General features: G+C 72.3%; 51 protein-coding genes (1 of these 51 cut by a window edge). 22 read left to right on the forward strand and 29 right to left on the reverse strand.

The features are described 5' to 3' along the window. Window positions 1–2,222: ATP-binding protein (locus tag ACH3VR_RS17585; protein WP_397557618.1), on the forward strand; the 2,222-nt coding region annotated here is incomplete at its 5' end. Window positions 2,223–2,520: 298 nt separating this feature from the next. Here the strand turns inward: ACH3VR_RS17585 and ACH3VR_RS17590 are convergent. After that, window positions 2,521–3,534, reverse strand: coding sequence for a GlxA family transcriptional regulator (locus tag ACH3VR_RS17590; RefSeq protein ID WP_397557619.1), 1,014 nt, complete (start codon window positions 3,532–3,534; stop codon window positions 2,521–2,523). Window positions 3,535–3,750: 216 nt separating this feature from the next. On the opposite strand from ACH3VR_RS17590, the gene ACH3VR_RS17595 reads away from it, so the two are divergent. Then, a complete protein-coding gene (locus tag ACH3VR_RS17595) occupies window positions 3,751–4,572 on the forward strand; it encodes an alpha/beta fold hydrolase (protein ID WP_397557620.1) in 822 nt (273 codons plus the stop codon). Between the two features lie 181 nt (window positions 4,573–4,753). Here ACH3VR_RS17595 and ACH3VR_RS17600 read toward each other — a convergent pair whose 3' ends face one another. Further along, window positions 4,754–6,391, reverse strand: coding sequence for a 5-oxoprolinase subunit B/C family protein (locus ACH3VR_RS17600; RefSeq protein WP_397557621.1), 1,638 nt, complete (start codon window positions 6,389–6,391; stop codon window positions 4,754–4,756). Then, complete coding sequence (locus tag ACH3VR_RS17605; RefSeq protein WP_397557622.1) at window positions 6,388–7,143, reverse strand: LamB/YcsF family protein; 756 nt, start codon at window positions 7,141–7,143, stop codon at window positions 6,388–6,390. Before ACH3VR_RS17605 ends, ACH3VR_RS17600 begins: the two co-directional genes overlap by 4 nt. Window positions 7,144–7,271: 128 nt before the next feature. Here ACH3VR_RS17605 and ACH3VR_RS17610 point away from each other — a divergent pair, with 128 nt between their 5' ends. The 3 genes from ACH3VR_RS17610 to ACH3VR_RS17620 all read left to right on the forward strand — a co-directional run bounded on the left by ACH3VR_RS17610 (window position 7,272) and on the right by ACH3VR_RS17620 (window position 9,286). Further along, the gene (locus ACH3VR_RS17610; protein ID WP_397557623.1) at window positions 7,272–8,138 is read left to right on the forward strand and encodes a spermidine synthase; all 867 of its coding nucleotides are present in this window, start codon (window positions 7,272–7,274) and stop codon (window positions 8,136–8,138) included. Between the two features lie 104 nt (window positions 8,139–8,242). Then, the gene (locus ACH3VR_RS17615) at window positions 8,243–8,767 is read left to right on the forward strand and encodes a hypothetical protein (RefSeq protein WP_397557624.1); all 525 of its coding nucleotides are present in this window, start codon (window positions 8,243–8,245) and stop codon (window positions 8,765–8,767) included. A 30-nt stretch (window positions 8,768–8,797) separates the two neighbouring features. After that, window positions 8,798–9,286 (forward strand): SprT-like domain-containing protein, encoded by a 489-nt coding sequence (locus tag ACH3VR_RS17620; RefSeq protein ID WP_397557625.1) that lies wholly within the window; start codon window positions 8,798–8,800, stop codon window positions 9,284–9,286. Between the two features lie 728 nt (window positions 9,287–10,014). Here ACH3VR_RS17620 and ACH3VR_RS17625 read toward each other — a convergent pair. Then, entirely contained in the window at window positions 10,015–10,587 is a 573-nt protein-coding gene (locus tag ACH3VR_RS17625) for a 2-phosphosulfolactate phosphatase (protein ID WP_397557626.1), read from the reverse strand. Between the two features lie 38 nt (window positions 10,588–10,625). On the opposite strand from ACH3VR_RS17625, the gene ACH3VR_RS17630 reads away from it, so the two are divergent. Then, window positions 10,626–11,135: a hypothetical protein gene (locus ACH3VR_RS17630; RefSeq protein WP_397557627.1), complete on the forward strand. Its 510-nt coding sequence runs from the start codon at window positions 10,626–10,628 to the stop codon at window positions 11,133–11,135. 259 nt (window positions 11,136–11,394) lie between these two features. On the opposite strand, the gene ACH3VR_RS17635 is transcribed toward ACH3VR_RS17630, so the two are convergent. Together ACH3VR_RS17635 and ACH3VR_RS17640 are read right to left on the reverse strand one after the other, a co-directional pair. Next, entirely contained in the window at window positions 11,395–12,831 is a 1,437-nt protein-coding gene (locus tag ACH3VR_RS17635) for an ABC transporter permease (RefSeq protein ID WP_397557752.1), read from the reverse strand. A gap of 23 nt (window positions 12,832–12,854) precedes the next feature. Further along, on the reverse strand, window positions 12,855–13,667 hold the full coding sequence (locus ACH3VR_RS17640; RefSeq protein ID WP_397557628.1) for an ABC transporter ATP-binding protein: 813 nt from the start codon (window positions 13,665–13,667) through the stop codon (window positions 12,855–12,857). Window positions 13,668–13,815: 148 nt separating this feature from the next. Here ACH3VR_RS17640 and ACH3VR_RS17645 point away from each other — a divergent pair, with 148 nt between their 5' ends. Then, the gene (locus ACH3VR_RS17645; RefSeq protein ID WP_397557629.1) at window positions 13,816–14,502 is read left to right on the forward strand and encodes a hemerythrin domain-containing protein; all 687 of its coding nucleotides are present in this window, start codon (window positions 13,816–13,818) and stop codon (window positions 14,500–14,502) included. A 41-nt stretch (window positions 14,503–14,543) separates the two neighbouring features. Here ACH3VR_RS17645 and ACH3VR_RS17650 read toward each other — a convergent pair whose 3' ends face one another. From ACH3VR_RS17650 to ACH3VR_RS17675, 6 genes are all read right to left on the reverse strand, one after another. Further along, window positions 14,544–15,182 (reverse strand): response regulator, encoded by a 639-nt coding sequence (locus ACH3VR_RS17650; protein WP_397557630.1) that lies wholly within the window; start codon window positions 15,180–15,182, stop codon window positions 14,544–14,546. Beyond that, window positions 15,179–16,354 carry a histidine kinase gene (locus ACH3VR_RS17655; RefSeq protein ID WP_397557631.1) on the reverse strand — a complete coding sequence of 392 codons (1,176 nt, stop codon included), beginning with the start codon at window positions 16,352–16,354 and terminating at the stop codon, window positions 15,179–15,181. The genes ACH3VR_RS17650 and ACH3VR_RS17655 overlap by 4 nt, the downstream gene beginning before the upstream one ends. 349 nt (window positions 16,355–16,703) lie before the next feature. After that, complete coding sequence (locus ACH3VR_RS17660; RefSeq protein WP_397557632.1) at window positions 16,704–17,534, reverse strand: hypothetical protein; 831 nt, start codon at window positions 17,532–17,534, stop codon at window positions 16,704–16,706. Next, on the reverse strand, window positions 17,531–17,884 hold the full coding sequence (locus ACH3VR_RS17665) for a PadR family transcriptional regulator (protein WP_397557633.1): 354 nt from the start codon (window positions 17,882–17,884) through the stop codon (window positions 17,531–17,533). The genes ACH3VR_RS17660 and ACH3VR_RS17665 overlap by 4 nt, the downstream gene beginning before the upstream one ends. A gap of 64 nt (window positions 17,885–17,948) precedes the next feature. After that, complete coding sequence (locus ACH3VR_RS17670; protein WP_397557634.1) at window positions 17,949–18,926, reverse strand: diacylglycerol/lipid kinase family protein; 978 nt, start codon at window positions 18,924–18,926, stop codon at window positions 17,949–17,951. Between the two features lie 27 nt (window positions 18,927–18,953). Continuing rightward, window positions 18,954–19,412, reverse strand: a complete 459-nt coding sequence (locus tag ACH3VR_RS17675; RefSeq protein ID WP_397557753.1) for an Lrp/AsnC family transcriptional regulator — start codon at window positions 19,410–19,412, stop codon at window positions 18,954–18,956. Between the two features lie 169 nt (window positions 19,413–19,581). On the opposite strand from ACH3VR_RS17675, the gene ACH3VR_RS17680 reads away from it, so the two are divergent. Further along, complete coding sequence (locus ACH3VR_RS17680) at window positions 19,582–21,009, forward strand: DUF6421 family protein (RefSeq protein ID WP_397557635.1); 1,428 nt, start codon at window positions 19,582–19,584, stop codon at window positions 21,007–21,009. A 64-nt stretch (window positions 21,010–21,073) separates the two neighbouring features. Here the strand turns inward: ACH3VR_RS17680 and ACH3VR_RS17685 are convergent, their stop codons facing one another. Beyond that, window positions 21,074–22,381, reverse strand: a complete 1,308-nt coding sequence (locus ACH3VR_RS17685) for an MFS transporter (protein ID WP_397557754.1) — start codon at window positions 22,379–22,381, stop codon at window positions 21,074–21,076. 158 nt (window positions 22,382–22,539) lie between these two features. Between ACH3VR_RS17685 and ACH3VR_RS17690 the strand changes: the two genes are divergently transcribed. After that, a complete protein-coding gene (locus ACH3VR_RS17690) occupies window positions 22,540–23,214 on the forward strand; it encodes an SDR family NAD(P)-dependent oxidoreductase (protein WP_397557636.1) in 675 nt (224 codons plus the stop codon). An 11-nt stretch (window positions 23,215–23,225) separates the two neighbouring features. Beyond that, the gene (locus ACH3VR_RS17695) at window positions 23,226–24,293 is read left to right on the forward strand and encodes a threonine aldolase family protein (protein WP_397557637.1); all 1,068 of its coding nucleotides are present in this window, start codon (window positions 23,226–23,228) and stop codon (window positions 24,291–24,293) included. A 68-nt stretch (window positions 24,294–24,361) separates the two neighbouring features. Here the strand turns inward: ACH3VR_RS17695 and ACH3VR_RS17700 are convergent, their stop codons facing one another. The 7 genes from ACH3VR_RS17700 to ACH3VR_RS17730 form a co-directional block, all read right to left on the reverse strand. Next, window positions 24,362–25,927: a DivIVA domain-containing protein gene (locus tag ACH3VR_RS17700; RefSeq protein WP_397557638.1), complete on the reverse strand. Its 1,566-nt coding sequence runs from the start codon at window positions 25,925–25,927 to the stop codon at window positions 24,362–24,364. A gap of 213 nt (window positions 25,928–26,140) precedes the next feature. Further along, a complete protein-coding gene (locus ACH3VR_RS17705; RefSeq protein ID WP_397557639.1) occupies window positions 26,141–26,809 on the reverse strand; it encodes a DUF4916 domain-containing protein in 669 nt (222 codons plus the stop codon). 53 nt (window positions 26,810–26,862) lie between these two features. Next, window positions 26,863–28,452, reverse strand: coding sequence for a dipeptide ABC transporter ATP-binding protein (locus tag ACH3VR_RS17710; RefSeq protein ID WP_397557640.1), 1,590 nt, complete (start codon window positions 28,450–28,452; stop codon window positions 26,863–26,865). Then, on the reverse strand, window positions 28,449–29,306 hold the full coding sequence (locus tag ACH3VR_RS17715) for an ABC transporter permease (protein WP_397557641.1): 858 nt from the start codon (window positions 29,304–29,306) through the stop codon (window positions 28,449–28,451). Before ACH3VR_RS17715 ends, ACH3VR_RS17710 begins: the two co-directional genes overlap by 4 nt. Then, window positions 29,303–30,259: an ABC transporter permease gene (locus ACH3VR_RS17720; RefSeq protein ID WP_397557642.1), complete on the reverse strand. Its 957-nt coding sequence runs from the start codon at window positions 30,257–30,259 to the stop codon at window positions 29,303–29,305. Before ACH3VR_RS17720 ends, ACH3VR_RS17715 begins: the two co-directional genes overlap by 4 nt. Before the next feature lie 32 nt (window positions 30,260–30,291). Beyond that, on the reverse strand, window positions 30,292–31,929 hold the full coding sequence (locus ACH3VR_RS17725; protein WP_397557643.1) for an ABC transporter substrate-binding protein: 1,638 nt from the start codon (window positions 31,927–31,929) through the stop codon (window positions 30,292–30,294). After that, the gene (locus ACH3VR_RS17730; protein WP_397557644.1) at window positions 31,926–33,596 is read right to left on the reverse strand and encodes an amidohydrolase; all 1,671 of its coding nucleotides are present in this window, start codon (window positions 33,594–33,596) and stop codon (window positions 31,926–31,928) included. The genes ACH3VR_RS17725 and ACH3VR_RS17730 overlap by 4 nt, the downstream gene beginning before the upstream one ends. Before the next feature lie 146 nt (window positions 33,597–33,742). Between ACH3VR_RS17730 and ACH3VR_RS17735 the strand changes: the two genes are divergently transcribed. The 4 genes from ACH3VR_RS17735 (at window position 33,743) to ACH3VR_RS17750 (ending at window position 37,383) form a co-directional block, all read left to right on the forward strand. Beyond that, the gene (locus tag ACH3VR_RS17735) at window positions 33,743–34,420 is read left to right on the forward strand and encodes a TetR/AcrR family transcriptional regulator (protein WP_397557645.1); all 678 of its coding nucleotides are present in this window, start codon (window positions 33,743–33,745) and stop codon (window positions 34,418–34,420) included. Window positions 34,421–34,440: 20 nt separating this feature from the next. Continuing rightward, a complete protein-coding gene (locus ACH3VR_RS17740; protein WP_397557646.1) occupies window positions 34,441–35,103 on the forward strand; it encodes an alpha/beta hydrolase in 663 nt (220 codons plus the stop codon). Between the two features lie 350 nt (window positions 35,104–35,453). After that, window positions 35,454–37,160 carry an ABC-F family ATP-binding cassette domain-containing protein gene (locus ACH3VR_RS17745; protein ID WP_397557647.1) on the forward strand — a complete coding sequence of 569 codons (1,707 nt, stop codon included), beginning with the start codon at window positions 35,454–35,456 and terminating at the stop codon, window positions 37,158–37,160. A gap of 37 nt (window positions 37,161–37,197) precedes the next feature. Continuing rightward, on the forward strand, window positions 37,198–37,383 hold the full coding sequence (locus ACH3VR_RS17750; RefSeq protein ID WP_397557648.1) for a PspC domain-containing protein: 186 nt from the start codon (window positions 37,198–37,200) through the stop codon (window positions 37,381–37,383). 28 nt (window positions 37,384–37,411) lie between these two features. Here ACH3VR_RS17750 and ACH3VR_RS17755 read toward each other — a convergent pair whose 3' ends face one another. Both ACH3VR_RS17755 and ACH3VR_RS17760 read right to left on the reverse strand, forming a co-directional pair. Further along, window positions 37,412–39,550 carry a bifunctional polysaccharide deacetylase/glycosyltransferase family 2 protein gene (locus tag ACH3VR_RS17755; RefSeq protein ID WP_397557649.1) on the reverse strand — a complete coding sequence of 713 codons (2,139 nt, stop codon included), beginning with the start codon at window positions 39,548–39,550 and terminating at the stop codon, window positions 37,412–37,414. Next, window positions 39,547–40,008, reverse strand: a complete 462-nt coding sequence (locus ACH3VR_RS17760; protein WP_397557650.1) for a hypothetical protein — start codon at window positions 40,006–40,008, stop codon at window positions 39,547–39,549. Before ACH3VR_RS17760 ends, ACH3VR_RS17755 begins: the two co-directional genes overlap by 4 nt. Window positions 40,009–40,164: 156 nt before the next feature. On the opposite strand from ACH3VR_RS17760, the gene ACH3VR_RS17765 reads away from it, so the two are divergent. From ACH3VR_RS17765 to ACH3VR_RS17785, 5 genes are all read left to right on the forward strand, one after another. Next, a complete protein-coding gene (locus ACH3VR_RS17765; RefSeq protein WP_397557651.1) occupies window positions 40,165–44,907 on the forward strand; it encodes an ATP-dependent helicase in 4,743 nt (1,580 codons plus the stop codon). A gap of 12 nt (window positions 44,908–44,919) precedes the next feature. Next, entirely contained in the window at window positions 44,920–45,693 is a 774-nt protein-coding gene (locus tag ACH3VR_RS17770) for a DNA-formamidopyrimidine glycosylase family protein (RefSeq protein WP_397557652.1), read from the forward strand. 94 nt (window positions 45,694–45,787) lie between these two features. Then, a complete protein-coding gene (locus tag ACH3VR_RS17775; RefSeq protein WP_397557653.1) occupies window positions 45,788–46,393 on the forward strand; it encodes a hypothetical protein in 606 nt (201 codons plus the stop codon). A 156-nt stretch (window positions 46,394–46,549) separates the two neighbouring features. Further along, window positions 46,550–46,957: a transferase gene (locus ACH3VR_RS17780; RefSeq protein ID WP_397557654.1), complete on the forward strand. Its 408-nt coding sequence runs from the start codon at window positions 46,550–46,552 to the stop codon at window positions 46,955–46,957. A gap of 603 nt (window positions 46,958–47,560) precedes the next feature. Then, complete coding sequence (locus tag ACH3VR_RS17785) at window positions 47,561–48,112, forward strand: thermonuclease family protein (protein ID WP_397557655.1); 552 nt, start codon at window positions 47,561–47,563, stop codon at window positions 48,110–48,112. Window positions 48,113–48,121: 9 nt separating this feature from the next. Here the strand turns inward: ACH3VR_RS17785 and ACH3VR_RS17790 are convergent, their stop codons facing one another. Next, on the reverse strand, window positions 48,122–48,517 hold the full coding sequence (locus ACH3VR_RS17790; protein ID WP_397557755.1) for a DUF1304 domain-containing protein: 396 nt from the start codon (window positions 48,515–48,517) through the stop codon (window positions 48,122–48,124). 36 nt (window positions 48,518–48,553) lie between these two features. On the opposite strand from ACH3VR_RS17790, the gene ACH3VR_RS17795 reads away from it, so the two are divergent. Next, complete coding sequence (locus tag ACH3VR_RS17795) at window positions 48,554–49,636, forward strand: LysR substrate-binding domain-containing protein (RefSeq protein WP_397557656.1); 1,083 nt, start codon at window positions 48,554–48,556, stop codon at window positions 49,634–49,636. 188 nt (window positions 49,637–49,824) lie between these two features. Next, a complete protein-coding gene (locus ACH3VR_RS17800; RefSeq protein WP_397557657.1) occupies window positions 49,825–50,568 on the forward strand; it encodes a glutamine amidotransferase-related protein in 744 nt (247 codons plus the stop codon). Between the two features lie 164 nt (window positions 50,569–50,732). Here the strand turns inward: ACH3VR_RS17800 and ACH3VR_RS17805 are convergent, their stop codons facing one another. The 6 genes from ACH3VR_RS17805 to ACH3VR_RS17830 form a co-directional block, all read right to left on the reverse strand. Beyond that, a complete protein-coding gene (locus tag ACH3VR_RS17805; RefSeq protein ID WP_397557658.1) occupies window positions 50,733–51,551 on the reverse strand; it encodes a tryptophan-rich sensory protein in 819 nt (272 codons plus the stop codon). A 51-nt stretch (window positions 51,552–51,602) separates the two neighbouring features. Then, a complete protein-coding gene (locus tag ACH3VR_RS17810) occupies window positions 51,603–52,091 on the reverse strand; it encodes a glutaminase (RefSeq protein WP_397557659.1) in 489 nt (162 codons plus the stop codon). Beyond that, window positions 52,088–53,287, reverse strand: a complete 1,200-nt coding sequence (locus tag ACH3VR_RS17815) for a cation:proton antiporter (protein ID WP_397557660.1) — start codon at window positions 53,285–53,287, stop codon at window positions 52,088–52,090. The genes ACH3VR_RS17810 and ACH3VR_RS17815 overlap by 4 nt, the downstream gene beginning before the upstream one ends. Window positions 53,288–53,321: 34 nt before the next feature. After that, window positions 53,322–54,476, reverse strand: coding sequence for an alpha/beta fold hydrolase (locus ACH3VR_RS17820; RefSeq protein WP_397557661.1), 1,155 nt, complete (start codon window positions 54,474–54,476; stop codon window positions 53,322–53,324). A gap of 72 nt (window positions 54,477–54,548) precedes the next feature. Beyond that, window positions 54,549–55,421, reverse strand: a complete 873-nt coding sequence (locus ACH3VR_RS17825; RefSeq protein ID WP_397557662.1) for a transposase — start codon at window positions 55,419–55,421, stop codon at window positions 54,549–54,551. Between the two features lie 79 nt (window positions 55,422–55,500). Further along, window positions 55,501–56,637, reverse strand: coding sequence for a hypothetical protein (locus ACH3VR_RS17830; RefSeq protein ID WP_397557663.1), 1,137 nt, complete (start codon window positions 56,635–56,637; stop codon window positions 55,501–55,503). Between the two features lie 67 nt (window positions 56,638–56,704). On the opposite strand from ACH3VR_RS17830, the gene ACH3VR_RS17835 reads away from it, so the two are divergent. Further along, a protein-coding gene (locus ACH3VR_RS17835) for a TetR/AcrR family transcriptional regulator (protein WP_397557664.1) crosses the window boundary here: on the forward strand, window positions 56,705–56,710 show its 5' end (the start). It continues 585 nt past the right edge of the window; only the first 6 of its 591 coding nucleotides appear in the window; its start codon is at window positions 56,705–56,707; the stop codon falls past the right edge of the window.

The raw sequence follows: 56,710 nt of genomic DNA on the forward strand, positions 1-56,710 counted from the left end.
CCACCGCCGAAGAACTCCAAGACCGCATCGCCGACGACCTCGCCACCCTCCTCGCCGAACGCTTCGACGAATCGCGGGACGAGGCATCCCCCGTTCCCAGATCCGGCGATTCCGTCGAACCGATGGCGGGCAGGGTGCCGGTGCCGTACACGACGACGATCGGTCGCGAGCACGATCTCGAGGCGGTCCGGGCGCTCCTGGCCGCGGACCACCGCGTCGTGAGCCTCATCGGGCCCGGCGGGATCGGCAAGAGCCGGCTCGCGATCGAGACGGCGCTCGGAAGCGCCGACATCTTCCCCGACGGCGTCTACTTCGTGCCGTTGGAGGGCGTGCTCGAGGCGGGCCTGCTGCTGCCGACCATCGCGTACTTCCTCAACATCCGCGACAACGGCGAGGCCGCCCTCGAAGAGCGCATCGCGCACGCCCTCGCGCAGCGCCGGGTGCTGGTGGTGCTCGACAACTTCGAGCAGATCGTGGATGCCGCGCCCCTGCTCGTGCGGCTCTACGATCTCGCGCCGCTCGCGACCTTCCTCGTGACGAGCCGCATCGTGCTGCGCATCCGCGGCGAACGGGTCTACGACGTCGGCGCGCTCGCCACGCCCGACGACACGGTGCCGACGTCGCTCGAGCGCGCCCGGCGGTCGACGGCCTGCAGCCTCTTCGTCGACCGCGCGGAGGCGGCGAAGCCGGGGTTCGAGCTGACCGAGGACAACGCGCGCGCCGTCGCCGACATCTGCCGCCGCCTCGAGGGGCTGCCTCTCGCGATCGAGCTCGCCGCAGCCAAGGTGAGGCTGCTGACGCCGCAGGCGATCGCGGAGCGGCTGGAGCAGAGCCTGCCGCTGCTCACGGCGGCCGTCCGCGACCTCCCCGAGCGCCACCGCACGATGCGCGCGACGATCGACTGGAGCGTGAGCCTGCTCCCCGAGGAGCAGCGCGACCTCATGGAGGACCTCGGCGTCTTCGCCCGGAGGTTCACCCTCGAGGCCGTGGAAGCCCTCGGCGCCGGACGCTCGTGGGACGGCCAGGGCATCGACGGCATCACGGCCCTCGTCGACGGCTCGCTCGTCAAGGCGACGGAGGTCGACGGGCGCACCGTGTACGCGCTGCTCGTGGTCGTGCGGGAGTACTCGCTCGGCCGCCTCAAGGAGCGCGGCGAGGCCGACCGCATGCGCGCCGCGCACGCCGACTACTACGGGTCGCTCGTGGAGCGCGTCGCCCCCGACCTCGGCGGCAGGCGACAGGCGGGCGCCGTCGCGGAGCTCGCCCTCGAGCTGCCCAATCTGCGCGCGGCCGAGCGCCACCTCATCTACACCGACCGCCTCGACGACGCGGGCCACTTCGCGTGGCGGCTGCTCATCTACTGGTGGATCGCCGGGTTCTTCGGCGAAGTGCGCGTGTGGATGCTCGAGCTCCTCGAGAAGGAGGCCCCGATCTCGCAGCACACGCGCGCCGTCGCGTGGTTCTTCGCGCTGTGGGGCGAGATGTGGCAGCGCCCCAGCGAACAGGTCGTCGCAGGACTCGGCGAGTGCGTGCGCCTGTTCGCCGAGAGCGGGGACGCCGATGCCTCGGCAATGGCGCTCGCCGCCCGCGCGACGGCGCGCGTGCAGTACTCCGACCTCGACGGGGAGAAGGCCGAAGCCGAGCTCACCGAGGCCGTCGCGCGCCTGCACGAGCACGGCAACAACTGGGCGGAGGCGATCACGCGCGTCTCGCTCGGGCGCCTCGCGTGGGTGCGCGGAGACACGGATGCCGCGCTCGAGCGCTTCGGCGAGGCGCTGGCCGTCTCGCGCGCGAGCGGCGACCTGTTCACGACGTCGGTGGGCGGCAACCTGCGCGCGCGGCTCAACTTCCTGCGCGGCGACGTCGAGGCGGCCGAGGCCGAGTTCATCGAGACGCTGCACCTGTCGATCCGGCTGCACTACGACGAGGGCGTCGCGTACGGCCTCGAGGGCGTGTGCGCCGTGGCCGCCGTCCGCGGCGACGCCTGGCGCGCCGGCGCCCTCGCGAAGGCGGCCGAGACGATCCGGCACCGCATCGGCGTGTTCGATGTCGAAGCGTTCACGGTGCACACGCCGCACCTCGCGGCGCTGCGCGAATCCGACCCCGACGGCGTCGCCGCAGGCGAGCTCGCGGGCGCCGATCTGACCGCCGCCGAGGCGATCGCCCTCGCCCTCCCCGAGTCCGAGCTCCGCCCCCTCGAGGGAGCCCTGCGGCACTGGTGACCCGCGCCGCGGCGCATCATCCCGTCCTCTCTCTCTTCCCTGTCCATAGCCCGTGCTCTCGCCGAAAGCCCACGCTCCGCACCGTGCACGACGTGGGCGCTCGGTGACAGCACGGGCTCTGGACGAGCGGCGCCGGGAGACGGTATCCACCCGGCGACTTCGTACGCACTCGCCGAGGCCACACGTCGTCGACGCGAACGACGTGTGTGCTGGGCGAGATCGTACGTAGTTGACGGAGGCCGGATCAGCGCGGAAGGGCGGACGACACGAGCTCGCCCGGCGGTAGCGCGACCGGGCGTCAGGACGCGAGATCGAGCAGGCGCGGGGTGCGCCCGTCCGGCGCAGCGGGGATCGCGGATCGGAACGCCCGCTGGTACTGCGACGGCGAGATCCCGAGGCGGGCGATGAACGCGCGGCGCATCCCCTCCGCGCTGCCGTAGCCCGCCTGCGCGGCGGTCGCCGTCACGCTCGCACCACCCTCGAGGTGTACCCGGGCGAGGTCGAAGCGCACGGCGTTGACGTACTCGGACGGCGACTGCCCGAGCTCTTCCCGGAAGCGGCGTGTCAGGTGGCGCGGGCTCACCGCGACCAGTCCGGCGAGGTCCGGTACGCTCCAGGTGCGCGCGGGATCCGCGTCGACGAGGTCGGTCGCCCGACGCACGATCGACGCCGGTTGGGCACGGGCGCGCAGCGGCACCGAATACTGCGACTGGCCGCCGGAGCGCTGCAGGTAGACGAGGAGCAGCTGGGCGACGTGCCGTGCCACGTCGGCGCCGTGATCGTCCTCGACCAGCGCGAGCGCGAGGTCGATGCCCGCCGCGACGCCGGCGGACGTCGAGACGTCGCCGTCTCGGACGAAGATCGCGTCCGGCTCGACGTGCACGCGCGGGTAGCGGCTCTGCAGCTCCGACGCGAACTTCCAGTGCGTCGTGGCGCGCTTGCCGTCGAGCGCACCGATCTCGGCGAGGACGAAGGCGCCGCTGCAGATGGAGACGACACGGCGTGCGCGCGATGCGAGGGCGGCTGTCGCATCCGTCAACGGCGCTCGGGCGAATTCGCGAGGCGGCAACTCGCTGCCCGGCACGATCACGGTGTCGAAGTCTCCGGCGTCGCCGGCCGATCCGTGCACCGAGACCGTGCTGCCGAGCGATGTCATCACCTCTCGCCCGTCGGGTGAGAGCAGCACGACCTCATAGCCCTGCACCGCCTGGTTGGCTTCGACGAACACCTCGGCCGGGCCCACGTAGTCGAGGCTCTTCACACCGTCGAAGAGCAGGAACGCGATTCTCCGGCGGGCGGGGGTCGAGCGCATACCGACATCCTTCTGGATGCCTCGTGCGCGTCCAATTCGGCCGTTCGATGACTGTCCATCCCGGTGTCCGCGAAGTGGTCCCGATTCGTGGGATGCGCGGCCGTTCTCGCGGGGCGCGGAGGCCGTGGTTCGGCGAGGCTCGAGGTGGCGCCGTCGCCCGTGACGGCTCCGGCGAGTGGGGCGACGGGTCGGCCCAGTGATCGCAAGGAGTCCCCCATGCCGACGTTCACCACCTCCGACGGCACCGAGATCCATTACACCGACTGGGGCACCGGGAAGCCGGTCGTGCTGAGCCACGGCTGGCCCCTGAGCTCAGACGCGTGGGCCGTCGAGTCCAAGCTGCTCGCCGACGCCGGATACCGCGCCATCGCCCACGATCGTCGCGGTCACGGCCGCTCGACCAACACCGACCGCGGGCACGACATGGACACCTACGCCCGGGACCTGGCCGAGCTCATCGAGCACCTCGACCTCACCGACCTCGTCGTGATCGGTCACTCGACGGGCGGCGGCGAGGTCGTCCGCTACGCCGCGCAGCACGGGAAGGGCCGCGTCCGGAAGGTCGTCACCGCCGGTGCCGTGCCGCCGATCATGGTCCAGTCCGAGACGAACCCCGAGGGCACGCCGATCGAAGCCTTCGACGGCATCCGCGCCGGTGTGCTCGCCGACCGCTCGCAGTTCTACAAGGACCTCGCGGTGCCGTTCTACGGCTTCAACCGCGAGGGTGCGGCGGTCTCGCAGGGTCTCATCGACGACTTCCAGCGCCAGGGGATGCTCGCCGGTCTCGCGGCCGCCTACGAGTGCGTCAAGGTGTTCTCCGAGACCGACTTCACCGACGACCTCGAAGCGCTGGAGGTGCCGATCCTGCTCGCGCACGGCTCGGACGACCAGATCGTGCCGATCGCGGCGGCCGCCGAGAAGTCGATCGCCCTCGTCTCGGAGGGCACGCTCAAGGTCTACGAGGGCGCCCCGCACGGCATCGCCGGCGAGTACCAGAAGGCGCTGATCGCGGACATCCTCGCGTTCATCGAGGACTGAACTCGCGGCGGGACCCGGGAGTCCGTCGAGGACTCCCGGGTCCCACGCGGCAGCATCCGTCGTCTCACTCGGTCCATAGCCCGTGCTCTCGGCGAGAGCCCACGCTGTGGACGTGGCACGACGTGGGCGTTCGGTGCCAGCACGGGCTTTGGAAGAGGAACGACGAGCTGGAAGTCGTCGCTCACGTCGCGCGGGCATGACGGAACCGGATGCGGCTGCCCGGCCGCGCCTGCGCGATCGCGTCGAGCGAGGCATCCGTCGCGACCGCGATCACGGGGTACCCGCCGGTCACGGGGCCGTCGGCGAGGAGGATGGTGGGCCGGCCCGTCGGCGGCACCTGGAGGGCGCCCGGCACCATGCCCTCGCTCGGCAGCTCACCCTCCCGCGCCCGGTCGAGCACGGGACCGTCGAGACGTACGCCGACGCGGTCCGCGTCGTTCGTGACGGTCCAGACGGCCTCGAACAGGTCGCGGAGAGCGGATGCCGCGAACCAGTCCGCCCGCGCTCCGGGGGCCAGCTCCACCTCGAGCCCGTCGTCGTGCGGCACGCCCCAGGGTGCGATCGCGGCAGGCGGGATGGGGAGGGATGCCTCGCCCGCGAGCGCGATCGCGGTGCCGGCATGGAGCGGCTCGGGGCCGAGCCCCGCGAGCAGGTCGGTCGCGCGGGAGCCGAGGACCGTGCGGGCGTCAAGCCCTCCGCGGACCGCGAGGTAGGCCCGGGCGCCGTGCGCGAACCAATCGAGGTGCAGCTCGGCGCCGGCGGCCCAGGCGTGCGCCTCGTACGGGTCGACCTCACGGCCGTCGAGCCGGACCGCCCCCCACGCACCCGCGACCGCGAACCAGAGGTCGGCCTCGGCGACGGCACGGAACCCGCCCATCGTGACCTCCACGCCCGCCGCGCCCTCGCGGTTGCCGACGAGGCGGTTCGCCGTGCGAAGTGCGCCGCGGTCGAGCGCACCCGAAGGCGCGACGCCGAGCGACGCGGCGCCGGGACGGCCGAGGTCCTGGATCGTCGCGAGCAGGCCCGGCTCGACGATCCGCAGGGCGGGGACGCGTGACGACGCGGCGGACCGGGTCTTCCCGGTCCCTGAGCTCAGGGCCCCCTGCTCCTCGGCGGCTCGGGCCCGACCCCTCGACAAGCTCGGGGACCGGGGGGAGGTCGAGGCCGCGCCAGTCGCCGAGCTCGGGGACCGGGGTGAGGTGGGGCGGAAGCGCACCTCCGTGCCCGGGGCGAGGAGAGCGGGGGACGCGGCATCCGGATCGAACAGCACGGTCCGGGTCGTCGCGATGAGCCGCCAACCGCCCGGCGTCTCGCGGGGATAGGCACCCGTGAAGCCGGCGGCGAGGCCGATCGCGCCGGCGGGCACGCGCGTACGGGGGCTCGCGAGGCGCGGCACGTCGAACCGCCAATCGTCGCTCACGAGATACCCGAATCCCGGTGCGAAGCCCGTGAACGCGACGGTCCACGCTGCCGCCGAGTGCCGGGCCACCAGCTCGTCGACGCCGAGCCCGAGCAGCGCGGCAGTCTCGGCGAGGTCGGGGCCGTCGTACACGGCGTCCAACTCGACGTGCGTCTGCGAGCCGGGGCGGGCCGCGGCATCCACTCCCCTCGCGGTCCGTTCGATCCACGCCCGCGCGGCCGCGAGCGCCGTCTGTCGCGGGTCGACGTGCACGAGCAGCGTACGGGCCGCCGGCACGAGGTCCACGACACCGGTGGGGCGCGACGCCGTGAGTGCGGCGTGCAGCGCGAGCACCTCGTCGAGCGACACGACCTCGGCGACGACCGCGCGCTCGCCCATCGGCAGGAGCCGCACCCTCACCACGGCGCGCGCACCTCGATGTTCTCGGCGTCGAGCGCGGACCGCACGGCGCGCGCCATGCTGACCGCCGCGGGCGAGTCGCCGTGCAGGCACAGGGATGCCGCGTCCGCCGCGATCTCGGAACCGTCGACCGCGACGACCACGCCGTCGCGCGCCAGCCGGACCGCGCGGGCCGCGACGAGCAGCGGATCGTCGAGGAGGGCGCCGGGCTCGCCGCGCGGCACGAGCGACCCATCGGGCCGGTAGCCGCGGTCGAGGAACGCCTCGCGCACGAACGGGAGGCCCGCCTCGGTCGCGGCGATGGTGACGGCGCCGTCGAGCCCGAGGATCGGGAGCGCGCGACCGAGCCGGGCCGACACGTCGGCGATCGCGGCGACGACGGCTGCGGCCTCACGCCGGCCCGTCGTGACCGAGTGGTACAGGGCGCCGTGCGGCTTGACGTAGCGCAGGTTCGCGCCGGCGTCGATCAGCTCCGCGAGCTGCGCCTCGACGCTCGCGCGCAGCGCGGCGGGCTCGATCTCGATTCGCGCCCGCCCGAAGCCCGCCTTGTCGGGGTACGAGGGGTGGCCGCCGACGGCCACGCCGAACCGGCCGGCGCGCTCGACGGCCTCGCGCATGGAGGCGGCATCCCCCGCGTGCCCGCCGCATGCGACGTTCGCACTGGAGATGACGGCGAACATCGCCTCGTCGTCGGCCGTCGGCACTCCGTCGACGGTCTCGCCGAGGTCGGCGTTGAGGTCGATGGCGCTCATGAATCCACGCTAGTCCGGCCCCTCGGCCCGCAAACCCGCACTCCGTGCTCGACACCACAGTCGATGGTCGGGAATCGGGTGTGGGCTGGGCGCGGGAGTGTGGTTCGGCACGGGATACCGTGGGAACCATGGCCAGGGCGCGACGGGAACCGACCGACGAACCGCAGACCCGGCTCTCCGACGGCACCCTCGCGCGCATCCTCCCGTCGGGATTCACGAGCGGCCACGAGCTCATCGTCGACGGCACGCCGCAGTCGCACGTCGACCTCGACGATCCGACGCACCTGCACTTCGAATACGTCGCACGGATGGGCGCGGTGATCGACAGGCTCAGGATGCCGGGACAGCCGCTCACGGCCGTGCATCTGGGCGCCGGCGCCCTGACGATCCCGCGCTACGTCGAGGCGACCAGGCCTGGCTCTCGTCAGCAGGTCATCGAGCTGGAGCCCGCGCTCGTCGATCTCGTGCGGGAGAACCTGCCGCTCCCGCGCGGCGCAGCGATCCGCGTGCGCATCGGCGACGCCCGCGACGGGCTCGGACGCCTCCCGGCCGCGCTCGTCGGCGCCGTCGATCTGCTCGTCTCCGACGTCTACTCGGGCGCCCAGACGCCGGCCCACCTCACGACCATCGAGTTCTACACGGCGGCGGCGCGACTCCTCGCGCCCGACGGGGTGCTGCTCGTCAACGTCGCCGACGGCGCGGGGCTGAGCTTCGCGCGGCGGCAGGTCGCGACCGTCCGGGCCGTGCTCGCCCACGTCGTCGTGCTCGCCGAGGTGCAGACGCTCAAGGGTCGCCGGTTCGGCAACCTCGTGATCGCGGCATCCCCCGCTCCACTGCCGACCGAGTGGCTGCCGCGCCTCATGGCCGCGGGACCCCATCCCGCGAAGGTCGCCCAGGGCACCGAGCTCGACGAGTTCGTGCGCGGAGCGCGGCCGGCGACCGACGTCGATGCGACGCCGTCGCCGAAGCCGTCGGCATCCGTCTTCGACCGCTGAACTTTCGATGAGGGATGCCGCGACCCGGCGTGCCGGGGCAGCACTGCCGAGGGGTGCGGGGCAGACTGGGACGGCGAACCGGTGAGAGCGGAAGGGAGTCGACGGTGAGCTATATCCACGGATACGACCCCGATACGCTTCGCGAACGGATCGACCCCCGCCAGTGCAAGGAGCGGCTCGACGAGATCGGCGAGCAGCGCTCTCTGGCGGCCCTCCTCGAGCGCGTCTGGCTGCTCAAGGTGCTCGACCGGCTCGACGACTCGCTCGTGCTGTCCGAGCAGTCGGTGCGGCTCGCGCGCATGGCGGGCACGCGCAAGGATCTGCTGCGGGCGCGCATCCTGCATGCGTCGGTCATGCAGCAGCGCGGCGCTTACGCCGCGGCCGAGCAGGAGCTCAACATGTGCGCGGAGGAGGCCGAGGGGCAGGGCTGGAGCGCCATCGCGGCGTTCGCCTACCAGCACCGCGGCAAGGTGCACTACGACGCGGAGGACTACGAGGCCTCGCGCGAAGACTTCAAGCGCGCGCTCTTCCTGCGGCAGGAGTCGGGTGCGACCGACGTCCAGCTCGAGTCGACGCTGCTGGCGATCGACGCCGCGGATCGACGACGCGCACGGGCCGTCGCCAGCTGAGTGTCGTAGGTCTGTTCTAGTCTCTCCGGCATGTCGGAATTGCATCGCGTCCGCCGATGGGCGGAGGCCCTCATCGCGGCCCACCTCGACGACTCCTGGTCGTTCGCATTCGACAACGCCAAGCGCCGCGCGGGGCAGTGCGACTACACGCGCAAGCGCATCACGGTCTCGCGGTACCTCGCGGCGCGCTACGACGACGACGACAACCATCAGACGCTCCTCCACGAGGTCGCCCACGCGATGGCCGGGCCGGATGCCGCGCACGGCGCGCGCTGGAAGGCCGTCGCCCGCGACCTCGGCTACACGGGCGGAGTGACGCATCACGGCGAGACGGCGACCGAGCTCGCCCCGTGGGTCGGAGTGTGCCCGTCGGGCCACACCGCGTACCGGCATCGGCGGCCGTCGCGCGCGACCTCATGCGTGAAGTGCGCGCCGCATTTCGACCAGCGGTTCCTGTTCACCTGGACCCGCCGCGAGATCAGCCCCGCGACGCGGCTCGCCGCGATGACCCCGCGCTGACCCCGGTCGCGCCGCGCCTTCGGTGGGCGCAGTCCGTCGCGTCGGCCGCCGGCACCGACGATACGCGCCCACCCAACGCGGGCCGTCCGGCGCAGCCGCGGCCTCAGCGGGCGCAGTCCGTCGCGTCACCCGCCGGCAACGACGATACGCGCCCACCCACCGGGCCGGTCCGGCGCAGCCGCGGCCTCAGTGGGCGCAGTCCGTCGCGTCACCCACCGGCAGCGCGATACGCGCCCACCCAACCGGGCCGGTCCGGCGCAGCCGCGGCCTCAGTGGGCGCAGTCCGTCGCGTCACCCACCGGCAGCGCGATACGCGCCCACCCAACCGGGCCGGTCCGGCGCAGCCGCGGCCTCAGTGGGCGCAGTCCGTCGCGTCACCCACCGGCAGCGCGATACGCGCCCACCCAACCGGGCCGGTCCGGCGCAGCCGCGGCCTCAGTGGGCGCAGTCCGTCGCGTCACCCACCGGCAGCGACGATACGCGCCCACCCAACCGGCCGGTCCGGCGCAGCCGCGGCCTCAGCGGGCGCAGTCGGTCGCGTCACCCGCCGGCACCGACGATACGCGCCCACCCAACCGGGCCGTCCGGCGCAGCCGCGGCCTCAGCGGGCGCAGTCCGTCGCGTCACCCGCCGGCACCGACGATACGCGCCCACCCAACGCGGCCGGCCCGACGCAGCCGCGCCTCCAGCGGGCGCAGTCGGTCGCGTCGGCCGACGAGCAGGGGAGGTCAGAGTGCGACGAAGGCGCCGTCGCGCAGCACGGGCACGGCCGATGACGCGTCGAGGGCCGCGGCGGCGCGCACCCCGTCGGCGCGCTCGGCGAGTGCGCGACCCGATCCGCTCGCCGTCAGCAGGTGCCGGGTCGCGCCGCGCAGCGCGCGGAAGGCCTCGCACGCGACCGCCGCCTCGGGTGAGGAGTGGTCGATCCCGCGGTCGGCGAGCGCCGCGATGATCGCCCCGGCTCCGAGGAGGTCTTCCACGGCGAACCGCGGCCCGTCGCCGCCGGCGATCACGGCGACGCTCGTGCGGGCACTGCGCCGCTTCTGCTCCGCGAGCACGGCGCCGGCGACCGCGGACGCGTTCGTCAGAGCGCCGACGAGCGTGAGCGCCGAGCCTCCCGCGAGCTCGCCGAACGGGGCGACGCCGGTGGAGGCATCCCGATCCAATGCCTCGATGACGTTCGTCGAGGCCTCGAGCACGTCCACGAGCACCACGACGTCGGCAGGAGCCAGACGGGCGAGCCCGTCCGCGCCCCATTCGAAGCGCACCTGGTACGTGGACTGGTCGAAAGGCGAAGACACCCCGACAGCCTAGGCGGGGTCGAGTGCGAGACTGGAGCATGCGCGTTCTGCTCAAGCTCGTGATCGACTGCGATGCGGATGCCGCGTGGCGGGCCGTCCACTCGCCCCGTGCGGTCGCCGAACTGTACGGTCCTCTGCTCGACCTCGATCCGCTCGTGCCGCACGGGCTGCCGACCTCATGGTCGCCCGGAGACGACGTGCCCGTGCAGCTCAGCGCCCTCGGCGTCGTGCCGATGGGGCGCCAGCTCATCCACATGAGCGAGCGCTTCGCCGACGGCCCGAGCGGCCCGGTCCGGATCTTCCGCGACAGCGGCATCCCGCTGACCGGTCCGCTGTCGAGCCTCGACGTGTGGGACCACCAGATGGCGGTCTCGCCCGCCCCCGGCGACCCGTCGCGCACGCTCTGGCGTGACCGGCTCGTCATCGGCGGGCCGACGGCGCCCGCGCTCTGGCCCGTGCTGTGGGGCGTGTGGCAGTGGCGCGCCGCGCGCATCCGCGCCCTCGCGCCGACATGGGCGCACGACCCGGAGCCGGCACCCACCGCCTGACCCGCGACCCGATCGCGGCCGGTACCCGGGACTCGATCGCGGCCGGTACCCGGGACCCGATCGCGGCCGGTACCCGGGACTCGATCGCGGCCGGTACCCGGGACCCGATCGCGGCCGGTCTCCGCGCCGATCGCGGCCGGTCGCCGCGCCGATCGCGGCCGGTCGCGCGCCGATCGCGGCATGACCGCGAAGCGGGATGCCGCGGCCGAAGCCGGGCCGCGGCATCCCGAACCGTCGCCGCCCCGAACGGCGACGGAACCTACTCCGCCAGCGCCTCGACGGGCGCGACGCGCGTGGCGAGCCGCGTCGGCACGACCGTCGCGACGAGGGTGAGCAGCGCCGTCGCGCCGACGACGATGACGACGGGCCAGATCGGCACGGCCGGCGCGACGAAGTTCATGACGCTCGGCGCCTCGGGGTCGATCGGCACCGAGCCGAGGAGCGACTGCGCGCCCGCCCATCCGTAGGCGACGCCGAGCACGAGGCCGGTCACGAGGGCGGCGATCGTGATGTGCGCGGCCTCGAGCAGCACGACGCGCCGCACCTGGCGGTTCGACAGCCCGAGCGCGCGGAGCAGCCCCAGCTCACGGCGGCGCTGCACGACCCCGAGCGTCAGGAGGTTGACGAGGCCGACGGCCGCGATGACCGCCGACACGGCGACGAGGCCCATCATGATGGCGGCGAACGAGTCGATGACCGTCGACATCTCGCTCGGCAGTTCCCCGCCCGCCGACACCGTGAGCACGGCCTTCACCGTCTCGAGGGCGACCGCGAACATCGTGACAAGGGTGACGCCCATGACGACGCCGATCGCCATGCGGCTCGAGCGCTCGGGATAGCGCAGCGCGTTCTCGGCCGCGAGCCGCGCGGTCGCCGACGACCCGAAGCAGCGGCCGACCAGGCGCAGGACGGGCGGCATGACGAGCGTCGCACCGAGCGCGAGTCCCGTGAACGACAGGATGCCGCCGATGAACGCGACCAAGACCCCGAGCGGCGTGTAAAGGCCCGCAAGGATGCCGAGGGCGAGCAGCGCTCCGCCCGCGACGAACAGCGCGAGGGCCGCGACGTGGCGTCCGCTGCGGCGGGCGATCGTCTCGCGGGATGCCTCGACCGAGCCGCCGAGCGCCTGCAGCGGCGTGACGGTGAGCACGCGGCGCGACCCCGCCCACGCGGCGGTCCACGTGGTGAGCGCGACGATCGCCGCGGGCAGGAGGAGCGCGCCCTGCACGACGGGATAAGAGACGCCGTCGAGCCCCAGGACGGCGGTCAGCACGGCGACGCCTGCGGCCGAGAGAAGGGTGCCGGCGACGAGTCCGACCAGTGCGCCTATGATCCCGACGACCAGGCCCTGCCGGGCGACCTCGCGACGCTGCGACCGCGCGGAGGCTCCGATGAGGCGCAGAAGTGCGATGCTCCGCGTGCGTCCGGCGACAACGGTCGAGAACGTGTTGGCGGTCACGATCGCCGCGACGTACACGGCGACGCCGACGAGCAGCGTCGTCATGAAGCTCAGCACGAACGCGAGCGTGCCACTGTCGCCGATGTACGGATCGGCGCGGAGCATCGCGCCGATGAACCCGGTCGCCGAGATCAGCACGACGCCGAAGGCGCTCGACAGCGCCGCGACGAGGATGCTCGCCCCCATGCCCCGTTCCCGAAGCCAGGCGAGGGAGCCGGATGACGCGACGCGCGGCATCCGCGTGTCCACAGCCGCGGCGGTCACGCCGGCACCTCGGCAGACCTGACGACGGGAATCGCGGACGTCGCGGGCGCAGTGCCGAGCTCGGCGGCGAGCATGTAGGCCGAGATCTCCTCGGCGCTCTGCCGCGGCTTGTCGGCCGTGATGCGACCGTCGCCGAGGAAGAGCACGCGGTCGGCATGGCTCGCGGCGACGGGGTCATGCGTGACCATCGCGATCGACTGGCCATGCTCACGAGTCGCCGTCTGCAGCAGCGCGAGCACCTCGCGTCCCGTGCGGGAGTCGAGGTTGCCGGTCGGCTCGTCGGCGAAGACGAGGTCGGGCGAGGTCGCGAGAGCGCGGGCGATCGCGACGCGCTGCTGCTGTCCGCCGGACAGCTCGTGAGGCCGGTGCCTCAGGCGGGAGGCCAGGCCGAGCGACTGGACGAGTCCGTCGATGCGAGCCCGCTCGAGAGCGCTCGGGCGGCGGCCGTCGAGGTCGAACGGCAGGAGGATGTTGGCCATCGCGTCCAGCGTCGGCACGAGGTTGAAGGCCTGGAACACGAACCCGACCCGCCGTCGGCGCAGGATCGTCAGCTCGAGGTCGCTGAGGCCCGTGATCTCGGTGTCGCCGATCCACGCGCGGCCGCCGGTGGGGGCATCCAGTCCGGCCATGATGTGCATGAGCGTGGACTTGCCCGAGCCGGACGGACCCATGATCGCGGTGAACTCCCCGCGGCGGATGCCGACGCTGACGCCGTCGAGGGCGGTCACCGCGCCCTCGCCCGAGCCGTATGTCTTGGTCAGCTGCTGCACCCGGGCCGCGAGGCCGAGGTCGGTCGATGAGATGTGCATGCTTCGACGCTAGGAATCGCGCCCGCGTGCGCGCGTCGGCCGCGAGAGGCATCCGCGTACATCTCGAGGATGATCCCGGGCGACGCCCCCTTCCCGCCGTCGGCGGCGGCCGCTAGCGTCGAGCCGAGTCCGCGGAAGGAGCCCGACGATGCCCGCAACTTCCCTGCCGCCGAGCGGCGACGTCCCGAAGGCCAAAACCTGCGATGCGAGCGGGATGGCCGAGATCCACCGCATGTACAAGGTGGGGTTCGGCGAGGCCCCCGACCTCGTGGGGCGCGTCGCGGACGGCGACCTCGCGCACGCCGGCGGCGTGGCCGACCAGCTGAACCTGCTCTCGGTCGCCCTGCACGCCCACCACGAGGGCGAGGATCAGCGGCTCTGGGCTCCTCTCGAAGAGCGCGCGCCGGCGTGCATCGTGCACGTCGAGCGAATGAAGCAGCACCACGCCGAGCTGCTCGTGCACCTCGACGAGCTCGACGCGGCGCTTCCTGCCTGGCGCCGCACGGCGAAGAAAGGGGATGCCGCGCCCGTCCTGGCAGCGATCGGCGGGATCAACCACGCCCTCGACGTGCACCTCCCCGACGAGGAGGCGAACATCGTCCCCGTCATGGAGACCGTCATCACGCAGAAGGAGGTCGACTGGTTCGGCGAGCACGGGAGAAAGGCGACGCCGAAGGGCCAGGCGTGGAACTCGCTCGGCCTCATCCTCGCGTCGCAGCCCGACGGCGGCGACGAGTGGATGCACAAGAGCCTTCCCGGCCCCGTGCGGCTGCTGTGGCGATGGGTCGGCAAGCCTCGCTACGAGAGACACCGCGCCGCCCTCGAGGGCCGCTGACCGTCAGGCGAGGCCGACCCGGGAGACGGGACTCGAAGCCGTCAGGCGAGGCCGTGCTCGAACGCGAACACGACGAGCTGCACGCGGTCGCGCAGGCTGAGCTTCGTGAGGATGCGGCTGATGTGCGTCTTGACCGTCGCCTCCGAAAGGAACTCGCGCGCGGCGATCTCGGCGTTCGACAGGCCGCGCGCGGCGAGCGCGAAGATCTCGCGCTCACGCTCGGTGAGCTCGCGGTAGGCGGGCGGCACCTGCCGGGGCGCAGCCTCGGTGAACCTCGCGAACAGGTCGCGCGTGGCGGATGCCGCGATGACGGCCGAACCCGAATGCACCGTGCGGATCGCGGCGAGGAGGAACTCGGGGTCGGCGGCCTTGAGGAGGAATCCGCTCGCTCCCTGCCGGATCGCACGAGCGGCGGCCTCGTCGAGGTCGAAGGTCGTGAGCATGACGATGCGCGGCGGATCGGCGTCGTGCAGGAGTTCGCCGGTCGCTGCCAGGCCGTCGAGCACGGGCATCCGGATGTCCATGAGCACGACGTCCGGCGTGGTCGCCCGCACGACGGCGATGGCCTCCTGCCCGTCGGCGGCCTCGCCGACGACCTCGAGGTCGGGCTGCGAATCGACGAGCATGCGGATGCCGGCGCGGAACAGCGCCTGGTCATCGACCAGCACGACGCGGATCACGCGGCGACTCCGATCGGCAGTCGCGCCGTCACGACGAACTCCCCGTCGGCCGGTGCGGCATTCAGCATCCCGCCGACGAGACTCGCCCGCTCGCCCATCCCGATGAGGCCGTGCCCCGTGCTCTTCGGATCGTCGCCGCCACGAAGGCCGTTGCGCACCTCGAGCAGCACTTCGGATCGGGCGCGCGCCGCGTCGGGGCCGAGCCACGCGATCCGCACCGCCACCGGGCCCCCGTCGCCGTGCCGCAGCGCGTTGGTGAGTGCCTCCTGAAGGATGCGGTACACGGCGAGCTGCACGACTGCGGGCGGATCGCCGACGGGAGCGGGATCGACGTCGACGCGCAGCGGAACCCCCGCGGCACGCACCTGCCCGTACAGCTCCTCGAGGTCGGCGAGGGTCGGCTGCGGGCCGTCGGACTGACTGTGGCGCAGCTGCGTCAGCAGGAGCCGCACGTCGGCGAGGGCCGAGCGCGCGGTGGTGGATATCGTCTCGAGCGCCGCGGGCGCGGCGGACGGATCGGATGCCGCGGCATAGCGCGCGCCGTCCGCCTGCGCGATCACGACCGCGAGCGAATGCGCCACCACGTCGTGCACGTCGCGGGCGATGCGCACGCGCTCCTGCTCGGCGGCCGTCTCGCCCTCGGCGCGCTGCTGGGCCTCGCGGTTCTCCCGCGCGCGGACGGCCGTGCGCACGAGCGCTCCGACGGTCCAGGCGAGCAGGAGTGCGAAGGTACCCGCGATGAGCACTGCGGCGGCGGTCGTGATCGTGGACCAGTCGAGGCCCGACACGACGACGGGCCCCGCGAACAGGTACAGCGTGATGACGCCCGCCCCCACGATCGCGGACGAGAATCCGAGCCAGAACACGAGGCGCGAGCCATACGCCGCCGTCACGTAGAGCACGGCGAAGATCGCGAAGTCGACGGGTCCCGGGTTGCGCCCGAACCCCATCTGCACGATCGCCCCGAGCCACGCGAGACTCAGCGAGAACCCCGGCGACAGCCGGCGGACTGCGAGCGCGCCTGCGAAGATCACCGTGATGAGGGCCGTGCCGAGCGCATTGGTGTCGGCGGTCACCGCGAGCCGCAGCTCGACGGGAGCCATGATCGCGGCGAACAGCCCCGCCAGCACGACGTCGACGACGATCTGGTACGGCTTGAGCGGGCGGAACATCGCCTTCACGCTACGGGAGAGCGGATGCCGCGGCATCCGCCGTGCGATGTATCCGCGTCATCCTGCACGACGATGCCCGGTCCGGTCCAGGAACGCAGCATCCCGGCATCCCGAACCTGCCGAACCCGGACCTCACCCGCGAGGCCGAGCCCGCGCGCGAATGCGGAAACCCCGCGCGGTCCAGGAAACGCAGCTTCCCGGCATCCCGAACCTGCGAAGCCCGGACGCGACTCCCGAAGGCCCAGGCAAGATACGGGTCCGGGATGCCGTGCCGAGCGGCATCCCGGACCGCGGCCGGCACGCACGGGGTCGCGGCGGAGCCGCGGACGTGCCGGGTTCTGGGGAGGGGTCAGGCGGTCGCGACGGGCGCCTGTGGCACGTGCGCGTCACGCGCACGCGTCGCGACGACCAGGCCGATGCCGACCGCGGCGACCACCGCGGCGATCCCGAACGCGAGGAGGAGCGGGAGGCCGATCCCGGGAAGAGCGCAGGCGACGCCGAGCAGGAACGCACCGAGGGCCCCGCCGAGCCGCGGGGCGACGCCGGGCGCGCTCGTGCGCACGACCTCGATGAGCGCGCCGACCACGATGACCGCGGCGAGCACGGGGAGGATCGGCGCCCACCACAGGCCGAGCGACGGCGCGACTCCGGCCGTGATGAGCACGGCCGAGGTGCGCGGAGCCTTGACCCGCAGAGCGATCCCGACGACGAGCAGCGTCGCGTAGACGACGCACTGGATGGCGCCTTCGATGAGCGGAGCGTACGCGCCCACGAGGTTGTCGATGCCGAAGTAGAGATAGATCGCGGCGAACATCGCTGCGCCGGCCACCCACCACCAGCGTGCGAGGGTGTGTCCGAGAGTGTTCATGGCGGATGCCTTTCGGTCGGCCCGCTGACCCCGCATCGCCAGGCGTTGTGTTCGTACCCACAGCAGGTCGTCGGGCATTCCGCCCACGACCCGCCACGCGATCGAGCCCGCGACGATCGGCGATCGCCGTCCGCTCCCCCGCGCGTCGGCGCGCTGCTCCCACAGATCGGACTCGATCTCTGCACGGCGACGCTCGGCCGCCTCCGTGCCCACGAGTCCGCAGTACCAGCGCACCCAGCCCCGCGCGATCGCCGCGGCGGCCTCCGCCGCGCGATCGTCTCGGACTGTCGGGTTCGGGACCATGGCGCTCACAGCGCCTCCCACGCGGCGCGCCCGACGGGAGCGCTGCGTGCGGTCTCGGCCCGATGCGCGGCGAGGGCGAGCTGACCCGCACCCGTCACGCTGTACAGACGCCGACGCGGACGCCCCTCGTCGCCGGCGGCCTCGGCATCCTCCCACTCGCTCTCGAGCAGACCCGCTTTCTCGAGCCTGCCGAGCGCCTTGTAGAGGGTGCCGTGCGCCGTGAGGGTCGACCCGTCACCGGCGAGCACCTTCGCGAGCGCGAACCCGTGGAACTGCTCATCGCCGGCGCGTCGCAGGCGCAGCCCCGCATCGAGGATCTCGGCCTCGAGCGGCACCAGGGTTCCCGCGCGTCGCCTCATACCCGAAGTATGGGCAGATATCTTCCTATTGTCAATAGGAAGATATGGATGCCGCCCCCGCCGCTCATTCGCTCGCTCCGCGCGGCGCGTAGACGCGCACGGCATCGGGCACGATCCGGCAGTGCAACTCGTACTGGCGAGGCATCCCGTCTTCGAGCTCGCCGTCGTGGACGTACACGGAGGGCGCGCCCGGCGCGGTCCGCACGGACAGCGTCAACTCCGGTGCGACAAGACGCTGCACGTCGGAGTCGGGAGGCATCAGTCCGATGGCGCGCAGGATCGCCGTCGTCCTCCGGCCGAAGGCGAGGGATGCGACAGCGCGCAGCCGCGAGCCGCGCGCGTGGTGGATACGGACGTCGAGCAGGTCGTCGTGGATCGTCTGACGCTGCATCAGCGCGACCCGGTCGGGATCGTTCTCGCCGACGCTCACGAACACGGACCACACCTTCGCGCGACGCCCCTCGCGGGCGATCGTGACGGGCGAGGCCTCCCGCAAGGCATGCCACGTCGCCGCGACGCCTCCGAGCCACTTGCCCATGTCATCCATGCGGTCCTCGCGCTCGGCGATGACGTGCGGATACGTGCCGATCGAGACGGCATTGAGCACCGTGATCGGCTCAGCGCCATCGGTCGAGACCTCGGCGGCGGTCACCGGCGTCCCCTCGCCCGCCACGAGCGCCTCGATCGCCGCATCGGGATCATCGATGCCGACCGCCCGTGCGAAATGGTTGAACGTGCCGCCCGGGAGCACCAGGAGCGGCAGATCGCGACACCTCGCGAGGTGCGCCATGCGGGCCACCGACCCGTCGCCGCCGAGCACGCCGAGGACCTCGGGCGGATCATCGCCGCCGAGTGCACGCATGACGACATCGCTCAGCAGCTCTCCGTCGGCGAGCTCGTGCACGCGGGCGTCGGGAAGCCGCCGGGCGATGATCTCGGACGGGTCGGCGCGGACCACGGCGCGACCGGACTGCCGATTGCGCACGATCAGCACACCCGCGCCCGTCGGGCGCGGCTCCAGGACCGCCTCGGGCTTCGTCATCCCGGGAGACTACCGATCCCGTGCGGGTCAGTCGCCCCCTTGCGCGGGCGCGGTCGGGCGGTTCTCGTAGAAGGTCTGCAGCACGACGGTCGTGCGCGTGCTGACGGATGCCGCGAGCCGGATGTCGCGGATGAGCGACTCGAGGGCGCGGGGCGAGGCGACGCGCACGAAGAGCATGTAGCTGGCCGCACCCGCGATCGAATGGCACGCCTCGATCGCCGTCAGGTGCTCGAGCAGTTCTGGCGCATTGTCGGGCTGCGCGGGATCGAGCGGCGTGATCTCGATGAAGGCGGAGAGCGGCCGGCCGACCGCCTCAGGGTCGAGCACGGCGCGGTAGCCGACGATCACCCCGCGCGCCTCGAGCCGGCGCAGGCGCGCCTGCACGGCCGACACCGAGAGGCCCACCGCCTTCGAGATGTCGGCGAGCGTCGCTCGCGCGTCGCGCGACACCTCGCGCACGATGCCGAAGTCGACCGGGTCGTCCAGGCGGGGTCCGCCGAGTTCGTCGGTGGTCGGGTCGGAGGCGGTCATGCTCCGGAGGGTACCAGCGCCTCGGTTCAGAACAGGAAACTTTCCTGTGCTCATTCGGAAGCGACGTAACCCTTCCCGTAGAATCGGCGTACCGCAATCCAGGATCAGTCGATCGGAGGTTCCCATGCCCATCAGCCACGCCCCCACCGGTGCGATCCAGGCCGTCGTCGGCGAGCCCGAGGTCGTGGAGGACGCCCGCGTCGTCGAGCACTCCGCCGCCTGGCTCTCGCTCAAGGAGGCCGCGACCGCGCTCCAGAGCCTGCAGGCCCAGGACGGGTCGATCCCGGATGCCGCGATCCACCCCGGCGCGCGCGAGCATGTCGCGACGATCACGACCGCGATCGAGGCGCTGCGCCCTCGCTTCCCGCACGACGACGAGTACCTCCTCGCCGCGGTGCGCGACTTCCAGCGGTGGGTAGACGGAGGCTTCGGCGTGCCCGACTTCTTCGAGTCGCTCGTGGCCTTCCAGCCGCAGCGGCACCGCGTCGACGGCATCCGTCACCTGGTCGTCTTCCCCATGTACACGCAGAACGGCTCGCGGAACCGCTTCGTCGAGGCCCTCCTGGTCGAGGTGATCTGGCCCGAGTTCATCGCGCAGCTCGAAGCGGGCGACTACGGCAACAAGCTCTTCGTGTCGCTGCGGCTCGTCGACTTCACGCCCGGCTACGACACGAACTCGGCCGTGCTGTTCCCCGAGACCGTCGCGATGCGCGAGATCCCGACCTTCACGTGGGGCGCGATCTTCCAGGACCGGGAAGCTGCACGCTACCGACGCGTCGTGCGCGCCGCCGCCGAGATCACGAAGCTCGATCTGCCCGACGACGCCGCGCGAATGCTCGACGACCAGGCGCTGACCGAGCAGACGTTCGTGATGTGGGACATCATCCACGACCGCACGCACATGCGCGGCGACCTGCCGTTCGACCCGTTCATGATCAAGCAGCGGATGCCGTACTTCCTGTACTCGCTGGAGGAGCTGCGCTGCGACCTCACGGCGTTCCGCGAGTGCGTCGCGATCGAACGGCGTCTGGCGGCGCGCACCGACGACCTCGACGACGCAGAGCGCGAGATGCTCCAGCACGCCAAGCTCGTGCAGTACGCGGTGATCTTCGACCGCATCTTCCGCTTCGCCATCACCGGATCGCGCGTGCGCAACTACGACGGGCTCGGCGGTCAGCTGCTGTTCGCGTGGCTGCACCAGCGCAACGTGCTGCACTGGACCGACACGTCGCTCGCGTTCGACTGGGACGACGTCCCCGCAGCGGTCGTCGCGCTCGGCGACGCGATCGACGACCTGTATTGGCGTTCGATCGACCGGCCGAAGTCGGCGCACTGGCTCGCGGCGTACGACCTCGTGCGCGGGGCCCTGACGCCTCACCCCGCCTCGGCGTGGGCCCGTGGCCTGTCCGACGAGGTGCTCGCGGGGCCGATGAAGGGCTACACCGACGCCGTGCTTGACGACGAGTTCCCGCTGTCGATGTTCTACGAGGCGCTCGACAAGAAGATGCGCCCCGTGATCGAGTCGACCGAGGGGATCCGCGGCACGGACTAGGCCCGCGCGGGCACAGCCCGGCGCCGGTCCCCGACCCCTCGACAGGCTCGGGGACCGAAGGCCGTCAGGGCGCGGGGACCGGCTCTCCGGTCTCGTACTCGGCCGACAGCGTGCGGTAGGCCTTCGTCGTGAAGGCGAGCAGCGCCAGCACGACCATGATCAGGCCCGAGATGAGGAAGATGAGCGCGATGCCCCGCGCGTCGCCCTCGCCGAGGAGCCAGCCCCAGGTCTGCTGCCCTTCGTCGGAGTTCATGTACGGGATGACCCAGAACTGCGCGAGGGGCGCGATGAGAAAGGCCGTGATCGGCGCCGCGGCGGCCTCGAAGGCCTGCGCGAAGCCGAACACGCGCCCCTGCGTGCGGTACGGGACGACCTTCTGGATGACGGTCTGCTCCGACGCCTCGACGACCGGGATGATGCACATGTACAGCCAGATGCCCGCGGCGTACAGCCACCACCACTCGCGGATCGTGAAGAGGCTGCCGAGCACGCCCATCAGGATCACGAACAGGAGCATCGTGCGGATCGGGTTGCGGCCCAGCCCGAACTTCGCGATGAGCGCGCCGCCGATGATGAAGCCCGTCGCCGTGATGCCGAGCACGACGCCCCACCACTCGACGGGGAAGAGGGTCAGGCCGTACGGGTCCATGAGGGCCATGTACACGCCGCCGATGAGGTTGTTGAGCGTCGAGAAGATGATGAGGGCGAACAGTCCCGAGACCGCCGCGACGGCTCGGACGCTGCCTCGCAGGTCGATGAGAGGCATCTTCTCGGTCGTCGCCGGCGCCGCCTCGGGGATGCGGAGGAAGAGCAGATGCACGAGGGCCGCAGCCGTCAGGACGAGCGCGATGACAAGCGTCCACCCCATGCCCAGCAGGCCGATCGCGAGCCCGCTGAAGATGCTCGTGACCATGAAGGCCATGCCCTGCACCGTGCCGACGAGACCGTTGGCGTTGGCGTGCCGCTCGACGGGCACGAGGAGCGTCACCGTCGTGGACAGGGCGATGTTCCGCAGGTTCTCGACGACGGCTCCGGCGAGGATGATCCCGGAGAAGACCCAGAACCACGGCTGGCCCAGGTCGATGAGCGTCTGCTCGCCGAGCGCCGCCCACAGGGCGCCGGCGACGAGGAAGGCCGCGAGGGTCACGAAGCCCGACAGCACCATGACCCGGTGCTTGCGGTGACGGTCGACGAGGGTGCCGAACAGCATCCCGAACAGCGCGATCAGGAGCATGTAGACGCCGCCGATGACACCGGTCGCGAGCACGGACTTCGTCTCGAGGTAGGCCCAGAAGGTGAGGGCGAACCAGAGGAAGCTCGTGGTGATGTTGGCGACCGCCGTGTTGACGAGCACCTGCACGAACACGCGCATGCCGCCTGGCGGGGCCAGCACCGCGTCGGTCGTGGGATGGTCGGAGGCTTCGGTCTCGTCGGCCATGGTGGCAGGCTAGCCCGCCCCTCCGACACGCGGAACCCACGGAGCCCGCGGAGCCCGGAGCCCCGCGGAAACCCCGATGGAAGGATGAACCCATGACCACAGCCCTGCACGGCCGCCTCGTGCTGCTCTCCGGCGGGACGAGCGCCGTCGGCGCCGTCGCCGCCCGCACCCTCCTCGATCGCGGCGCCCGAGTCATTGTGGCGGGCCGCGACCCCGACAAGATCGCGGAACTCGCGGAAGCGCTGCCCCGTCTCATGACCCAGACCTGCGACCTCACCGATGAGACCTCCGTGCGCGGGCTCGCAGAGCGCACGCACAGCATGGTCGGCCGGCTCGACGGCGTCCTGCATCTCGTCGGCGGCTGGCGCGGCGGCGGCGGCCTCGCAGGTCAGAGCGACGACGATTACCGCTTCCTCGAGCGCTCGCTCACGTCCCTGCGCCACGTCACGCGAACCTTCGACGACGACCTGCGCGCGTCGGCAGCGGGGCGCTTCGCGATGGTCTCGTCGACCGCCGTCGCGCGGCCGCTCGCGAGCGGGGCGAACTACGCGGCGATCAAAGCGGCGAGCGAAGCCTGGACGAGGGCCGTCGCGCAGGGCCTCGCCAAGGCGGCCCGGGATGCCCAGAAGCCGCTGGCCGCGGCATCCGTCGTGTTCCGCGTCAAAGCCCTCGACGGCCTCGAGCAGACCGTCGCCGACGCGTTCTGCGACCTGTGGGACGCCGACGCCGCCTCCGTCAACGACACCATCGTCACCCTCGAAAACTAGGCTGGAGACCCGTGACCACCATCCACGACCCGAACGTGCGCGGCTTCGCGTCGGACAACTATTCCGGCATCCACCCCGAGATCCTCGCGGCCATCGCGGCCGCCAACGAAGGCCACCAGATCGCCTACGGCGAGGATGCCTACACCGAGCGCCTGCAGGAGGTCATGCACCGCCACTTCGGCGACGACACCGAGGCCTTCCCCGTCTTCAACGGCACGGGGGCCAACGTCGTCGGCCTCCAGTCGATGCTGCCGCGGTGGGGCGCCGTCGTGTCGGCTTCGACGGCGCACATCAACGTCGACGAAGGCGGCGCACCGGAGCGCGTCGCGGGCATCAAGATCCTGGGCGTCCCCACCGACGACGGCAAGCTCACCCCCGAGCTCATCGACCGCGAGGCATGGGGCTGGGGCGACGAGCACCGCGCGCAGCCGCTCGTCGTCTCGATCACGCAGTCGACCGAGCTCGGCACGCTCTACACGCCCGACGAGATCCGTGCGATCGCCGACCACGTGCATCCCCTCGGCATGCGCCTGCATGTGGACGGCTCGCGCATCTCCAACGCCGCGGCATCCCTCGACCTGCCCCTGCGCGCCTTCACGCGCGACGCGGGCGTCGACGTGCTGAGCTTCGGCGGCACGAAGAACGGGGCGATGGTCGGCGAGGCCGTCGTCGTGCTCGACCCCGAGGCGTCGTCGGGCCTGAAATTCCTGCGCAAGCTCAACATGCAGCTCGCGTCGAAGATGCGGTTCGTGTCGGCGCAGCTCGTCGCGCTGCTGGAGGACGACCTCTGGCTGCGCAACGCGCGCCACTCCAACGCGATGGCGCAGCGCCTGCGCACGGGCGTCGAGGCGGGCCTCGCGGACGGCTCGATCCGCGGCGTCGCCTTCACGCAGCCGACACAGGCGAACGGCGTCTTCGCGACGCTGCCCGACGGCGTCGCCGAGCGCCTCCGCGAGTCGTTCCGGTTCTACGACTGGGATGCCGCACGCAACGAGGTGCGCTGGATGTGCTCGTTCGACACGAGCGAGAACGACATCGACGCGTTCATCGCCGCGATCGCCCGCGAGACGTCGCGCTGATCCCGGCCTGAAACGCGAACGGGGGGCCGACTGCCTGATGGCACCGGCCCCGCCTTCGCGTGCGGGGGTCAGTTCTCGGCGTGCGAGAGCTCCTCGGTCTGGCCGTCGCCCTCGTGCGAGCCGCCGTCGTGGTGCTCGTCGTCGTGCGACTCCTCGGCGGGCTCGTCGTGGCCGGTCGCCTCGTCGTCGGCACCCTGCTCGACGAGCTCGGCGAGCTCGGCGTCGACGTCGGCTGTGAGCGTCTCGTCCAGGTCGGAGTCGGCCACCGGGAGCTGCGCGCCGATCGCGGCGGCGGCGAGGTCGAGCGGCGTCTCGGGGCGGATGAGCTCCTTGACCTCGGCCATGAAGCTCACGAGCTGGTGCTGCTGCCAGCGCAGCTGGCGCGTGCGGTCCTCGGCGTCGCGCAGCACCGACTGCGAGTGGTTGGAGACGAGCTCGAGGATGCGCTGCGCCTTGTCGCGCGACTTCTCGAGGGTCTCGCGGGCGCGGATGTTGGCGTCGGCCTCGATCTGCTGCGCCTGCGCGCGCATGAGGCGCTCGAAGTCCTCCGCCTTCGACGCGACGCGCTGCGCGTGCTCGAGCGACGCGGCGACCTGCTCGTTGGCGTCGAGCGTGATGCGCTCGGCGTGCGCGACGGCCTGGTTGTGCAGCATGAGGAACTCCTGCTGCGCATCGTCCTGACGGCGGGTCAGGGATGCCTCGAACTCGAGCGCGCGCATGCGCTGCTCGCGCACGGCCTCGTCGGCCTCCGCACGGGCGAGGTCGGTCTCGCGGGCGACCATCGAGCGCAGCGCCGCGGCACCCTTCTCGGCCTCGGCGCGGATGGCGGCGGCCTCGCGCTCGGCCTGCGAGATCTTCTCGGTGGCGTGCGCGGCCTCGCGCTCGAGGCGCGCCTCGTGCGCCGTCAGCTCGGTGTCGATGCGCAGCCGCGCCTGCTGGGCGTCGTGCTGCGCCTGGCCGATGATCGCCTCGGCCTCGGCGCGGGCATCCTTGTGGCGCTTGTCGATCTCCTCGCGGGCGACCTCCAGCAGACGCTCGCCCTGCACCGTCGCGTTGCGCAGGAGCACGCCGGCCTGCTCCTCGGCGACGCGGAGCACCTCTTCGAACTGCGGACGGTTCGGGGTGTCGGCCGTCGCGCCGACGAGCTCGTCGCTGAGCGTCTGCACGCGCTTCTCGGCGTCGGCGGCGCGCGCCTCGGCAGCAGTGAGGTCGGCCTGCAGTCGGTCGACCTCGTCACGACCCTGCGCCGACGCGGCCTGCGCGCGCTCGATCGCGTCGCGGCCCTGCGCCTTGGCGGCCTTGACCTCGGCGTCGACCCGGTCGAGGGCGTCGCGGCGCTCGGCGTCGGCGGTCGCGAGCTCGGTCTCGAGCAGCTCGGCCTTCTCGCGGCTCTGGGCGAGCGCCGACGCGGCGCGACGCTGGTGCTGCTTGAGCACCGAGATCTGCTCCGTCGCGGTGCGGACACGGGCGTTGAGGGTGGCGAGGGCGGCGTCGACCTCGTCCTTGTCGTAGCCGCGGAAAGCCGTCGTGAAGCCCGAGGCCTCGGGCACGAGACCGCCCGCGTCGAGGAGCTCCTGGAAGGGGGAGGCGCCGTCCGAATTGGCCGGGCGAGCGGGAGGGTGCTGGTCGGACATCGATGTCTCCGTTCGGGAGGGGATCGTGGCGCGCGCGGGCGAGACGACGTCTTCCGGCGGGAGCGCGAAGGGCGAGGCTGGCGTCGCAGATGCGTCGACAAAATGGGGGGAATTCGGCGCCGGTGAAGGCGCCTCGGGTGTGAGAACTCTACCTCCCGCACCTGGGAGTTCCGCACCCCGGTTCCGGCACCCGGGAAAGCCGCCCCGCGGGGGTCAGCGCAGGGCACCGACGCTCGCGAGCGCGAGGCGGACGAGCGTGCCGCGGCCGCCCTCCATCTCGGCGGCGAGGGAATCGGATGCCGCCTCCTCGGGCGACAGCCACGTGACCTCGAGGGCGTCCTGGCGCGGCTCGCATGTGCCGGTCACCGGCACGACGAAGGCGAGCGAGACGGCGTGCTGACGGTCGTCGTGGAAGGCGCTGACGCCCGGGATCGGGAAGTACTCCGCGACCGTGAACGGCAGCGGCTGCGGCGGCAGAAGCGGGAAGGCCATCGGACCGAGGTCGTTCTCGAGGTGGCGGAACAGGGCGTCGCGCACCGTCTCGCCGTAGCGGATGCGGCCCGACACGATCGAGCGCGTGATCTCGCCGAGGGGCGTCGCGCGCAGGAGGATGCCGACCTGAGTGACGGCGCCGACACCGTCGGTGCGCACCGGGATCGCCTCGACGTACAGCATCGGCAGCCGACGGCGCGCTTCGGCGAGCTCGATGTCGGTGAGCCAGCCCGGGTTCGTGGCGTTCCCGGGAGCGGGCGAGCCGAACGTCCCGTCGCCGAGCGGGCGGCCGGGCACCCCGAAGGACGCGCCGATCCCCTCGAGCGGATCGCGGGGCGTGCCCGAGTCGTCGCTCTCGTTGGGATCGGGGTCTGGCGTGCGGACCGGCATGCCTCCTGTATACAGCACGGCCCCCGCACGGCGAGGTGCGGGAGCCGTGCGTCTCAGCGGCTGAGCGGCTCGGGCACCGACGCGAGCAGCCGACGGGTATAGGGATGCCGCGGCTCGGCGAGGAGCTCCGCCGTGGGGCCCTGCTCGACGATCTCTCCCCGGCTCATGACGAGCGTCTGCTCGCACACCCGCCGCACGACCGCGAGGTCGTGGCTGATGAACAGGAGGGTGAGGCCGCGCTCGGCGCGGATGCGCGCGACGAGGTCGAGCACCTGCGCCTGCACCGAGACGTCGAGGGCGCTCGTCGCCTCGTCCATGACGAGCACGTCGGGCTCGACAGCGAGCGCCCGCGCGATCGCGACGCGCTGGCGCTGGCCGCCGGACAGCGTGCGTGGGCGAGCTGCGGCGTGCTTCTCCTCGAGCCCCACCGAGGTGAGCAGCTCGACGACGCGCTGCCTCGCCGCATCCCGCGACCTCGCCCGGCCGTGGAGGCGCAGCGCGTCTTCGATCGCGCGCCCGGCCGTGATCCGAGGGTCGAGAGACAGATACGGGTCCTGGAACACCATCTGGACGCTCTGTGCGTGGGCGCGGCGCTCGTCGCGCGTGCGCGGTACGATCGTGCGCTCCCTGCCTGCGACGCGGATGTCGCCGGTGTCGGCCTGCTCGAGCCCCACGATCATGCGCGCGAGCGTCGACTTTCCCGAGCCGGACTCCCCCACGATCGCGAGCGCGCCGCCGGCAGGCACCTCGAGGGAGGCATCCTTCACCGCCACGACCGGCGGCTTGCGGCGGGGCGTGTAGGTCTTCCCGAGACCGCGGACGCTCAAGAGGGCCTCGCCGTCGACCTCCTGGGGCGCGTCCAGGAGCGGCGCCGTGAGCGACGGCGTCGCGGCGACGAGCCGCTCGGCGTACGCCGTCCGCGGCGTGAGGAGCACGGTCCGCGCCGGTCCCTCCTCCTCCACGGCCCCCGCGCGCATGACCACGAGGCGGTCGCACAGCGACGCGGCCAGGTTGAGGTCGTGCGTGATGAACAGCAGGCCCATGCCCCGGGCATCCCGCAGCTCCTGCAGGAGTGCGACGATGTCGGCCTGCGTCGTGACGTCGAGCGCCGTCGTCGGCTCGTCGCACACGAGCAGCGTCGGATCACTCGTGAGGGCGCCCGCGATCATCACGCGCTGCAGCATCCCGCCCGACAGCTCGTGCGGGTACTGCGAGCAGTGGTCCTCGGGCCGCGGAAGCCGCACGGCGGCCAGCAGCTCGAGTGCACGCTCCTTCGCGGCGGCGCCGCCGACCCCCTGGCAGAGCCGCAGCGACTCCGTCATGTGGTCGCCGATCGTGCGCATGGGGTTGATGCCCGCGCGCGGGTCTTGGAAGATCATCGCCGCACGGCGGCGGCGCACGTCGAGCAGGTCGCGGCCGCCCGCGCCGAGCACTTCGAGACCGCCGACCCGCACGGAGCCGGTGGTCCGGGCGCGGTCGGGGAGGAGGCCCAGCACGGAGCGCGCGGTGAGGGACTTGCCCGATCCGGACTCTCCCACGAGCCCCACGGTCTCGCCCGCCGCGACGGACAGCGAGATGCCGCGGAGCAGCTCGGTGCCGTCGGGCAGCGCGAGCGTGAGCGCATCGATGTCGAGCAGGGTCATCGTGATCCGCCTCCGACCCGGCGGGACAGCTCCTCGCCGATGATGTTGACCGCCACGACGACGATCACGACTGCGACGGCCGGCGCGATGGCGGGCATGAAGTGTCCGCCCGCGAGCCCCGCCTGGGCCTCGTTGATCATGGCGCCCCAGTCGGGGGTGGGCGGCTGCACGCCGAGGCCGAGGAACGACAGTGCAGCGAGCTCGGCGAGCACGTAGCCGAAGTTCAGCGTCGACTGCGCCCCGACGACGGGGGTGACGTTGGGCAGCACGCGACGCACCGCGATCCAGGCTCCCCCGAAGCCCTGCACGCGGTACGCCGCGACGTACGACCTGTTGCGCTCGGCCGTCACGAGCGTGCGGGTGAGCCGCGCGACGAACGGGATGTACGCGATGCTCATGGCGATGACCGGGGCGACGAGGCCCTTGCCGAACAACGCCACCGCCATGATCGCGATGAGCAGCGACGGGAAGGCGAAGACGACGTCGAACAGGCGCCCGAGCGTCGCGTCGAGCCATCCGCCCCGCCATCCCGCGACGAGGCCCAGGAGCGCGCCCAGCGCCGTCGAGAGGATGACGACGAGAAGCGGTCCGAGCAGGGCCGTGCGGGCGCCGTAGATGAGACGGCTCAGGATGTCGCGCCCGAGCGCGTCCGTGCCCAGCCAGTGCGCGGGGCTCGGCGCGGCGTAGACGGCGCCGAGGTCGACGGCTTCGGGGTCGTAGGGGGCGACGAAGGGCGCGAAGATCGCGGCGAGCGCGAAGATCACGAGCACGGCGACCGCGACGAGGAAGAAGGCATCCGTCCGCGTCGCACGCGGAGTGCGCAGGACGCGGACGGCGATCGTGGGAGAGGTCATCGTGCACCCGCCCCCGCCGCCGTGCGCGGATCGATCCACGGCTCGAGCACGTCGACGATCGCGTTGACGACCACGAAGGCCGTCACGACGAGCAGCACGATCGCCTGCACGACGGGGAAGTCGAGCCGGTCGACGGACTGCACGAGGAGCGAGCCCATGCCCGCGAGGCCGAACGCCGACTCGACGATCGAACTCGCGACGATCAGGCCCGCGACGAGGATGCCGCTCACCGTCACGATGGGCCACAGGGCGTTGCGGAACACGTGCCGCCGCACGACGGCGCCGCGCGAGAGCCCGCGGCTCGTCGCGACCTCGACGTGCTCGCGATCGAGCTGCTCCACCATCGCCGAGCGCGTCACCTTCGCGACGAGCACCGTGAAGACGATCGCGAGCGCGACCGACGGCAGCACGAGGTGATACACGGTGTCCCAGAACCCCTCCCCCGACCCGAACGACGGGAACCAGCCGAGCTGCACCGAGAAGACCGCGATGAGCACGATCGAGCCGACGAAGGACGGGATGGCCGCGAGGATCGTGAGCGCGATGAGCACGAGCCGGTCGCCCGAGCGGCCCCGGTCGAGCGCCGCGATCGTGCCGAAGCCGAGTCCGGCGATCGCGATCATGAGACCGGCCATGACGACGAGGCCCAGCGTGACCGGCAGCCTGTCGCCGATCACGGTCGTGACGTCCTGCCGGTACTGCAGCGAGCGGCCGAAGTCGCCGTGCAGGATGCCGCCGACCCAGTTCAGGTACTGCTGCCACGGCGGCAGGTCGAGCCCGTACTGCGCCGTCACCTCGGCGATCGCCTCGGGGCTGGGCTTGCGCCCGCGCAGGAGGAAGTCGACGGGGTCGCCCGGCACGAGGAAGCGCGAGAAGAAGATGAGCAGCGACGCGAGGAAGAGGGTGAGCAGGAGCCCACCCAGCTTCCCCGCGACGCGACGGACGGCGATCATGCGGCCGACCCGGCGATCAGGACCATCGGGCGCTACCGCGCGCCGATGGTCGCCGCCCACGGGTAGTAGAGGTACGCGATCGACGGCGCGGCGCCCGTGATGCGCTTGCCGAGGAACAGCGTCGTGGGAGCCGAGTAGAGCGGCAGCCACGGGAGCTGGGCGTTCGCGATCTGCTGCGCCTTGACGGTCTCGGCGCTGCGTTCGGCCGGGTCGTCGATCGCCATGGCGGTGTTCACGACCTCGTCGAACTCGGGATCGCTCCAGCCGCCGTAGTTGCTGAACTCCCCCGTGCGCAGCACGGCGTACATCTCGAGCGGGTCGGGGCTGGACAGGTACCAGTTCGTGTAGAAGAGGTCGACGCCCTCGCGTGCGCTCGGGTCGGAGAACAGCGCCGTGTACGCGCCGGGGGTGACCGACTCGATCTTCGCCTTCAGGCCGATCGACTCCAGCGCGGCTGCCGTGGCCTGCGAGATGACGGCGAACTCGCCCGAGATGGGCGCCGTCATGATCGTGACCTCCTCGCCCGCGACGCCGGCGTCCTCGACGAGCTTCTTCGCGGCGGCGAGGTCGTAGCCATACCCCTCGACATCCGTGAACGCGCTGTCGACGGCCGCAGGATCGGCGCCGACCCAGACCGACTTCGTAGTGAGCACATTCGTCACCTCGCCGATGCCCGCGCCCGCGGCATCCAGGATCCCCTTGCGGTCGAGGGCCATCATGAGCGCCTGACGCACCTTGAGGTCTCCGAGGGGGCCCTGCAGGTTGCTGACGACGAGGCTGCCGACGGCCGACGTCAGGCCGAAGTACATGTCGCCGGCCTTCGACCCCTGCAGCTGCTGCACGGCCGACGACGGGATGAGCCACGAGCCGTCGACGTCGCCCGACGCGAGCGCATTGACGCGCGCCGTGGGATCGGCCATGAAGACGAACTTCACCTGCTCGGCGTGCGCCTTGAGCGAGGGATCCCAGTACCCGTCGTAGCGCTTCAGGGTGATCGACTCGCCCGCCTTCCAGTCGGCGAGCTCGTACGGGCCCGTGCAGTTCACGCCGCCCGTCGAGTTGCCGTAGTCGGCGCCCTTCGCGGAGAGGGTCGCGGCCGACTCGATGACGCCGGCCGAGCTGCCCATCGCCAGGTTGAACTGCACGCCGGGCACCGAGAGGGTGACCGTGACGTCGCGGTCGCCGGTCTGCTCGATGGATACGACGTTCTGATACGAGGAGTACCAGAACGATCCGACGGCGGGGTCGAGATGACGGCTCATGGATGCCACGACATCGGCCGCCGTGAGCGGGGTGCCGTCGTGGAAGGTCACGCCGTCGCGGATCGTATAGACGAACGTCTCGGGCGTCGGATGGGCCACCGACTCGGCCAGACCCGGGCTCAGCGTGAAGTCGGGGTTGAGGCGCAGCAGCGACTCGCACACGTTGGCGAGGATCTGGTTGTCGGCGTAGTCGAACGCGTAGGCGTAGTCGAGCGAGAACGGCTCGGCGTACGACGCCCACGTGAACGAGTCGATGTCGCCCGCCGGGGCGGGCGTCGAGTCGGAGAGCTTCCAGTCGACGGGGGTCTTGTCGGGGGTGTCGGATGCCGCGCACCCGCCGACGACGAGGGCGATCGCGGCCGCGGCCGCCGTGGCGGCGAGCGCGCGGGGAAGAGTCGGGCGGGTCATGCTGCTTCCTCTGCGGTGTCGGAGGCGAGGTAGGCCGGACGCCCCTCGATCCAGGTGGACAGGACGGTGGAGCGGTGGATCTCGGTCGCGGGGACGGCGAAGGGGTCAGGGGAGAGCACGACGAGGTTGGCGAGGTAGCCCTCACGGATCCAGCCCGTGTCGTGCTCGCGATGGTTCACGTAGGCCGTGCCCGACGTGTACGCGGCCATCGCGGTCGCGAGGTCGAGGCACTGCCCCTCGCCGCCGAGCGGCTCGGCGCCGGAGCCGGGGAAGCTGCGGTTGACGGCGACATGGATGGCGTCCATGGGGTCGGCGCTCGAGACGGGCCAGTCGCTGCCCGCCGCGAGCTTGACGCCCGCGCGCACGAGGTCGCCGAACGGGTAGTGGCGCTGCTCGGCCCCTTCTCGCAGGAACGGCAGCGTCAGCTCGTCGAGTTGCGGCTCGTGCGTCGCCCACAGCGCCTGCAGGTTCGCGACGGCGTCGGCCTGCGCGAACCGCGGCACCTCGGCCTCGTCGACGACCTGGAGGTGGGCGAGGTGGTGCCGGCCGTCGCTCGGACCGTTGGCGGCGCGCGCGGCCTCGACGGCGTCGAGCGCCTCGCGCACGGCGCGGTCGCCGAGCGCGTGGAAGTGCACCTGCATGCCGGCGGCGTCGAGCGCCGTGACGGCTCCGCGCAGGAGCGCCGGGTCGACGAACGAGAGCCCGCTGTTGTGCGTCACGTGGCCGTGGGCGTCCTTGTACGGCGAGAGCATCGCCGCGGTCTGGTTCTCGGCCACGCCGTCCACCATGATCTTCGTCGTCGTGATCGTCAGGCGCTCGGCGGGAACCTCGGCGGCGAGTGCGTCGCGGCGCGCTGTCATGCGCTCCACCTGCTCGAGGCCGCCGTCGCGCTCCCACCACTGGGCGCCGTTGACATGGACGAGGAGACGCCCTTCCTCGATCGCGCGACGGTAGGCCTCGATCGGGTCCGCGATGATGCTCGCGGTGCCGACCATGGCGTCCTGCCAGCCCGTGATCCCGAGCGCGATGAGCTCGTCCTGGGCCGCGAGCAGACCGCGGAACGCGAGGTCGTCGCTGTGCGGCGGGCGGACGTCGTTGAAGAGATCTCCGGCGCCCTCGTGGAACGTGCCCGCGGGGTGGCCGTCGGCTTCGCGCTCGATCCAGCCGTCGGCGGGGTTCGGCGTCGAGGCGTCGATGCCGGCGAGCCGGATGGCTGCCGTGTTGACCCACGTGCTGTGGTGGTCGCGGCTCAGCAGCAGCACGGGGCGGTCGATGTCGTCGAGCAGGGCGCGGCTCGGCGCGCCGCCGGGGAAGTGGTCCATCGACCAGCCGCCGCCGAGGATCCACGCCTCTGCGGGGTTGGCGGCGGCGTAGGCCTTGACGCGTGCGACCGAGTCCGCGGCATCCACCGACCCTGCGAGGTTGCACTGCAGCAGCTCCATGCCGCCCGCGACCGGGTGGATGTGGGCGTCCTGGAAGCCGGGGCTCAGGAGTGCCCCGTCGAGGTCGACGACCTCGGTGGCCGGGCCGACGAGGTCCCGCGCTTCGGTGTCGGGCACGATCGCCGAGATGCGGTCGCCGATGACGGCGACCGCGTGGCCGGCGAGGGGGAGGCCGGCGCCGGTGAAGATCCGGCCGCCGGTGAACAGGACATCTGCGACTGCCATAGTCGCCTCGCTTCCGTGAGTCGTCACTGGGGGATGCTGAGGAGAGTAGGTCTTCGCCAACATCGCTGTCAACGGCGTTGACAGGACTGTGACATTCGGTCCTAAAGTGGAACCACACCGAACACTTCGACTGCGAGGAGGCGATGATGTCGATCGAGCGAGCGCCGTCCGCGCGCGCCGGCAAGGCCCGGCTCGACCGCGAGACGATCCTCGCGGCCGCGCTCGAACTGGCCGCGACGCCCGGCGTATCGGCGATCTCGTTCCGCGAGCTCGGCGCGCGGCTCGGGGTCGATCCCACCGCCGTGTATCGGCACTTCCGCAGCAAGGACGAGCTGATGAAGGCGCTCCTCGACCACATCACCGCGGTCGGGCTCGCCGAGATCGAGGTGCCCGCCGAAGACTGGCGCGGGCGGCTGCGCGAGCTCGCGATGATGACGCTGCGGCAGTTCGGGCGCTACCCCGCCATCGGTGTCGAAGCCGTGGTCCTGACGACGAACGGACCGGGAGAGCACACCGCCATCGAGATGACGCTCGACGCCTTCGCCCGCGCGGGCCTGGAAGGCGACGATCTCGTGCGCCACTACGCCCTGCTGGCCGGACACGTCCTCTCGACGAGTGCCAACATCGCCCGGGCCCGCGCCGAGCGCGGCGGCGAATGGGACGGCATGTGGCTGGGTGAGGCGATCCTCGCCGACCCTCGGGAGTTCCCCTTGATCGCTGCGCACAGCGCCCTCCTCGCCGAGGTGCGCGACGAGGAGACGTACCTCGCGGGCGTCGACATGATCCTCGACTCGGCCGAGCGGACGGCCGCCGCACGAGGCTGATCTTTTGGCACGATGGGGAGATGAGCGACCCTCAGGCCGAGACCCCGCACCTCGATCCCGACATCGTGCTGTGGTCGGGCGAGCCCGCCGGCCGCCCGCTCCTCGTGCTGCTGCACGGCTATGGCGCCGACGAGCGCGACCTCTTCGGGCTGGTGCCCTACCTGCCGGCCGAGTTCGCCGTCGCGGCCGTGCGCGCTCCCCTGACTCCCCCCTGGCCCGCGCCCGGCTACTCCTGGTATCCGATCGAGGGGCTCGACGGCCAGAGTCCGAATCGGACGACGGATGCCGCCGCCCGCCTTCTGCACTGGCTCGACGCCGTCGCCCCCGCGCCCTCTCCGGTCGGCCTCCTCGGCTTCTCGCAGGGTGCGGCGGTGTCGCTGCAGGCGATGCGGCTCGCCCCGGAGCGCTTCGCATTCGCCGTCAACCTGTCGGGCTACGCGACGCCCGGCGACCTCCCCGGCGACGCGGCGCTCGCCGAGCGCAAGCCGCCCGTCTTCTGGGGCCGCGGCACCAACGACGACGTCATCCCCGGGCACCTCGTCGCGCACACCGTCGAGTGGCTCCCGGCGCACGTCGATCTGAGCGGCCGCGTGTACCAGGGCCTCACGCACAGCGTCTCCGAGCCCGAGCTCGCCGACGTGCGCGTCTTCCTCGACAAGCAGCTCGAGGCGCTCGCCGGCTGACCCGACCCCGCGGCCGCCCCCGGTCCCCGAGCTTGTCGAGGGGTCGAGCCCGAACCCGCGAGGTGCGCGGGGTCGCAGCATCCATTCCCCTCCCAGCCCGGGTTCGCTATGCTGGCTCGGTCCTTGTCCCGAGTGTGAGGAAAGACGTTGACGGAGATCGTCGCGAACGCGCTGTGACCACGCGCTGATCCGTCGATCCCCCTGTCCGTCATCCCGAGGACATCTTCGACGCGAGTCTGCGCCCTGATCCGCGCTGACCCGTCGACCTCCGCCGCTTCCCGGCCCGGCTTCACGCCTGCGCGCTTCGCGGCTCCTCGGTGTCAGTGCATCCACGACACCGAGGAGACCTCATGCCATTCCGCACCCAAACCCCTTCCGTCGTCCTCGACGACATCACGTTCACCTGGTCCGACGGGCAGACCGCCCTCGCCGGCGTCTCCGGCTCGTTCGGGTCCGGCCGCACGGGCCTCGTCGGCCGCAACGGCTCGGGCAAGTCGACGCTGCTGCGGCTCGTCGCCGGCGAGCTCGCACCCGACACGGGCCAGATCGTGCGGCAGGCCGATGCCGCCTACCTGCCGCAGCAGCTGACGCTCGACGTCGACCGGCCCGTCGCCGAGCTGCTCGGCGTCGCCGACACGCTCGCCGCGCTCCGCGCGATCGAGGCGGGCGATGTCGACCCGCACCATTTCGACGCCGTCGGGTCGGACTGGGACGTCGAGGCACGCGCTCATGCCGCCCTCGCCGAGGCGGGACTCGCCCCCGGCATGCTCGACCGATCCATCGGCGAGCTGTCGGGCGGCGAAGCGATGCTGACGGCGATCGCCGGCGTGCGGCTGCGCGGCGCGCCCATCGCGCTGCTCGACGAGCCGACCAACAACCTCGACCGCGAAGCGCGGGCGCGGCTGTACGACATGGTCCGCGGCTGGCGGGGAACGCTCGTCGTCGTGAGCCACGACACGGCGCTGCTCGAGCTGATGGACGAGACCGCCGAGCTGTACGAGAGCGAGCTGTCGGTCTTCGGCGGCCCGTACTCGCAATGGCGCGCGTGGCTGGATGCCGAGCAGGGCGCCGCCAAACAGGCCGAGCGCGCCGCCGAAGCGGCCGTCAAGCGTGAGAAGCGACAGCGGATCGAGGCCGAGTCGAAGCTCGCGCAGCGCGCCGCGATGGGTCGCAAGGCGCAGCACGAGAAGCGCGTGCCCGGCATCGTGGCGGGCAACCGCGCGAGTGCGGCCCAGGTGTCGGCCGGCAGGCTGCGCGGCGAGAAGGCCGATCGCGAGGCCGCGGCGCGCGCGACGCTCGACGCCGCCGAGCGACGCGTGCGCGACGACAGCTCCGTGCGCATCGACCTGCCCGACCCGGATGTGCCGGCGGGACGGCGCATCGCGACGATCGGCGACGGCTCACGCTCCTGGATCGTCCAGGGGCCCGAGCGGGTCGCCCTTGTCGGCCCGAACGGCGCGGGCAAGACGACGCTGCTCGAGCGGCTCGTCGGGGCGCACGGCGTCTCGGATCTCGGCGGGGCGCACGGCGTCCCGGATCTCGGCGGGGTGGGACTTCCGGAGAACTCGCAGCCCGGAATTCCGGGGCCGTCGGCGGCCGGAGTCATGTTCAGCCGAGATGCGGCACGGGCCGAGGCGCACACCGATCGCATCGGCTACCTGCCGCAGCGCGTCGACGGGCTCGACGATGCGGCATCCGTCCTCGAGAACGTCGCGGCGGCCGCGCCGAACGTGCCGACGGCCGAGCTGCGCAACCGGCTCGCGCGGTTCCTCATCCGAGGAGACGCCGTGACCCGGCCCGTCTCGACGCTGTCCGGCGGCGAGCGGTTCCGGGTCGCGCTGGCCCGGCTGCTGCTCGCCGACCCGCCGCCGCAGCTGCTCCTGCTCGATGAGCCGACGAACAACCTCGATCTCGACACGGTCGACCAGCTCGTCGATGCGCTGTCGGCCTACCGGGGCGCCGTGCTCGTCGTGAGCCACGACGACGCGTTCCTCGAGCGCCTCGGCGTCGACCTCGTGCTCGAGCTCGATCGGGGCGGAGCGCTCACAGAGCGGTGATCTACCGGTGCGGGGGCGAAGGGGGCAGGATGGGCGCATGGCTGCGCTCGTCCGTCCCCGCTCCGGTCGCGTCATCGGCGGCGTCTGCGCCGCGATCGCGGATCGCTTCGAGATGAGCCCGCTCGTCATCCGGGTGCTCATGGTCGGCTCGGTCGTCTTCTTCGGCCTGTCGCTCTGGCTCTACCCGCTGCTCTGGCTGCTGATCCCGCTCGCGCGCGACTAGCCGTTCCCGCCTGGTGCGGGATCCCGCATCAGCGACGAGCGGGCTCGCGCAGCGAACCGTAGCGCTCCATGCGATGCCAGCGCAGGTGCGTGCCGGCGAGCGCCGTGAACACGGACTGCACGACCACGAGGTACATGAACTGGCGGTAGACGAACTGCTGCAGCGGCAGGGTCCACAGGGACTTCGGCGACTCGCCGTCCAGCGCGAAGGCGAACAGCGCCATGAGCATCTGCACCAGCAGGAACGCGAGCCAGACCACGAGTACGTGCGGCGCGTCGAGGAAGAACAGGCCGTACAGCGCGAAAAGGTCGACAGCCGGTGCGAACAGCGGCAGCAGCACCTGGAGCACGAGCAGATAGCCGAGCCCACGCCGCCCGAGCGTGCCCGCCGCCCCCGACTGCGTGACCGCGCGGCGATGCTTCCACATCGCCTGAAGCGTGCCGTAGCACCAGCGGTAGCGCTGCTTCCACAGCGCTCCGAAGCTCGCGGGCGCCTCGGTCCAGGCGATCGCATCCTCCTGGTAGACGACGCGCCAGCCGTCGCGTCCGATCGCCATCGTCAGGTCGGTGTCCTCGGCGAGGGTGTCGGCAGGCACGCCGCCGATGCGCTCGAGCACCGAGCGGCGGAACGCCCCGATCGCACCCGGAACGGTCGGCATGCACTCCGCGACGTCGAAGAGCCGCCGGTCGAGATTGAACCCCACGACGTATTCGATGTGCTGCCACGAGCCGAGGAGGCCGTGACGATTGGCGACCTTGGTGTTGCCGGACACCGCACCCACGATCGGGTCCGCGAACGGACGCACGAGGCGCCCGATCGTCTCAGGCTCGAAGACGGTGTCGCCGTCGATCATGACGATGAGCTCGTGGGATGCCTCGCGCAGCCCCGCGTTGAGTGCGGCGGGCTTGCCGCCGTTGGCCTGGCGGATGACCCGTACTCGCGGGAGCGCGAGGGCCTCGACCAGGTCGGCGGTCCCGTCCGTCGAGCCGTCGTCGACGACGAGGATCTCCACCTCGTGCGTCGACGCGGCGATCGATCGCACCGCCGCCTCGATGCCCGCGGACTCGTTGTGAGCGGGCACGATGACCGTCACGGGGTCCCAGACGTCGTGGCGCCACTCGCCGAGCTCGCTGCGCGTCCGGCGCACGTGGCGGATCGCAGCGCCGACGACGAGCACGGCGCGGATGAGGAGGATGAGGCCGCTGATCGCGAGCATCCCCACGAGCACCGCGACGATGACTTCACTCGTCGTCGCACCCACGATCACGACCGAGCCTGCCGCGACGTCGGCGGGACGCGCGGCCGTCATCGTGTCGTCGAGCCCGACGGCGTGGCCCACCGTCGTCACTTCATAGCCCCCGGACTCGAGGCTCGTCAGCAGCGCGTCCAGCGCCTCGACCGTCTCACTGCGGTCGCCGCCGCCGTCGTGCATCAGCACGATCTCGCCGTGGCTTCCGCTCGGCATCGCCGCGTCGACGATGGCCTGCGCGCCCGGGCGCGTCCAGTCGCGACTGTCCGTCGTCGACAGCACGGAGAGGTAGCCGTCGTCGGCCGCCGACTGCATGGCGCTACAGGCGGAATCCGACACGGCGGCGTTGGTCGCGCTGTACGGAGGTCTGAACAGCGACGTCGTCACGCCGCTCGCCGCGGCGAGCACGCGCTGAGTCGTGCCGAGTTCGAGCGACCGCGCCCACTCCGGGAGCGTGCCGAGGTCGACATGCGTGAGCGTGTGGACGCCGATCTCGTTGCCGTCGGCCACGATCTCGCGGACGATGTCGGGATGCTCGATCGCGGCGCTGCCGACGACGAAGAATGTCGCGTGCACTCCGTGCTCGCGGAGGATCCGGAGGATCTGCGGAGTCCACTCCGGATCGGGACCGTCGTCGAACGTGAGCGCGACAGTCCGATCCCGCGGCGAGGCCGTGCGCGGATCGGCCGAGGCGTCGATCACGGGCCCGCCGGTCGTGATCGCGGCGGGCACGTGTGATGTCGCGGTCGATTGTGCGGCGGCATCCTGCCCCGGCGACGCGCGGTGCAGCACGCCGTGCACGAGGAGAGCTGTCGCCAGCCCCACGATGAGCACCGCGAGGGCTATCCAGTGGATGCGGGCGCGCGGGGATGCCGCGGCGCGGCGCGCGGCGCGCCGCGTCGGAGCGATGGAGGTCACGGCTTGCCGGGCGGCGTCGGGGCGTTGGTGCGACCGGGAGCCGACGCGCTCTTGCCATGCTCCTCGGCCGTAGGCGTGGGCGCCGGCGCGGACGTCGCCTGGGGAGCAGCCTGCGCGGGCGTCGGCTTCGATACGGGCACGGCATCGGCAGGCGGCACGGGCTCCGCCGCGGGGACGCTCGGCGACGGCGTGTCGGACTGCGGCGTCGGTGTCGCCGCGACGACGGGCACGGGTGCGGGCGGGGCCGCGATGGGCGGAGGCAGGAGCGGCGAGCGCACGGCCGGCGCACCGAGCAGTGACGCGATCGCGAGCACGAGATAGGCCGCGACTGCCGCGATGCCGACGACGACGAGGATGCGCATGCCGCGCAGTCGCCGACCAGAGCGGTTGACGAACACCGGCGACTGCGCGGCGCGGGCCTCCGCTCGCGTACGCGGGCGTGCCGACGTCGATTCCATACCGCTCCGACAAGACGCGTGCCTGTCCGGGCTGCAGGCACGAGTCCCGATTTTACGGCGGCGGCACAGCCGAAGCCCGGGAGAATGCTCCAATCACCAGGAGAAATCTCTCATCTTCGCGCGCCCGATGTCGGTGGCCCAGGCGATGATGGAGAGATGAGGGAGGTGCTCGAGCGGTTCGGTCCCGCCACGCAGGACTGGTTCCGCGGCGCGTTCGCGCAGCCGACGTCGGCGCAGGCGGGCGCATGGGACGCGATCTCCGCCGGCAAGCACGCACTCGTCGTCGCACCGACCGGGTCGGGCAAGACGCTGTCGGCTTTCCTCTGGGCGATCGACCGGGTCTTCCACGAGAAGCAGCCCGCGACGCAGGCGCGCCCACGTGGTAGAAAGGCCGAGGCCGCGGCATCCCCCACCCGCGTCCTGTACATCTCGCCGCTCAAGGCGCTCGGCGTCGACGTCGAGCGCAACCTCCGCTCCCCGCTCGTCGGCATCGGGCAGTCGGCGCGTCGGCTCGGCATAGCGCTCCCCGACGTCTCGGTCGGCGTGCGCTCGGGCGACACGACGTCGAGCGATCGACGCAAGCTCGTGACGGCACCGCCCGACATCCTGATCACGACGCCCGAGTCGCTCTACCTCATGCTCACGAGCCAGGCGGGCCAGACCCTCGCGGGCGTGCACACCGTGATCGTCGACGAGGTGCACGCCGTCGCGGCGACCAAGCGCGGTGCGCATCTCGCGGTGAGCCTCGAGCGACTCGACGCCCTGCGCGAGTCGCTTCAACCCGGCTCGCCGCCGGCCCAGCGCATCGGCCTCTCGGCGACCGTGCGGCCGATCGACGAGGTCGCGCGCTTCCTCGGCGGGGCGGCGCCCGTCGAGATCGTCGCGCCGAAGGCATCCAAGACGTTCGACCTGTCGGTCGTCGTCCCCGTCGACGACATGCTCAACCCGCCCCCTCCGCCTGGTGAACCGGTCGTCGAGCCCGCCGAAGCCGACGGCGAGGACTGGTTCGCGTCTCCGCGGCCCGAGTCGACCGAGATGACCGGCTCGCTGTGGCCGCACGTCGAGGAGGCGATCGTCGACCGCATCCTGCAGAACACGTCGACGATCGTGTTCGTCAACTCCCGCCGCCTCGGCGAGCGGCTCACGGCGCGACTCAACGAGATCTACTCGGAGCGGCTCGGACTCGACCTTCCGGAGCCGACGATCCCTGCGGCCACCATGGCGCAGGCCGGGTCGACGGCCGGCGCGGCGCCCGTGCTCGCGAAGGCGCACCACGGCTCGGTGTCGAAGGAGCAGCGGGCGCAGGTCGAGGAGGAGCTCAAGTCGGGCGTCCTGCGCTGCGTTGTGGCGACCTCGAGCCTCGAGCTCGGCATCGACATGGGCGCCGTCGACCTCGTCATCCAGGTCGAGGCGCCGCCGTCGGCGGCATCGGGACTCCAGCGCATCGGACGCGCGGGGCACCAGGTCGGCGAGATCAGCCGCGCGGCGCTGTTCCCGAAGCACCGCAGCGACGTGCTGCACACCGCGATCGTCACCGAGCGCATGCTCGCAGGGCGCATCGAGGCGATCGCCGTGCCGCAGAATCCGCTCGACATCCTCGCGCAGCAGACGGTCGCCGCGTGCGCCGTCGGCCCGGTCGATGTCGAGGGCTGGTACGAGACCGTCAAGCGCAGCGCGCCGTTCCGCGCTCTCCCCCGCTCGGCGTACGAGGCGACGCTCGATCTGCTCGCGGGGCGGTTCCCGTCCGACGAGTTCGCCGAGCTCCGGCCGCGCGTCGTGTGGAACCGCGACCTCGGCGTGCTCACCGGACGGCCCGGCGCCCAGCGCATCGCCGTCACGAGCGGCGGCACGATCCCCGATCGAGGCCTGTTCGGCGTCTTCGTCGCGGGCGAGTCGCAGAACGCGCGCGTCGGAGAGCTCGACGAGGAGATGGTCTACGAGTCGCGCGTCAACGACGTCTTCACGCTCGGCACGACGAGCTGGCGCATCGTCGAGATCACGCATGACCGCGTCAACGTCGTGCCCGCATTCGGCCAGCCCGGCAAGGTGCCCTTCTGGCATGGCGACGGCCTCGGCCGCCCCGCCGAGCTCGGCGAAGCCCTCGGCGCGTTCGCCCGCGAGGTGTCGACGGCGGCGCCCGAGGCCGCCGAGGCACGTCTGCGCGACGCCGGCCTCGACGACAACGCGTCCGGAAACCTCCTCGCCTACCTGGCCGAGCAGCGCGAGGCGACCGGCACGCTCCCGACCGACAAGTCGCTCACCGTCGAACGCGGGCGCGACGAGGTCGGCGACTGGCGCGTCATCCTGCACTCCCCCTTCGGCATGCCCGTGCACGCCCCCTGGGCGCTCGCCGTCAACGCACGCATCCGCGAGCGGCTGGGGGTCGACGGGTCGGCGGTGGCGAGCGACGACGGCATCATCGCGCGGATCCCGGATGCCACGGCCGAGCCCCCCGGCGCCGAGCTGTTCGTCTTCGACCCCGACGAGCTCGAGCAGCTCGTCACCGACGAGGTCGGCGGATCGGCCCTCTTCGCCTCGCGCTTCCGCGAGTGCGCGGCGCGCGCCCTGCTCATGCCGCGGATGAACCCGAACCGCCGGAGTCCGCTCTGGCAGCAGCGCCAGCGCTCGGCGGCGCTGCTCGAGGTCGCGCGGAGGTATCCGACCTTTCCGATCATCCTCGAGACGCTCCGCGAGGTGCTGCAGGACGTCTACGACGTCCCGGCGCTCCTGGGCATCGCACGGGGCATCGGCGAGCGCCGCATCCGGCTCGTCGAGACCGAGCCGGCGCAGCCGTCGCCGTACGCCCGCGATCTGCTCTTCGGGTACGTCGGCGCGTTCATGTACGAGGGCGACTCGCCGCTCGCCGAACGGCGTGCCGCGGCGCTCTCGGTCGACCCCGCGCTGCTGTCGGAGCTGCTCGGCAAGGTCGAGATGCGGGAGCTGCTCGACCCCGCCGTCATCGCGCAGTTCGAACGCGAGGCGCAGCGCCTCGACCCGGAGCGCAAGGCGCGAGGCGTGGAGGGCGTCGCCGATCTCCTCCGCATGCTCGGTCCGCTCGACGCGGCCGACGTCGCCGAGCGCCTGGAGCCCGCCGACCCGCCCGCCGGCGCCGAGCCGCCGGTCGCCGACGCGCCGCGGTTGACCGGCGAGGCATCCGCTCATCTCGACGCCCTCATCGCGGCCCGCCGGGCCATCCCCGTGACGATCGCCGGCGTGGCGCGCATCGCGGCGATCGAAGACGCGGGGCGCCTGCGCGACGCGCTCGGCGTCGCGCTGCCGGTCGGCATCCCCACGGCGTTCCTCGACCCGCTCGCCGACCCCCTCGGCGATCTCGTGGCGCGGCACGCCCGCACGCACGGGCCGTTCGCCGCCGCCGACATCGCCACGCGATTCGGGGTCGGCGTCGCCGTCGTGCGGCAGACGCTGCAGCGGCTCGAGTCGCAGGGCCGCGTGTCGAGCGGGTTCTTCCTGCCCGACCCGTCCGCGGGATCCGCCACCGGCTCCGCTATCCGGGGCGACGATCTCGAATGGTGCGACACCGAGGTGCTCCGGCGGCTCAGGATGCGGTCGCTCGCCGCGATCCGCGGGAGTGTCGAGCCGGTCTCGCAGCATGCGTATGCCCGCTTCCTGCCCGTGTGGCAGCACCTCGCCCGCCCGCTCGAGGGGATCGACGGCGTCGCCGCCGTCATCGACCAGCTCGCCGGCGTGCCCATTCCGGCGAGCGCATGGGAGTCGCTCGTGCTGCCGGCCCGCGTCGCGGACTACGCGCCCGGCATGCTCGACGAGCTGACGGCGACGGGAGAGGTCGTCTGGTCGGGGCATGGCTCACTGCCGGGGCACGACGGCTGGATCGCCCTTCATCCCGCCGATGCCGCACCGCTGACGCTCACCCCTCCCGACGACGAGATCGCGCCCGGCAGCCTCGAGACGCAGCTGCTCGAGGCGCTGTCCGCGGGCGGCGCGTACTTCGCGACGCAGCTGCGTCAGCTCACGGGAGCCGAGAACGAGCTGTCCGTCATCGAGGCGCTCTGGAACCTGACGTGGAGCGGGCGCGTCACCAACGACACGTTCGCCCCCGTCCGCACCCTGCTCACGGGAGGGTCGCAGGCGCACCGGGTGACGCGGCGCACGCCGCGGGCGCGGATGTACCGGGGCGCGGCGGTGCGCACGGTCGCGGCATCCGTTCCTCCCCGGCCGCCGTCGGTCGGCGGGCGCTGGTCGCTGCTGCCCGAGGTCGAACCCGATCCGTCGCTGCGTGCGACGGCGTCGGCGAGCCTGCTGCTCGACCGCTACGGCGTCGTCACGCGCGGAGCAGTGCAGTCCGAGGGCGTGCCGGGCGGCTTCGCCCAGACGTACCGCGTGCTCGCGGGCTTCGAGGAAGCGGGGCACTGCCGGCGAGGGTACGTCATCGAGAAGCTCGGCGCAGCGCAGTTCGCCGCGTCGGCGACGGTCGACCGGCTGCGCGAGTTCGCCGGGCTCCCCGACCCGCCGCCTCTCAACGCCGTGACCCTCGCCGCGACCGATCCCGCCAACCCCTACGGCGCGGCGCTGGCGTGGCCCGCCCTCGAGGGGGTGAGCCACCGGCCGGGCCGCAAGGCGGGCGGACTCGTCGTGCTCGTCGACGGCGCGCTGACCCTCTACCTCGAGCGCGGCGGCAAATCCGCGCTCGTGTTCACCGACGACGGCGAGCGCCTCGCCGCGGCGGCGCGCGATCTCGCGGCGACCGCCCGCAGCCGACGGCTCGACACCCTCACGATCGAGCAGATCAACGGCGCGTTCGTCTACACGAGTCCCGTCGGACAGGCGCTCCGCGATGCCGGGTTCGTCGAGTCCCCGCGCGGGCTGACCCTGCGCCGGCTCACGGCGGGCGACGCCGCGCGCGAGGCGGCGCGCGCCTAGCGATGGTCCGGGATGCCTGAGGGCGACACCGTCTTCCGCACGGCGCGGCGACTCGATGACGTGCTCGCGGGTCGCGAGGTCACACGGTTCGAGCTGCGCGTGCCGCAGGCGGCGACGGTCGATCTGCGCGGCGAGATCGTGCGCGACGTGGTGTCCCGCGGCAAGCATCTGCTGCATCGCGTCGGCGACTGGACGCTGCACTCCCACCTCAAGATGGAGGGTGAGTGGCACGTCTACCGTGCGGGCGAGCGGTGGCGGAAACCCGCGTTCAAGGCGCGGGCCGTGATCGCCGTCGCGGGCTGCGAGACGGTGGGATTCGACCTCGCTGAGATCGAAGTGGTCCCCACCCGAGATGAGGGCCGTCTCGTCGACCACCTCGGCCCCGATCCGCTGTCCGACGCGTGGGATCCGGCCGAGGCCGCGCGCCGCCTCGGCGCCGATCATCGTCCCGCGCACGTCGCGCTCCAGGATCAGCGCAATGTCGCCGGGTTCGGCAACGAGTACGCGAACGAGATCCTGTTCGTGCGCGGCATCCTCCCCACTCGTCCGGCGGATGAGACGGATGCCGCCGCCCTCGTCGATCTGGGCGCCCGCATGATCCGAGCCAATCGCGAACGGATCGACCGCACCTTCACGGGCGACGCCCGGCCCGGCCGCACGACGTGGGTGTACCGCCGCGAGGGCAGGCCGTGCCGCCGGTGCGGAACGCTCATCGAAGGCGGATCTCTCGGCGCAGATCCGACACGTGAGCGCATCGTCTTCTGGTGCCCGTCGTGTCAGCGCTGAGCGAGCCTCATACGCGGCGGACGATCCCTCGACGCGGAACGGGCCGCGACGGCTAGCGTGCTGTCATTCGCCCCGATCTCGCAGGGATGGAACCATGAGGACGACCCCCGCTCCGCGCCGCCCGAGGCGGCCCCTTGCGATCATCGTGGGGTTCGCGGCATCCATTCTCCTGCTGGCCGGATGCGGGCTCGTCAACCTGCCGACGACGCTCCCGTCGCCGACGATCACCCTCCCGTCCGCGACGATCACTCTGCCGACGCCGACGCGCACCGTGCCCACGCCGACGCTCACGGTGGCCGTACCGACGCCGACCATCGCCCACCCGATCGTGACGCCCGAGCCGACCGTCGAGCCGGGGCCGACGGCGACGATCCCCGTCATTCCGGAGCCGACGCCGACCGTCGCGCCCGAGCCGACGGTCGCGCCCGAGCCCACCGTGGCACCAGAACCCACTGTCGCGCCCGAGCCGACCGCGACTCCGACGGCGACCCCGACTCCCACCGCGACGCCGACCCCGACTGCCACGCCGACGCCGACGCCCACGCCCACGTCGACCTCCGAAGCCGCTGCATCGGATCAGGGCACCGCAGGGTGGGTGCCCTGGGTCGTCGGCATCGTGCTCGCCGCGATCTTCGCCGCCGTCATCTACCTGGTCGTGCGACGGCCGCGCGGCACTCCCCCGGGAACCCCCGCGCCCTGAATCGGCGGTGGTGCCACACCTCGAGGCAATCCGCAATGCCCTAGGTGACGAACCCTTTCTGAGGGGTGATGGATGCAAGGCCATGCACGGGAATGAATTCCCGCTCGGCGAGGTTATTCCTGTACTCGGCACCCAGTGGGGCCGCAGGAGGGGACAGTGGGCAAGAACTATATCGACATCGAGAACGACCACGGCGAGACTCTGCGCTACCGCAAACACGCCAACGGCCGAGGCTTGATCGCGCACGGAGCGAAGGTGCACCCCAGCGCCATCGTGGAAGCGGGCGCCTATGTCGAACCGGGTGTGCAGATCGCCGCCGGTGCTCATGTCGGGCGCGGAGTGTGGGTCGAATCGGATGCCGTCATCGGCCCCGATGCCGACATCGCGCCGCACGCGCACATCGGTCCGGGCGCCGCGATCGGCGCCGGTGCGAAGATCGGCGTGCGCACGCAGGTCGGCCGCGACGCCCGCGTCGCGGTGGGCTCGCTGATCGGCGACGACGAGACGATCGCCGACGGCGAGCGGGTCGCCACCGACCGCCGGGGGCTGCGCCTGGCCGCCTGATTCTCCGCGGCCGCTGCGGAGTCGTGCCCGCCGTGCACAACGGCGGGGATTTCGCGCAGCGCGCCGCGCACCCTCGGCGCGCCGGTCGATATCCCCGCAGCTGTGCGCGCTGAGCCGCACCCGCCCCGAGCACAACGGCGGGATTTCGCACAGCGCGCCGCGCACCCTCGGCGCGCCGGCGGATATCCCCGCCGCTGTGCGCGCTGAGCCGCACCCACCCCGGGCACAACGGCGGGGATTTCGCACAGCGCGCCGCGCACCCTCGGCGCGCCGGCGGATATCCCCGCCGCTGTGCGCGCTGAGCCGCACCCACCCCGGGCACAACGGCGGGGATTTCGCACAGCGCGCCGCGCACCCTCGGCGCGCCGGCGGATATCCCCGCAGCTGTGCGCGCGGAGCCGCACCCACCCCGTGCACAACGGCGGGGATTTCGCACGGCGCGCCGCGCACCCCCGGCGCGCCGGTCGATATCCCCGCAGCTGTGCGCGCGTCGGGCACAGTGTCCCGCGGGCGCAAGGCGCTCGCCCGCCTCATCCGTCGAGAGATGGGATGCCACGACCCGCGGCCGCGACGGGTGTCGGACGTCGCCGATAGCGTCGGGGGATGAAGCGGACGATCGGCGTCGTGATCCTGATCGCCGCGGTCGTCGCGGGCACCTGGCTGGTGGCCGGTCGGCTGCATCATCCCGCACCGGCGACACCCGACTCAGCCGTGCCGACACGGCCCGACGACGCGTTCGCCATGACCGTCGTGTCTGTGTGGGATGGCGACACTCTTCGCGCCGTGCCGACGGCGCCGAACCCCGCGATCGCCGAGACCGACGATGTGCGTGTCCGGCTGATCGGCATCGACACGCCTGAGATCAGCGATCCCGCGGAGTGCTGGGCCGAGCAGGCCAAGGCGCATCTCGCCGCGCTCGCGCCGGTCGGCGCCACGGTCTGGGCGGCGTTCGGCGACGATCCGCGCGACCGCTACGACCGCCTGCTCCTCTACCTCTGGACCGATGACGGGCGCTTCATCAACCGCGACCTCGTCGCGGCCGGCGACGCCGAGACGATGACGATCCCGCCGAACGACGACTTCGCCGCGCTCTTGGCGACCAGCGAGGCGCATGCGCGAGCGGCCAGTGCCGGCCAGTGGGGTGCGTGCTCGTGACCCCGCGGATCAGGCGAACAGCAGGAGTACGAAGCCGACGAGCGGAAGCGTGCCCTGCAGGAGCGCCGCGCGCAGATACTTCCGGCCGCTCGAGATCAGCACGAGCGCCGCCGCGACCATCGACCCGAGGGTGAACAGCACGAGGGTCCTGCCGGCGACGTCGGCTGCGGTCCCCGAGCCGTCGGCCCAGAAGAGCACGAGACCGATCGTCGCGCCGATCGCGAGGAAGAGGTTGTAGAAGCCCTGGTTGTAGGCCATGGGCCTGATCGCGTCGGCCGTCGCCTGGTCGGGAACGCTGAAGCGCTTCCAGACGCGGGGCTGCGTCCACTGCACGCTCTCCATGAGAAAGATGTAGACGTGCAGCACAGCTGCCAGTGCCGCGAAGACCGTCGCGATGATCGCCACCATGAGCGAACGATATCGCCCGGGTACGCTGACGGGATGGCGAAGAGCGGTGGTTCGCGCGGCGCGTCGAAGCGCGGACGAAGGGATGCCGCGCCGGGGCGTGCGGCGAAGCCCGGCCGCACGACTCCTCCGAAGGCCGCCGGAGGCAAGACCCGCACGTCCGGGAGCGGCACGGCGGCGAACGACCGCGGCGGTCAAGGCTCGGTGCCGACCACGGATGATCCCCCGGCCTGGCACGCGCCCGCCACGTTCGTGCTCGGCGAGGTGCCCGGGGCGACCCCCGGCAAGTGGGTCGACATCTGGCGAGAGCGGATGCCGCAGGTCGAGCTTGAACTGCGGCCGATCGCCGTGGCGACCCAGCGCGAGGAACTCCTCGGGATCGGCTCGCCGGCCGAGGAAGCACACGATGCAGCCGCCGACACGCCCGCTGCAGTCGCCGAAGCACGCGATGCAGCCGCCGACACGGGCCCCGCAGCCGCCGAACCACACCATCCAGCCGCCGACACGCGCCCCGCAGCCGCCGAACCACACGATGCAGCCGCCGACACGCGCCCCGCAGCCGCCGAACCACACGATGCGGCCGCCGAAGCACACGACGGATCCGACGAGGAGCGCGGACCGGGCGACGAGACCGCGGAGCCGCGAGCGGTCGACTCCGCTGCTGGACCGATCGATGCCGCCATCGTGCGGCTGCCGATCGCTCCCGACGGGCTGCACGTCATCCCGCTCTACGAAGAGCAGCCGGTCGTGGTCGTGTCGAAGGACTCGCACCTCAACGCGGCCGATGAGCTGGAGCTCGCAGACCTCGAGGGCGAGGTCGTCATCGTGCCCGTCGACGACGTGCTCTCCGTCGATGTGCCGGGAGCCCAGGCGCCGGCGTTCGATCCGCCCGAGACGACGGCCGACGCGATCGCGACCGTCGCCGCGGGAGTCGGGATCGTCATCGTGCCGATGTCGCTCGCGCGCCTGCATCATCGGCGGGACGCGGCATCCATCCCCCTTCGCGACGGCCCCGTCTCGCGGGTCGCCCTCGCGTGGCCAGCCGACCGCACGACGCCGCACGTCGAGACGTTCGTCGGGATCGTCCGGGGCCGCACGTCGAACTCGTCGCGCGCCTGACTGCAGCGCACCTGGACCGACGATCGCGGGCACGCGGGTTCATGGGCCTCGCAAGCGGTTCCGCGTCGCCTGCCTGAGCCCGACGTCCCACGGCCTTCGAGATGCACCGACTTCGCCAGAGCCGCTCGCATGACGCGCGCATGACGGCGAGGCGGCGCCGACCACCCCTCCCCGCCTAGAATCGCGCCATGACGCGTGCCCCGCTGCTGTATGTCTGCGTGCGCCCGCAGCAGGGCGCCGCTGAGGCGGAGTACGAGTCGTTCCGCCTCGCGACCCGCCTCGATCACACGATGCTCCACGAGCACGATCTCGTGCGCGAGCCCCTGCCGGCCGACGTGTTCGACCGGTACTCGGGCTTCCTCGTGGGGGGCAGCCCGTTCAACGCGACCGACCCCGAGTCGGCCAAGACCGACGTGCAGCTCCGCCTCGAGCGCGACCTCGAGCGGATCGCCGAACGCGCGGCTGCGGCCGCGACGGCGGCGCTCTTCACGTGCTACGGCATCGGCGTCGTGACGCGCTTCCTCGGCGGCACGGTGAGCCGCGCGTATCCCGAGGACACCGGCGCGACCGTCGTCACGGTGTCGAAGGAAGGACGCCGCGACCCGCTCTTCGGCGAGCTCGCCAACAGGTTCGCGGCCCTGACGGCGCACAAGGAGGGCTCGGCGGTCCCGCCGCCCGGCGGCGTGCTGCTCGCGTCGAATGACGCGTGCCCCGTGCAGGCCTACCGCGTCGGCGATCGGCTCTACGCGACGCAGTTCCACCCCGAGCCGACGACGAAGGCGTTCACGCAGCGGATGGCGGTCTACCGCGACGACGGCTACTTCGCGGCGCACGACTACGACCGGATCGCCTCGCAGGTGCTCGCGGCATCCGTCACCGAGCCGGTGCGGCTGCTGCGCACGTTCGCGCGCACCTTCGGCCCGGAGTCCTGAACCGGCCGGCGCACGTTCGCGCCCACCTTCGGCCCGGAGTCCTGAACCGGCCGGCGCACGTTCGCGCGCACCTTCGGCCCGGAGTCCTGAACCGGCCGGCGCACGTTCGCGCCCACCTTCGGCCCGGAGTCCTGACCGCCCGACTCACGGTCGCGCGGCTCGGCTCACGGTCGCACCTCGCGTCGCCGCACCATCATGACGACCGGGACGACGAGCACGATCGCGGCGACGACGAGCGCCGCGACGCCGATCGGCACGCTCGCCGGATCGCCCGTGAGCCGGCCGACGGCGAGCCAGACGAGTCCCCAGGCGAGTGCGAGTCCCGGCGCGAAGCGTCCGCCGCTCGCGACCGGGATCGCCACGCCGATCGCGGCGACGACGACGAGAACGCCGATCCCCCAGACCGCCGGCGCCGCGACGTCGAGGCCGGCATCCGTCAGCCATGCGGCCGTGTTCGCGACCGAGGCGAGCGAGACCCAGCCCAGGTGAAGTCCGGTCGCGCCGTCGATGAGGATCGCGTCGACGGCACGCTCCGCGGGCACGGCGACGGTGCGCTGGAACGTCGCGGCGAGCGCCGCGAGCAGCGCGAAGATCGCCAGCACCGTCACGGGCAGAGTGGCGTACTGCGCCGCCACGAGCCAGAGCCCGTTCAGCACCGCCGTCGCCGCGATCCACCACCCGAGCGCGCGCTGACGTCGATCCGACCGCTGACCGGGGAGGGCCTGCCACACGGTGTACGCGATGAGCAGGAGATAGATCGCGCTCCAGATGGAGAACGCCGGCCGGGCGGGAGCGAGAAGCGACCCGTCGCTGTCGAGCGCTCCGCCCTGAAGATCCTGCACGGGCGTCCCGCCGAGCGCGCCGGTGCCGACGGCCGCCGCCACGAGCATGAAGCACGTGGCCGCGATGACCGCGATCTGCCGGCCGAGGTCGAGGGGACGGGATGCCGCGACGGCGGCCTGCGAGTGGGCTGCGGCTGTCATGCGCCTCAGGCTACGGATGCCCGCGCTCCGAGGCACGGGCTTGACAAGGCGTCAGGACGCGCCCAGCGGCGGCTGCTCGAGGAGCCCGACGCGCTCGTCGAGGTATGCCGCAAGCGGCATCCATCCTCCCGACGCGCTCCAGCGGACGCTCGGCGTGCCGTCTCGGAGCGACAGCGGACCGGATGCCGCGCCCGCCGCGACGGCGCCGAGATCGAGCACGGTCCATCCGATGTGCACCGTCTGCCCCTCCGCGAAGCCGCCGCGTCGCGCTGCGGCAGCGAGCTCGGCGCGCCGTCGCTGCGATTCGGCGGCGTAACCGCGCCGCGCTTCGGTGCGGGCCCGCACGATGTCACCCGTCGCGAGCACGGCGTCGTCGGTGACGAGCAGCGCGCCCAGATGCCAGGCCTCGCCGCGCGGCACGATGCGCGGAGCGCGTGGCATCCCGAGCACTCGCCTCGGCTGGACGAACTCGCCGAGCGCCTCGCGGGGCAGCGGCCGCAGGCGCGCGCGGGCAGCGTCGAAGAGAGCGACGATGCTCACGCCATGTCGTCCTCGAGCCGGGGGGACGCCTTCACCGGTTCCCGGCGCACGAGTGTGCCGATGAGCGGGTAGAGCAGCACCGAGAGCATGCCGGCGCCGACGAGCGCCGAGGCGAGCCCGCTGGAGATGAGCTTCTCGTCGACGCCGATCGCGGTCACGGCGACGATGATCGGAAGGCCCGTCGCACCGAAGAGCGCGACCGCCGTCCGATCGCGCCGGGACGCGCCCTCCGGCGCCGCGAGCAGCGACGGGAGGCCGCGGATGACGAGCAGCAGCACGAGGCCGATCGGCAGCAGCAGGAACAGCACCGGGTTGTCGAAGAGTGCCTGGAGATCGAAGGTGATGCCCGTGTAGATGAAGAAGAACGGCACGAGGAATCCGAAGGCGACGGCTTCCACCTTGCTCTCGACCGCCTTGCGGTCCGCCTCCTTCGCGTCGCGCATGACGAGCTTCCACACGACGCCGGCCGTGAACGCGCCCAGGAGCATGTCGAGGTCGAGCACGATGCTGAGGGAGACGAGCACGGCGAGGGCGAACGCGACGAACCGTACGGCGAACTGGCCCGACGTGTGCATCGACGCGTTGACAGCGCGGTGCAGGGCGCCCTGCGGCATGCGGAAGGCCCACCAGATCGTGAGCGCGGCGAGCAGGACGAACAGGAGCAGGACGATCGTGGAGAGCCCCGGATTGCGGCCGCCGAGGAAGAGCGAGATCGCGATGAGAGGACCGAACTCGCCGACGGCGCCGATCGCCGAGATCGACTTGCCGAACGGCGTCTTGAGCTCCCCCTCGTCGCGCAGGATCGGCAGGAGCGTGCCGAGCGCCGTCGAGCAGAGCGCGACGCCGATCACGACGGCCCCCTCGCCCGGTGCGATGACCCATCCGGCCGCGATGCCGAGGGCGAGGCTTATCAGCCAGCCGCCCGCAGCCCGTCGGCCCGTGCGGCCCTGCAGCGCGGTCAGCTCGATCTCGGAGCCGGCCATGAAGAACAGCATCGCGAGCCCGAAGTTCGACAGCATTTCGACGAAGTCCGACTGCTGCGCCCAGCCGAGGAGGCTGGGGCCGACCAGGATGCCGAGCACGAGCTCGAAGACGACGATCGGCACGCGCACCCAGCGGCCGAGGAGTCGCGCTGCCAGGGGCGCGAGCACTGCCAGGACGAAGATGACGAAGATCGTCGTTTGCTCGGTGCTCACGGGATCACAGTAGCGACGGGCCGTCGTCCCCGCGCTAGTCCCCCGTGACGCGGGAGAGCCACTCCAGCATGCCCGGCAGGGCGAGATAGGCGACCGTCGCATGCGTCGCGAACGGGATCTGGTCGTACCGCACCGACATCCCCTGCGCCCTCTCGTGCGCCACGAAGCCGGTCGTGTCGGCGGGCACGACGAGGGCGTCGTCGAGGCCCTGCGCGACGAAGAGAGGCGCGTCGAAGGCGACGGATCCCGCAGAGTTCTCGGCGAGCAGCTCTGACCAGGGCGGAGTCGTGGTCGGATCGCTCGTCGTGAACCGGCCGACGACCGGTTCGCCGATCTCGTGCAGCCGGTCGATGTTCGACAGCAGGCACAGCTCGTTCATCTCGGGGAGGATCGCGATCGCCTCGGGGGTGAGGATCGAGTCGAGCTGAACCCCCGGCACGCTGTCGCCGTACGTGTCGGCGAAGGCCTGGAAGGCGTACGAGCCGATCGTCACCCCGGAGATGTCGTCGAGATGCGCCGACATGAGCCCGAGGAGATCGGCCGCGGGCGCTGCGACGGCGACGGCGCGGATGTCGAGCTCGGGCGCGTAGTCCGCCGCCCGTTCGGCGGCGAACAGGGCCGCCTGCCCGCCCTGCGAGTGCCCCCACAGGATGACGCGGTCGCTCGCCTGCGCGCCGAGCAGCTCGCGCGCAGCCCTCACCGCATCGAGCATGTTCGCGCCGGCCGTGCCTCCGACGAGGTAGGAGTCGGGTCCGTCGGTTCCCATCCCCGTGTAGTCGGTCGCGACGACGGCGTAGCCGCGCAGGAGCAGCCAGCGCAGCCCCTCGATGCCCACGAAGGGGTCGAAGCCGTACGACGGCGCGCAGTCGCGCGCCGAGCCCGTCGTCGGGTGTCCCCACGCGACGACGGTCCTCCCGCCGGGCGGCGTCGGCCCCCACGGGACGACGACCGTGCCGGTGACGACGACAGGGTCTCCGTCGGCCGTCGTCGATCGGTACATGATGCGCCACGCGCTGCTCGCGAGCGGCGCGCCGAGGAGGGCTTCGGACTTCACGAGGCCGCCGGGATCCCCGTCCGCCGCGTCCGGCGGCTGCGCGTAGAACTCGTCGACACCCGGACGCTCGAGGGCGTCACCCGCGATCCGCAGGGCGACCGCCGCGACGAGGGCTCCCGCGACGGCGAGCACCACGGCGAAATAGGCGAACGCGAACCGCGGTCCCCGAAATCGTCGTCTCATACGCGACCCCCATCGCCTGCCGCCTCACGTCGTGATCGGCGACGTCCGTTCCTGAAGGGCGGCGCGAGCCGCCGTCGCCTTCTTCTCGGCGGTGCGGGACCGGGATGCCGCCTCCCGGCGCTCTTCGTCGAGCCGATCGACCTCGGTTTCGACGCCGGCCGCGTCGGACTCGACCCGCGCGAGCTCGGCGCGCAGCTGGTCGAGGCGCTCGTTGATGAGGTCGGCGCGTTCGCGCGCCTTGTCGAGCCGCGCCTCGGCGCGGGTGAGGTCGCGCGCCGCCTCGGACTCCTCCCGCTCGGTGTCCCGCACGGCCTTCTCGGCCTCCTTGCGGGCACGTCGTTCGGCGAGGTCGTCGCGGGACGGCGGCGGCGGTGCGGCGGTGCCGTCGGGCGCCGATCCGCCGAGCGCGTCGGTCAGGTCGACGGGGTCGAAGCCGGCGGCCTCGAGTGGTCGGACGAGCCGGCCCGTGAGAACGGCGGCGGCGGCCGCAGTATCCATCACCGCGGCGTTGATGGTCTTCTCGACGTCTTCGCGCGCCGCCGCCCCCACCGTCACACTCCGTTCGCCGGCCAAGGCGACGGCCTGCTTCGACAGCGCCGCGACGAGCGCGCGCCGCTGACCGCTGAGGCGCGAGAGCTCGGCGGCATCGAGGTCGTCCTGCGCTTCGTGCAGCGCCGCGGCCAGCTCCAGCGCCTCGGCGAGCTGGCCCTCCCGCGCGAGGAGGCTCACGGCCCACGCCGCGACGGCAGGCTTGGGCAGCTTCTTGACCCGGGCTCCGAGCAGGCGATCGGATGCCGCGGCCCGCGCGTTGCGCGCCGCCGTGAACTCGGCGGGCGGCAGGGCGTAGAGCTCGACGGCGATGGCGTCGAGCTCGTCCTCGTCGCGGGGAGGCGGCATCCCGTTCATTCTGCCGCGCCGCGGCCTTCCGCGCCTCGATCGGCTCGGCGCCCGGACCAGCCGGGCGCCGAGCCGACCGTCAGACCGCGGCGGGCACAGGCTCGGCCGGCTCGAGCTCGGCGGGGCGCGGTGTCAGCTCGGCCGCCGTGCGGCGGTGGCCGACGAGCGTCAGCACGACGCCGAGCACGACCCACCCCGCCAGCACGAGCCACGGGAAGGCGGTGGACGCCTCGGGGAAGTAGCTCACCGACCGCAGCAGGGTCGACGCGGCGCCCGGGGCGAACCACTGACCGACGGCGCCCCACGGCTCGGGCAGGAACTGCGGGGGCAGAGCGGCGCCCGAGATCGGATTGGCGATGAGCATCGTGACGGCCGCGCCGACGCCGACGCCGGCGGGGCCGATGAGCGCCGCGAGGCCCACGATGAAGGCGGACGTCGCCGTGACGCCCATCCCGACGGCGGCCGCGTTGAGCAGCCAGTCGCCCTCGAGGATGCCGAACCAGGTCTGCATGACGAGAACGATCACCGCTCCGGCTGCGACGCCGAAGACGACGAGGCCGATGAGGCGGCGCACGGCGCCCTGGACGAGGAGCGTCAGCAGGATGCCGCCGAGCATGCCGCCGAGCACGAGCGGGAAGGAGGCCGCGGCCAGGCCTGCGCCGGTCGGGTCGTCCGGCGACAGCGGCACGACGTCGGTGACGGTGACCGTCGGCACGTCGGTGGGGGCGGCGCCCGCGGGCAGCTGAGGCTTCTGGCCGGACTGCAGCGCCTGGACGATCGCGGTCAGCTGGTCCTTGAGGGCCGTCTGCACGGCCCCGTCGATCTGCGTCTGCAGCTGGGTCGCAACGGCCTTGAGCGCCGCGGCGGGTGCGGCGCCGGCGGCGGTCGCGATGAGCACCTCGGGCTTGTCGCCGAGGAGGATCGCGCCGTAGATCTCGCGCGTCTCGATGAGATTCACGGCGTCGTCGCGCGAGTCGACGGTCTGCAGGGCGAACGGAGCCGGGTCCTGCTCGGCGAGCTTGTCCTGGATCGCGGAGACAGCGGCGTCGGGTCCGCTGATCCCGACGGGCAGGTTCTGCGGCTGCGCTGTCGCGGCGGGCCACACGAAGGCCATCACGACGATGCCGACGAGGACGGCGCCGACCAGTCCGAAGACGGCGGCGAAGCTCCAGCGCGTGGGGCGCGGGGTGGAGGTGGAGGTGGTGCGGTCGCTCATGGCGTCCTCCCGGGAAAGAGAATAGCTGTTCTGTTTGTGACAATAACAGAACGGCTATTCTTTTTCCATGCCG

The sequence above is a fragment of the Microbacterium alkaliflavum genome (genome assembly GCF_044325405.1).
GTDB classification, from domain to species: Bacteria; Actinomycetota; Actinomycetes; order Actinomycetales; family Microbacteriaceae; genus Microbacterium; species Microbacterium alkaliflavum.

Excerpts from the sequence above, each read along its gene's own strand:
- ACH3VR_RS17800 (WP_397557657.1), top strand. The coding sequence starts at position 49,825 with ATGACGCGTGCCCCGCTGCTGTATGTCTGCGTGCGCCCGCAGCAGGGC.
- ACH3VR_RS17685 (WP_397557754.1), bottom strand. The coding sequence starts at position 22,381 with ATGCGCGTGTTCGTGCAGGTGCTCGTCAACACGGCGGTCGCCAACATC.
- ACH3VR_RS17830 (WP_397557663.1), bottom strand. The coding sequence starts at position 56,637 with ATGAGCGACCGCACCACCTCCACCTCCACCCCGCGCCCCACGCGCTGG.
- ACH3VR_RS17825 (WP_397557662.1), bottom strand. The coding sequence starts at position 55,421 with ATGCCGCCTCCCCGCGACGAGGACGAGCTCGACGCCATCGCCGTCGAG.
- ACH3VR_RS17730 (WP_397557644.1), bottom strand. The coding sequence starts at position 33,596 with ATGGCAGTCGCAGATGTCCTGTTCACCGGCGGCCGGATCTTCACCGGC.
- ACH3VR_RS17735 (WP_397557645.1), top strand. The coding sequence starts at position 33,743 with ATGTCGATCGAGCGAGCGCCGTCCGCGCGCGCCGGCAAGGCCCGGCTC.
- ACH3VR_RS17700 (WP_397557638.1), bottom strand. The coding sequence starts at position 25,927 with ATGTCCGACCAGCACCCTCCCGCTCGCCCGGCCAATTCGGACGGCGCC.
- ACH3VR_RS17605 (WP_397557622.1), bottom strand. The coding sequence starts at position 7,143 with ATGAGCGCCATCGACCTCAACGCCGACCTCGGCGAGACCGTCGACGGA.
- ACH3VR_RS17785 (WP_397557655.1), top strand. The coding sequence starts at position 47,561 with ATGAAGCGGACGATCGGCGTCGTGATCCTGATCGCCGCGGTCGTCGCG.
- ACH3VR_RS17595 (WP_397557620.1), top strand. The coding sequence starts at position 3,751 with ATGCCGACGTTCACCACCTCCGACGGCACCGAGATCCATTACACCGAC.
- ACH3VR_RS17720 (WP_397557642.1), bottom strand. The coding sequence starts at position 30,259 with ATGATCGCCGTCCGTCGCGTCGCGGGGAAGCTGGGTGGGCTCCTGCTC.
- ACH3VR_RS17690 (WP_397557636.1), top strand. The coding sequence starts at position 22,540 with ATGACCACAGCCCTGCACGGCCGCCTCGTGCTGCTCTCCGGCGGGACG.
- ACH3VR_RS17805 (WP_397557658.1), bottom strand. The coding sequence starts at position 51,551 with ATGACAGCCGCAGCCCACTCGCAGGCCGCCGTCGCGGCATCCCGTCCC.
- ACH3VR_RS17710 (WP_397557640.1), bottom strand. The coding sequence starts at position 28,452 with ATGACCCTGCTCGACATCGATGCGCTCACGCTCGCGCTGCCCGACGGC.
- ACH3VR_RS17655 (WP_397557631.1), bottom strand. The coding sequence starts at position 16,354 with ATGTTCCGCCCGCTCAAGCCGTACCAGATCGTCGTCGACGTCGTGCTG.
- ACH3VR_RS17640 (WP_397557628.1), bottom strand. The coding sequence starts at position 13,667 with ATGCACATCTCATCGACCGACCTCGGCCTCGCGGCCCGGGTGCAGCAG.
- ACH3VR_RS17680 (WP_397557635.1), top strand. The coding sequence starts at position 19,582 with ATGCCCATCAGCCACGCCCCCACCGGTGCGATCCAGGCCGTCGTCGGC.
- ACH3VR_RS17635 (WP_397557752.1), bottom strand. The coding sequence starts at position 12,831 with ATGCCGCGCGTCGCGTCATCCGGCTCCCTCGCCTGGCTTCGGGAACGG.
- ACH3VR_RS17665 (WP_397557633.1), bottom strand. The coding sequence starts at position 17,884 with ATGAGGCGACGCGCGGGAACCCTGGTGCCGCTCGAGGCCGAGATCCTC.
- ACH3VR_RS17590 (WP_397557619.1), bottom strand. The coding sequence starts at position 3,534 with ATGCGCTCGACCCCCGCCCGCCGGAGAATCGCGTTCCTGCTCTTCGAC.
- ACH3VR_RS17765 (WP_397557651.1), top strand. The coding sequence starts at position 40,165 with ATGAGGGAGGTGCTCGAGCGGTTCGGTCCCGCCACGCAGGACTGGTTC.
- ACH3VR_RS17745 (WP_397557647.1), top strand. The coding sequence starts at position 35,454 with ATGCCATTCCGCACCCAAACCCCTTCCGTCGTCCTCGACGACATCACG.
- ACH3VR_RS17630 (WP_397557627.1), top strand. The coding sequence starts at position 10,626 with ATGCGCGTTCTGCTCAAGCTCGTGATCGACTGCGATGCGGATGCCGCG.
- ACH3VR_RS17760 (WP_397557650.1), bottom strand. The coding sequence starts at position 40,008 with ATGGAATCGACGTCGGCACGCCCGCGTACGCGAGCGGAGGCCCGCGCC.
- ACH3VR_RS17620 (WP_397557625.1), top strand. The coding sequence starts at position 8,798 with ATGTCGGAATTGCATCGCGTCCGCCGATGGGCGGAGGCCCTCATCGCG.
- ACH3VR_RS17715 (WP_397557641.1), bottom strand. The coding sequence starts at position 29,306 with ATGACCTCTCCCACGATCGCCGTCCGCGTCCTGCGCACTCCGCGTGCG.
- ACH3VR_RS17670 (WP_397557634.1), bottom strand. The coding sequence starts at position 18,926 with ATGACGAAGCCCGAGGCGGTCCTGGAGCCGCGCCCGACGGGCGCGGGT.
- ACH3VR_RS17770 (WP_397557652.1), top strand. The coding sequence starts at position 44,920 with ATGCCTGAGGGCGACACCGTCTTCCGCACGGCGCGGCGACTCGATGAC.
- ACH3VR_RS17795 (WP_397557656.1), top strand. The coding sequence starts at position 48,554 with ATGGCGAAGAGCGGTGGTTCGCGCGGCGCGTCGAAGCGCGGACGAAGG.
- ACH3VR_RS17645 (WP_397557629.1), top strand. The coding sequence starts at position 13,816 with ATGCCCGCAACTTCCCTGCCGCCGAGCGGCGACGTCCCGAAGGCCAAA.
- ACH3VR_RS17740 (WP_397557646.1), top strand. The coding sequence starts at position 34,441 with ATGAGCGACCCTCAGGCCGAGACCCCGCACCTCGATCCCGACATCGTG.
- ACH3VR_RS17725 (WP_397557643.1), bottom strand. The coding sequence starts at position 31,929 with ATGACCCGCCCGACTCTTCCCCGCGCGCTCGCCGCCACGGCGGCCGCG.
- ACH3VR_RS17705 (WP_397557639.1), bottom strand. The coding sequence starts at position 26,809 with ATGCCGGTCCGCACGCCAGACCCCGATCCCAACGAGAGCGACGACTCG.
- ACH3VR_RS17750 (WP_397557648.1), top strand. The coding sequence starts at position 37,198 with ATGGCTGCGCTCGTCCGTCCCCGCTCCGGTCGCGTCATCGGCGGCGTC.
- ACH3VR_RS17610 (WP_397557623.1), top strand. The coding sequence starts at position 7,272 with ATGGCCAGGGCGCGACGGGAACCGACCGACGAACCGCAGACCCGGCTC.
- ACH3VR_RS17775 (WP_397557653.1), top strand. The coding sequence starts at position 45,788 with ATGAGGACGACCCCCGCTCCGCGCCGCCCGAGGCGGCCCCTTGCGATC.